34 protein-coding genes and 1 tRNA gene are annotated in these 41,894 nt (G+C 50.6%); 13 read left to right on the top strand and 22 right to left on the bottom strand.

Annotation, left to right across the window (positions count from 1 at the left end; translation table 11 throughout):
• Positions 1-131: 131 nt before the first annotated feature.
• Positions 132-608 (top strand): transposase, encoded by a 477-nt coding sequence (locus J7L64_09565; GenBank protein MCD6452589.1) that lies wholly within the window; start codon positions 132-134, stop codon positions 606-608.
• 321 nt (positions 609-929) lie between these two features.
• On the opposite strand, the gene J7L64_09560 is transcribed toward J7L64_09565, so the two are convergent.
• Both J7L64_09560 and J7L64_09555 read right to left on the bottom strand, forming a co-directional pair.
• Positions 930-1,730: a tetratricopeptide repeat protein gene (locus J7L64_09560; GenBank protein ID MCD6452588.1), complete on the bottom strand. Its 801-nt coding sequence runs from the start codon at positions 1,728-1,730 to the stop codon at positions 930-932.
• Between the two features lie 691 nt (positions 1,731-2,421).
• Positions 2,422-3,975: a nucleoside hydrolase gene (locus tag J7L64_09555; GenBank protein ID MCD6452587.1), complete on the bottom strand. Its 1,554-nt coding sequence runs from the start codon at positions 3,973-3,975 to the stop codon at positions 2,422-2,424.
• A 247-nt stretch (positions 3,976-4,222) separates the two neighbouring features.
• Here J7L64_09555 and J7L64_09550 point away from each other — a divergent pair, with 247 nt between their 5' ends.
• Positions 4,223-4,549: a hypothetical protein gene (locus tag J7L64_09550; GenBank protein MCD6452586.1), complete on the top strand. Its 327-nt coding sequence runs from the start codon at positions 4,223-4,225 to the stop codon at positions 4,547-4,549.
• A gap of 24 nt (positions 4,550-4,573) precedes the next feature.
• A complete protein-coding gene (gene pdxA / locus J7L64_09545; GenBank protein MCD6452585.1) occupies positions 4,574-5,566 on the top strand; it encodes a 4-hydroxythreonine-4-phosphate dehydrogenase PdxA in 993 nt (330 codons plus the stop codon).
• Between the two features lie 31 nt (positions 5,567-5,597).
• On the opposite strand, the gene J7L64_09540 is transcribed toward pdxA, so the two are convergent.
• Positions 5,598-7,145, bottom strand: a complete 1,548-nt coding sequence (locus J7L64_09540; GenBank protein MCD6452584.1) for a hypothetical protein — start codon at positions 7,143-7,145, stop codon at positions 5,598-5,600.
• Between the two features lie 216 nt (positions 7,146-7,361).
• Complete coding sequence (locus tag J7L64_09535) at positions 7,362-8,906, bottom strand: hypothetical protein (protein MCD6452583.1); 1,545 nt, start codon at positions 8,904-8,906, stop codon at positions 7,362-7,364.
• A 257-nt stretch (positions 8,907-9,163) separates the two neighbouring features.
• Between J7L64_09535 and J7L64_09530 the strand changes: the two genes are divergently transcribed.
• Entirely contained in the window at positions 9,164-10,570 is a 1,407-nt protein-coding gene (locus J7L64_09530) for an aminotransferase class III-fold pyridoxal phosphate-dependent enzyme (GenBank protein ID MCD6452582.1), read from the top strand.
• Here the strand turns inward: J7L64_09530 and J7L64_09525 are convergent.
• The 4 genes from J7L64_09525 to J7L64_09510 form a co-directional block, all read right to left on the bottom strand.
• Positions 10,567-10,848, bottom strand: a complete 282-nt coding sequence (locus J7L64_09525) for a hypothetical protein (protein MCD6452581.1) — start codon at positions 10,846-10,848, stop codon at positions 10,567-10,569. The genes J7L64_09530 and J7L64_09525 overlap by 4 nt on opposite strands.
• Positions 10,845-11,192 (bottom strand): STAS domain-containing protein, encoded by a 348-nt coding sequence (locus tag J7L64_09520; GenBank protein ID MCD6452580.1) that lies wholly within the window; start codon positions 11,190-11,192, stop codon positions 10,845-10,847. Before J7L64_09520 ends, J7L64_09525 begins: the two co-directional genes overlap by 4 nt.
• A gap of 23 nt (positions 11,193-11,215) precedes the next feature.
• Positions 11,216-12,448: a sensor domain-containing diguanylate cyclase gene (locus J7L64_09515; protein ID MCD6452579.1), complete on the bottom strand. Its 1,233-nt coding sequence runs from the start codon at positions 12,446-12,448 to the stop codon at positions 11,216-11,218.
• A gap of 80 nt (positions 12,449-12,528) precedes the next feature.
• On the bottom strand, positions 12,529-14,679 hold the full coding sequence (locus tag J7L64_09510; protein ID MCD6452578.1) for an alkaline phosphatase family protein: 2,151 nt from the start codon (positions 14,677-14,679) through the stop codon (positions 12,529-12,531).
• Between the two features lie 122 nt (positions 14,680-14,801).
• Between J7L64_09510 and J7L64_09505 the strand changes: the two genes are divergently transcribed.
• Both J7L64_09505 and J7L64_09500 read left to right on the top strand, forming a co-directional pair.
• Positions 14,802-15,020 carry a DUF2905 domain-containing protein gene (locus tag J7L64_09505; GenBank protein MCD6452577.1) on the top strand — a complete coding sequence of 73 codons (219 nt, stop codon included), beginning with the start codon at positions 14,802-14,804 and terminating at the stop codon, positions 15,018-15,020.
• 4 nt (positions 15,021-15,024) lie between these two features.
• Positions 15,025-16,272: a tetratricopeptide repeat protein gene (locus J7L64_09500; protein MCD6452576.1), complete on the top strand. Its 1,248-nt coding sequence runs from the start codon at positions 15,025-15,027 to the stop codon at positions 16,270-16,272.
• A 45-nt stretch (positions 16,273-16,317) separates the two neighbouring features.
• Here the strand turns inward: J7L64_09500 and J7L64_09495 are convergent, their stop codons facing one another.
• Together J7L64_09495 and J7L64_09490 are read right to left on the bottom strand one after the other, a co-directional pair.
• Positions 16,318-17,679, bottom strand: coding sequence for a replication-associated recombination protein A (locus J7L64_09495; GenBank protein MCD6452575.1), 1,362 nt, complete (start codon positions 17,677-17,679; stop codon positions 16,318-16,320).
• Positions 17,680-17,788: 109 nt separating this feature from the next.
• Complete coding sequence (locus J7L64_09490; GenBank protein MCD6452574.1) at positions 17,789-18,709, bottom strand: hypothetical protein; 921 nt, start codon at positions 18,707-18,709, stop codon at positions 17,789-17,791.
• Between the two features lie 194 nt (positions 18,710-18,903).
• On the opposite strand from J7L64_09490, the gene J7L64_09485 reads away from it, so the two are divergent.
• Together J7L64_09485 and J7L64_09480 are read left to right on the top strand one after the other, a co-directional pair.
• Positions 18,904-19,545, top strand: coding sequence for a threonylcarbamoyl-AMP synthase (locus J7L64_09485; protein MCD6452573.1), 642 nt, complete (start codon positions 18,904-18,906; stop codon positions 19,543-19,545).
• Positions 19,542-20,393 carry a DUF1848 domain-containing protein gene (locus J7L64_09480; GenBank protein ID MCD6452572.1) on the top strand — a complete coding sequence of 284 codons (852 nt, stop codon included), beginning with the start codon at positions 19,542-19,544 and terminating at the stop codon, positions 20,391-20,393. Before J7L64_09485 ends, J7L64_09480 begins: the two co-directional genes overlap by 4 nt.
• A gap of 58 nt (positions 20,394-20,451) precedes the next feature.
• Here the strand turns inward: J7L64_09480 and folD are convergent, their stop codons facing one another.
• Positions 20,452-21,321, bottom strand: a complete 870-nt coding sequence (folD, locus tag J7L64_09475) for a bifunctional methylenetetrahydrofolate dehydrogenase/methenyltetrahydrofolate cyclohydrolase FolD (GenBank protein ID MCD6452571.1) — start codon at positions 21,319-21,321, stop codon at positions 20,452-20,454.
• Positions 21,322-21,335: 14 nt separating this feature from the next.
• Entirely contained in the window at positions 21,336-23,042 is a 1,707-nt protein-coding gene (locus J7L64_09470; GenBank protein ID MCD6452570.1) for a formate--tetrahydrofolate ligase, read from the bottom strand.
• Between the two features lie 183 nt (positions 23,043-23,225).
• On the opposite strand from J7L64_09470, the gene J7L64_09465 reads away from it, so the two are divergent.
• The gene (locus J7L64_09465; protein MCD6452569.1) at positions 23,226-24,914 is read left to right on the top strand and encodes a M20/M25/M40 family metallo-hydrolase; all 1,689 of its coding nucleotides are present in this window, start codon (positions 23,226-23,228) and stop codon (positions 24,912-24,914) included.
• 22 nt (positions 24,915-24,936) lie between these two features.
• Here J7L64_09465 and J7L64_09460 read toward each other — a convergent pair whose 3' ends face one another.
• Positions 24,937-25,401: an NUDIX hydrolase gene (locus tag J7L64_09460; GenBank protein ID MCD6452568.1), complete on the bottom strand. Its 465-nt coding sequence runs from the start codon at positions 25,399-25,401 to the stop codon at positions 24,937-24,939.
• A gap of 54 nt (positions 25,402-25,455) precedes the next feature.
• Here J7L64_09460 and J7L64_09455 point away from each other — a divergent pair, with 54 nt between their 5' ends.
• Positions 25,456-27,075, top strand: a complete 1,620-nt coding sequence (locus J7L64_09455; protein ID MCD6452567.1) for an amidohydrolase — start codon at positions 25,456-25,458, stop codon at positions 27,073-27,075.
• Here J7L64_09455 and rsmD read toward each other — a convergent pair whose 3' ends face one another.
• Together rsmD and recG are read right to left on the bottom strand one after the other, a co-directional pair.
• Positions 27,076-27,633, bottom strand: a complete 558-nt coding sequence (rsmD, locus tag J7L64_09450; GenBank protein ID MCD6452566.1) for a 16S rRNA (guanine(966)-N(2))-methyltransferase RsmD — start codon at positions 27,631-27,633, stop codon at positions 27,076-27,078.
• On the bottom strand, positions 27,630-29,726 hold the full coding sequence (gene recG / locus J7L64_09445) for an ATP-dependent DNA helicase RecG (protein ID MCD6452565.1): 2,097 nt from the start codon (positions 29,724-29,726) through the stop codon (positions 27,630-27,632). Before recG ends, rsmD begins: the two co-directional genes overlap by 4 nt.
• Positions 29,727-29,882: 156 nt before the next feature.
• On the opposite strand from recG, the gene J7L64_09440 reads away from it, so the two are divergent.
• The 3 genes from J7L64_09440 (at position 29,883) to pgeF (ending at position 34,387) form a co-directional block, all read left to right on the top strand.
• Positions 29,883-31,901: a peptidase M49 gene (locus J7L64_09440; protein ID MCD6452564.1), complete on the top strand. Its 2,019-nt coding sequence runs from the start codon at positions 29,883-29,885 to the stop codon at positions 31,899-31,901.
• Between the two features lie 175 nt (positions 31,902-32,076).
• Positions 32,077-33,663 carry a radical SAM protein gene (locus tag J7L64_09435; GenBank protein MCD6452563.1) on the top strand — a complete coding sequence of 529 codons (1,587 nt, stop codon included), beginning with the start codon at positions 32,077-32,079 and terminating at the stop codon, positions 33,661-33,663.
• Positions 33,644-34,387, top strand: coding sequence for a peptidoglycan editing factor PgeF (gene pgeF / locus J7L64_09430; GenBank protein ID MCD6452562.1), 744 nt, complete (start codon positions 33,644-33,646; stop codon positions 34,385-34,387). Before J7L64_09435 ends, pgeF begins: the two co-directional genes overlap by 20 nt.
• 2 nt (positions 34,388-34,389) lie before the next feature.
• Here the strand turns inward: pgeF and J7L64_09425 are convergent, their stop codons facing one another.
• The 7 genes from J7L64_09425 to J7L64_09395 form a co-directional block, all read right to left on the bottom strand.
• Positions 34,390-35,145 carry a hypothetical protein gene (locus tag J7L64_09425; protein ID MCD6452561.1) on the bottom strand — a complete coding sequence of 252 codons (756 nt, stop codon included), beginning with the start codon at positions 35,143-35,145 and terminating at the stop codon, positions 34,390-34,392.
• Positions 35,146-35,257: 112 nt separating this feature from the next.
• Positions 35,258-35,333 (bottom strand) — tRNA-Ile (locus tag J7L64_09420).
• Between the two features lie 55 nt (positions 35,334-35,388).
• On the bottom strand, positions 35,389-37,068 hold the full coding sequence (gene rpoD / locus J7L64_09415) for an RNA polymerase sigma factor RpoD (GenBank protein ID MCD6452560.1): 1,680 nt from the start codon (positions 37,066-37,068) through the stop codon (positions 35,389-35,391).
• A gap of 37 nt (positions 37,069-37,105) precedes the next feature.
• Positions 37,106-38,863: a DNA primase gene (locus tag J7L64_09410; GenBank protein ID MCD6452559.1), complete on the bottom strand. Its 1,758-nt coding sequence runs from the start codon at positions 38,861-38,863 to the stop codon at positions 37,106-37,108.
• Positions 38,864-38,866: 3 nt separating this feature from the next.
• Positions 38,867-41,278, bottom strand: a complete 2,412-nt coding sequence (locus J7L64_09405; GenBank protein MCD6452558.1) for an endonuclease MutS2 — start codon at positions 41,276-41,278, stop codon at positions 38,867-38,869.
• Between the two features lie 85 nt (positions 41,279-41,363).
• Positions 41,364-41,573, bottom strand: coding sequence for a 30S ribosomal protein S21 (locus J7L64_09400; protein ID MCD6452557.1), 210 nt, complete (start codon positions 41,571-41,573; stop codon positions 41,364-41,366).
• Between the two features lie 130 nt (positions 41,574-41,703).
• Positions 41,704-41,894 (bottom strand): 1-(5-phosphoribosyl)-5-amino-4-imidazole-carboxylate carboxylase (locus tag J7L64_09395; GenBank protein ID MCD6452556.1); only part of this gene is annotated, 191 nt, incomplete at its 5' end.

The raw sequence follows: 41,894 nt of genomic DNA, 5'->3' as shown, positions 1-41,894 counted from the left end.
TGTAGGGACAGCCTTTATGGCTGTCCCTACATTTTTTTAATCCATGTAGGGACAGAGCTTGCCCCTGTCCGTCATTCCCGCCCCAATTTAAGTTGACAGCAATATGGTGTCTTTCCTAAATTAAAAACATTATGGAAGAAAACCATCTTCCCCAGAGGAAAAACCCCAGGCTAAGGGGGTTCGATTATTCCCTCCCCTATGTTTATTTCATAACAATTTGCACCTTTAACCGAAGGAAAATCTTTGTAAACGACCAGCTTAATAAGACGATAATAGATTGTCTGATTAAAGAAAAAGATAGATCGGGTGTGAACCTCTATGTTTATTGTCTGATGCCCGATCATTTGCATTTGTTAATCCAACCTGAGAAGCAAGGGGCGAATGTATCTAACTTCGTGGGCTCCTTTAAAAGCAAAGCGTATAGATTATGCAAGAAATTTAGAATCGAAGGGAAGATATGGCAGCCCCGGTTTTACGATCATATTGTGCGAAAGAGCGAAGATTTATCCGAGATTGTGAAATACATTTTAAATAATCCAGTTAGGAAAAATTTAGTAGAGAAATGGAGCGATTATCCCTATTCGGGATGCCCAGATAAAATAATCTGAGAATATATATGTAGGGACAGGGTTTTTATCCCTTAAAATCTTGTGTAGGGACAGGGCTTGCCCCTGTCCTAAAAGACGGACAGCCGCAAGGGCTGTCCCTACAGAGGTTGCCACCTCACGGATTCATATAGGCGGTAGCACCGCCGAGCGGGGGTAACCACCCCGTGGATTCATTATCGATTCCCGTAGGGACAGGGCTTGTCCCTGTCCTAAAAGACGGACAGCCACAAGGGCTGTCCCTACATCCCTGAATTCGCGCGGGCGGGCGCCCGTAGGGACAGGGCTTGCTCCTGTCCGGATGGCAACTGTTGCCCGCTGTCCCTACTTGTAGATTAAGTTGATCAACTCATTGTCTACTGTCTCGTAATCTACATGAACAGAATGAAAATAAATATCCTGGGGGTCCAGATAAACCAGACGGGTTCCCACCAAGTCAAAGAAGCCATGGGCCGCCTTTCCAAAAGCTTTATGCGCTTCGTAAGGGTGACCAAGCTTACTATAAACCACACCCAGATTGTGCCACGCCTTTCTCTCTAGCTCGGTCCGGGTTCTCCTGATACCCATTATAGGAGAAAAAACCTTCGAATCTCTGATCTCCTCTCTGATCACCTGCTTAAAAGGGGTAACCGCCTCGGACCACCGACCAAGCTTACCGTATGCCACGCCCAGATTGTAGTGTGCCTCCGCATCATCGGGCTTCAGCCGGATCGCCTCCTTAAAGGCGGTAACCGCCTCGGACCACCGACCAAGCTCACCGTATGCCACGCCCAGCTGGAAGTGTGCCTCCGCATCATCGGGCTTCAGCCGGATCGCCTGCTTATAAGCTTCGATAGCCTCCTGATAGCGACCAAGCTCACCGTATGCATAGCCCAGCCCGAAGTATGCCTTTACATAATCGGGCTTCAGCTTGATCGCCTTCCTGAAACAGGCAATGGCTTCCTTGTATTTCCCTTGAACAGAAAGGTTCATTCCCTTTAAATATAATAAAAATGCTTCACCTTCCTTCTTCTTTGCGCTGGCGGGTTTCTTCTTCTGTAGCGGTGTTCCCCATACCCCAAAAGCAAAAAGAAAAATAAGAAAAACAGCCACGGGAAACACCGCCTTTTTCATCCTAAACATCATCCCCTCCTTTCCGGGTTCCCCTGATATCCATTATCGGCGAAAATCACGCCGATCTTAATTTCAGGTAAAGATAGAGCCCATCTCTCCCTTTCTCTTTTACAAATACCTACAAAACCCCTCTTTATATTTTAAAAGCCCGTGGTGACAAAACCTGTCTTTTATTATTTTACCAATATTTTGCGAACAATCGCAAGGGGGGTAACCACCCCCAGGGGGGTGTCCACCCCCACGGATTCATATTGGGAGACACGGCATCCGGTAGTCACCTGAGGACAGCCGCAAGGGCTGTCCCTACATTTTTTCATATTATCCCCAGCGGGCGGGCGCCCGTAGGGACAGGGTTTATCCCTGTCCTAAAATACAAGGACAGCCATAAAGGCTGTCCCTACAGAGGTTGCCACCTCGCGGATTCATATAGGCGGTAGCACCGCCGGGCATTCAATTTATGAATCAGTGCAGGCGGTGCCTGCCGGGCGGTTGCCCGTAGGGACAGGGCTTGCCCCTGTCCGGGCGGTGTCCACCGCCAGGGATTCATAGGGAGATGGCAACCGCTATCAGGGATCCATAAATAACCCTCCCCAGGTGGCAATCTTCCTCTGGACAACCGCAAGGGTTGTCCCTACTACATCTTTTTAATGTAGGGACAGGGCTTGTCCCTGTCCGCTAATAAGGACAGCCGCAAGGGCTGTCCCTACTTTCCCTCTGATATGAATGAATCCCTGTGGATGGTATCCACCGCTGCAGGCGGTGCCTGCCGGGTGATAACCCGCTCCGATAGCCACTCTACCTTAAATATTTTCCTTCGGTCGAACTCGCGAAATAGCTTAAGGGAAAATCTCCTCACCCCGCGAAAATAGCCCGGGGTAAGGTTCCCATATCGAGCGATGAGGCTTTTTATCTCGTCTTTTATCTTTTTCCTATACGAAGGAAGTAGCTCCAACCTCAACACCTTATTCTGATAGTAAAAACGGCAGGAAGGGATTCCTCTCTCCTCCACCCGGATCAAACCCCGCCCCGGGGTGGCTCCGGTTGCTACCATCACCCCATCGGAAAGACAGCTGACCGGGGGCTTACTTCCCGCTTCGGAGACCACCTTTACCTCCTCTGGACCTGCCTTGAGCAATTCGAGGGCGTAAAGTCCCATCTTCACCCCAACGATGGAATAAGCGCCAAGGTGCTGATGGAGCTCGTTCATCAACATCACCGACTCCCACTCATAAAGCCCGTAGCGGGAGATGACGACCGGCGCCACCTTCCTAATATCCGGAAGGAGGGTATCCCCGGGGAAAAGCCTCTCTACTCCTACATAATGCCGATGTCCTATGGTATTCCTCAGGTGAGTAAGTCGGGAGACGATAACGCTCATCAGTTCATCCTCCGTCCCCTTCTTCAGGGCGAGGTAGCAAGTGGTATCAGCCTTCGCCCCATTGGGCTTGAAGGTCCGAAACATATCCGGCTTAAGGAGGAAGAGGGCTACCAGCTCATCCGAAAGATGGAAGTGTCGCCTCATTTCCTCGTTTGAAAAGATACCAGCGATAACGGGGGAAGCGTACTCCCTACCTTCGCAAATGGCGCGGAGAAGCTCGGGAAACCCTCTCTTCTCCCTCTCCGGAAAACCGATCACCCTGAAGGGGATACCACTTCCCTTCACCTTGAGGAAAGCGGTTTGATCGAAGGAGATATTGAACGATCGCGAAAGCCTCCCGAGGTTTCCTCCGGAAAAGATTATCTCCCTTATCTTCCCTCTAAGTTCCGGATGTTCTGAGAGGAAACGGGCGATGTTCGTAAGCGGTCCCAACGCGATGATGGTTATCGGCTCCGTCTCCTCTTTCAAAACCCTGAGCAGAAGCTTCTCCCCGTTCTGCTTCGCCCTTACCTCAATTACAGGGGAAAGCTCAATCCCTCCCATATTCTCCGCCACTTCCCGCCAGGGAGGAGGGGTCTTCGCCATAGCAACCGCTCTTTCCGGAAAAGGAGCTACCGGGACCGAGATGATACCGAGATGGGAAAGGAGGCGCGCCATATTCTTCGCCCCCACCTCTGCCCGAGAGGAGCCGGAAACGGTAATAATCGCTCGAACGGAGAAACGAGGAGAATTGAGGAGAACAAGGATCGTCCTCATATCATCGAGCCCCATATCGGTATCGACCACGAGAGGGACGCGATCAAGGGCAAAAAGGGAAAGGGAAAGGAAAACAAGGAATACGGAAGTGATCAATGCTTTCTTTTTAATATTTAACTCCATTGAGAACCTCCTTAAAGGATCAATTGTAGGCTCTATTACATAATCACAAATCCATCTCAAGTTATATTATATATGCTTCTTCTTTTTAAGAATTTTCCCTTGCCGAAGGGAAAAATTAATATTAATATTAAACTACAAGAGATCATTTAAGGATCTCCTTTCAGCAAATAGGGTAATAAGGGCTCATTAAAAATTCAGTAATTTCGCTACTTACAGTAGGCACTAATCTTAATAACGAGGTGATTCAATGAACAGAAAGCTTATCCGTCCCAATCTGGCTGAGATCAAGAGCCAGCTCACTTCCGCCAAGTTGGCGAGGAAAAAGACCCCGCCTCCAGAACAAACCCATGCGGAGAACTTCTACTATGTGAAGCAGATCACCAACAAGACCCCTCTCGTCTTCATCCTCACCGATGGCGAAGTGATCGAAGGGATGATCGAGTGGTACGATAAGAACTGCCTGAAGATAATCCGCGAAGGGAAACCGAACCTCGTCCTCTTCAAGAGCCACATAAAATACATTTACAAACAACAGGAAGAGGAAAAGAGGGCAGAAGAGGAGGGGAAGGGTTAGGAAAACTGACGGAAATCCAGTAAGTTGGGCGGAAAACCGCAGGTAGCAATAACCATAGGGGATGTAGCTGGGGTTGGTCCCGAAGTAACCCTGAAGGCAATAGAGGGGGAGATTTTTTCTCCCCCTCCTTTGATAATCGGGGATTATGCCTTCCTCTCCGAGGAGGCAGAAAGGCTTTCCCTTAACCTCTCTCTAATCAGGATAGATGAAGGGGCTCCTCTCCCCGATGCCGAAGTACCGGTAGTGCTCGATTTAAAAAACCTCCCCAAGAGAATAGAACGAGGAAAGGTGGTGGGGGAATACGGAAGATGCGCCTGGGAGTACCTTAAAAAAGCGGTGGCGCTCGCCAAAGAAGGAAAAATCAAGGCTATAGTTACTGCCCCGGTGAATAAAGCCTCGCTTCACGCCATCTCCTTTCCCTTCCCGGGACAGACGGAGTTCTTCGCCTCTTCTTTTGGTGTATCTGATTATGCGATGATGCTCTCCTCGGGCAATTATCGGGTGGTGCTCCTCACCACCCATCTATCCCTCGCCGAAGCCCTCGCTCATATCAAAAAGGATGAGATCATACGGTTGGCGAAATTGGTGGATAAGGAGTTAAAAAACCGATTCGGGATCAGGAAGCCCAAAATAGCTATCTCTGCTTTGAACCCCCACGCAGGAGAGGGCGGAGCCTTCGGCGACGAAGAGATAGAGGAAATTCGCCCTGCAATAGAAAAGCTCAAGAAGAGGGGAATAGAAGCATCAGGACCATTTCCCGCTGATACCCTATTCCATCCGGAAAACTGGAAGAGGTTCGATGCGGTAATCGCTCTATACCACGATCAGGGAATGATCCCGATAAAGACCCTTTTTTTCGATCGGGCGGTGAACATCACCTTGGGTCTTCCCATCATCCGTACCTCACCTGACCACGGCACCGCCTTCGATATCGCAGGGAAAGGGATAGCCAATCCAAACAGTATGATGGAGGCGATAAAAATCGCCTATCATCTCTCAAAGATAAAGGCGGGATAACCCGCCTCTTATACCCTCTATCACCAAAGTCTCACTGAGCAATCCACACCCTGTCAAAACGAATAATGGAGGTGGGATGCGGTATCACACCCTTCACCTTCTTCCGGTAAACCACAAAAACTTTGGTATGGAAGAGGGGTATTATAGGTACCTCCTCCTTCGCTATTCTGAGAGCCTCATTGTAAAGCTTCATCCTACCCATTACATCGGAAAGAGGCAGTCTCCGGCTGAGAAGGAGCTTTTCTTCGAAAACGCTGCTCCGCCAACCAGATATGCTGCCCGCCGGGTTCCCTCCAAGCTTAGGTCCTCCAAGGAGAGAGCTCAAAAGGTAATCAGGATCCCCTGTTTCAGATATCCAGCCGGTAAGGCAAAGGTCAAAATCTCCCTGCTCACCGGCAAGTCGTATAAGCTCAGCATAATCCTTAGGGATAACTATCTTCACCTTTATACCCACAAGGGCAAGCTCTCTCTTTATCTCCTCAGCACAGCCCTGAGGGTCGGGAAGGTAAGGGCGAGCAACTGGAATGACCAAAAACTTAGCGGAAAAGCCGTTTGGATAACCTGCTTCGGCAAGGAGCTTCTTTGCCCCCTGAGGGTCATACCTTCCCACACCAGGGGTCGAGGGAAAACCAAAGAAAGCGGGGGAAAGAAGGTTGTTGGTGGGAATACCATATCCACCATACACAAATTTCCGCGCTAAAGTTGACTTGTCAATGGCAAGATTAATAGCTCGTCTCACCCGAACATCGCTAAACGGCTTCTTCTTGGTGTTCATAACTAAATAGCACACATTGAGGCCGTAGGTGCTCTCCATTACCAGATCGGGGTTCTTCTTCAACCGCTCAAGGTCCTTGGGAAATACGATATCGATAAGATCGATATCTCCCCGCTCCAAAGCGGAGACCCTTTCCTTATCGTCTGGAATGATCCGATATATTATTCGATCGAGGTAGGGAGGTCCTCCCCAATAATCTTGAAACGCGGAAAGGACGATCTCCTTCCCTTTGCTCCAGCGAGAGAGCTTGAAGGGACCGCTTCCCACCGGTTGAAAGAGAGAGAGATTATTCGCCCTCCGCAACCGCTGATATTCGTTAACCGAGGAAGAGGGAGCAATAGCAAAGTAGACATAGGCTATCGAATAAGGGAAATTGCTTGCCGGCTCGTTAAGAACAAACCTAACCGTGTTGGAATCAACCTTCTCTACTCGACGGATCGTAAGGGGAAACACTTTAGCCGAGGCAACCACATCATCCGCGGTCATCACTGCCCCATTATGAAACTTAACCCCAGATCTCAGCTTCATCGTGAAAACCCGGTTTCCCTTCTCTACCTCCCATCTCACTGCCAGCCAAGGAACGATCTTGGTAGTCCTCCTCTCACTCTGGATAAGGGGTTCAAAGATATTGGATAGTATTTTGTTTCTGATGGTATAATTGGAATCCCAGGGAGATAAGCTCTTTATCCCACCAGGGATACCAATGGTGAGAGTCCCTCCTCGCTTCGGTGGTTGGGTAGGGGCGAGAAGGAAACCAAGAAGGAAGATCAAGAAAACCCAAATCCCAATCCTTCTTATTCCCATTTTTATTCTCCTCTTTAATGAGTTATAGTTTACTACTACATTATTATAATTAAATTACGAATAAAATTCAATACAAATTTGACAGAAAAAAAAGATGATTTTTCTTTGACCAAAGTCGAAAGAAGAGATCATAAACTTCTAAAGAAGAACCACCTCTTCAAAAAAACAAAAAATAAAGGCGGGGATAACCCGCCTTATTATCGCCTCTCCGAAACCTCACTGAGCGATCCATACCTTATCCAAGCGAATGATAGAGGCAGGATGCGGTACTACACCCTTCACCCTCTTTCTATAAACCACGAAGACCTTGGTATGGAATAAGGGGATTATGGGCATCTCTTCCTTTGCTATCTTGAGCGCCTCGTTGTAGAGCCGCACTCTACCCATCATATCGGCGAGGGGAAGCCTCCGCGCCGCAAGTATCTTCTCATCGAAACGAGCATCATGCCAACCACTTATATTACCCGCCGTCCTTCCACCAAGCTTGGAACCCCCAAGAACAGAACTCAAAAGATAATCTGGATCTCCTATTTCAGAAATCCAACCGGTAAGGCAGAGGTCAAAATTCCCCTGCTCAGAGGTGATCTTCTCGTATTCTGCAAAATCCTTAGGGACAACCACCTCCACCTTTATCCCAGCAAGGGCAAGTTCCCTCTTTATCTCCTCAGCACAACCCCGAGGATCAGGAAGATATGGACGAGCAAACGGAATAACCACCAACTTGGCAGAAAAACCATTGGGATAACCCGCCTCAGAAAGTAGCCTCCTCGCCCCTTGAGGATCATATCTCCCTACCCCAGGTGGTGACGGAAAGCCAAAAAAGGCAGGCGAAAGAGGACGGTTGGTGGGTATCCCATAACCACCATACACGAACTTCCTCGCTAAGGTAGACTTGTCCAACGCCAGCTCCACCGCTCGCCTCACTCGAACATCATCAAACGGCTTCCTACTTACATTCATCGCTAAATAACAGATGTTTAAACCATACACGCTCTTCACCACCAAATTGGGATTCTTCCTCAATCGATCAAGATCACGAGGAAACACAATATCTATCAGGTCAAGATCCCCCCGTTCCAAAGCAGATATCCTCTCTCTATCATCTGGAATAACCTGATACATTATCCGATCGAGGTAAGGACGGCCTCCCCAGTAATTATCAAAGGCACTCAAAACTATCCTCTTCCCCTTGACCCAACGGGTTAACTTGAATGGACCACTTCCTACAGGCTGAAATGCTCCCAGAACCTTACCCATACGCAAACGCTCATATTCACCAACCGATGATAAAGGTGCAATGGCAAATTTCACCTGGGCAAGGGTATAAAGGAAATTGCTCGCTGGATGTTCTAAGGTAAACTTAACTGTATTGGCGTCAATCTTCTCCACCTTGCTGACGGGGTCGGGAAATACACCAGAGGATGCCACCACATCATCCGCAGTCATTAAACTACCATCGTGAAACTTAACCCCCCTTCTCAGCTTTATTATAAAAATTCGGTTTCCCCCACTCACCTTCCAGCTCACCGCTAAACCGGGAACGATCTTCGTCGTCCTACGATCGTTGAAAATCAGAGGTTCAAAGATGTTAGCCAATACCTTGTTCCGGGAAGTATGAATGGAATCCCAGGGGGTAAGCGTGCCTATACTCCCTGGTATGCCAATCCTTAATGTCCCTCCCCGCCTCGGTCCCTCAGCACCAGCGATAAAAAAGCCCGCAATAACACATACTAATAACCATAAGATAACTCTTCTCTTCATCCCCTCCTCCATTTTCAAAATATCGCTTCCCCTCTTTTATTATAATCCAAAAATAGGGTAAATATCAACATTAAGCATAAGTTAATGATTTATTTGTTCTTAACTTATAAAGGAGAAAATACCATCTCGATGAGGGAAAGCTAAATATTGGTTTTCCTCCTCTATGAGGATATAGCCCAAAATTTTTAAGGAAGGCTTGATTTTCTTACCTCCCTTGAAATACCATAGTAATTGAGTTAAAACTTGGAGAAATGAAAATGAAACTACATCCTTTCGAAGAAGAACTAATAGCGGAATATCTTGATAAGCATCCCCAATCAAGAAATTACTTCGAACGGGCAAAAAGATCCTTAATAAGAGGAGGAAGCCACACCTTAAGGCTTTTCCCCCCTCTTCCCCTCTACGATGTGAAATGTTCTGGCTCTAAGATAACGGACCGGGATGGCAATACCTATCTCGATTTCTGGCAGGGCCATATGGCTAATATCCTGGGGCACAATCCACCACTTATCCTCGACGCCCTAACTCGCCACTTCAAAAACGGCGCCGGTCTTCAGACTGGTTTTCCCAGCAGCCTTCAGGTAGAGCTCGCTGAGATCCTTCTATCACGGCTTAAGACCGATAAAATCAGGTTTACCACCTCGGGAACCCTCGCCACGATGTATGCGGTAATGCTCGCCCGAGCAAAGACAGGTAGGACAATGGTCCTCAAGGCAAGTGCCGGTTGGCACGGAGCCAACCCTTACCTTCTAAAAGGGATAAACTACTACGAAGGGGAGGGGTTCTCCCGGCTGGAGTCAGCGGGGCTCCATAAAGGAGCTTCCGATGACATCATAATAACCTCCTATAATAACGGTGAGGATCTGGAGGATAAATTCCGGAAGTACGGGGAGAGGCTTGCTTGCTTCATTGTGGAACCAGTCCTCGGTGGAGGGGGGTTTATTCCCGCTCAACCCGAATATTTAGCCAAGGCACGGAAGCTCACCGAGGAATATGGTGCTCTCCTCATCTTTGACGAGATAATAAGTGGCTTTCGCTTCACCGCAGCCGGGGTCCAGTCCCTTTATGGGATAAAGCCGGATTTGACCGTGTTAGCCAAAATAATTGGGGGAGGAATGCCGCTAGCCGCTGTTGCTGGGCGGGGAGATATAATGGAGCTTTGTGATCCCGATTCTCAGGCAGAACCAAAGGTGAAATTCGAGGGAGGAACCTTTTCCGCCCATCCAGCAAGCCTCCTCGCCGGTATCACTATGGTGACCTATCTCATAGAGAACGAGGACAAGGTCTATCCAAAACTGGCGAGGTTAGGAGAAAGGATCCGCCAAGGGGCGAAGAAGATATTTCAAGAAGAGGGGATCGAGGCAGAAACTACCGGTGATCCCAACAAAGCTGTCAAGGGAAGCTCTCTCTCTATGCTTCACTTCCCGAAAAAGGAGGGAGGAAACCTCGATTATCCCGACGACCTGTGGAACCCCGAGCTCTTCGATGTAGCCCTCAGGGTCAGGATAATGAAGATAGGGATGTTACTCTACGGGGTGAATATCGCCGATGGTTTAGGGGCAGTGAGCACCGCCCATAGCGATGAGGATATAGACTACTTCTTCGAAGCGCTAAGGAAATTTGCTAAGAGATTAAAGGAGGGATATTTCAGGAAAAGGGGTTAACTATTCCTCTCTGCTTTCTTCTTGAGTCTTTTGAGGAACATCTCGATCATCTGATTCTCGTAGGTTACCGTATTCAAAAAGAGGCTCTCGGTGAGATAGGTTTTTCGCTCTTCTTCGGACATCTGGGAGACGATGAGCTCTATCTCACGTTTCATATCGTGATAACTATGGGAAAACCCACTTCGCACCGCTACCTCTCGATAAAGGGCTTCCACTATCGCCATCAGATCCCCATCGAGGACTACCTCATATCCGGTTGAAAGTTTGACCTTCTTCATTTTGAAAGACCGTCCAATGCCTCTTTCTTCGTCTCGTAAACCTTGATCACCTCGTCCACCCGCGCCATTCCAAGCACGGCGCGCACCCGAGGATGGGCAGAGACAAGAACGAGAATGCCCTCCTTCTCCATTACCCGCCGATAAAGGTTCATAATGAAACCAAGGGCGAAACTATCTATCTGAACCACCTGGGAGAGGTCGAGGATAAAGTTTCTCTCTTCCCCCTCCACCTCGCGGAATATCTCTTCCTCCATCTCATTCAGGTTTTCATAATTGACCTTCTTCCCTAAAATAGTGATCACCTTTACCCCTTTGACGAGGGAGACATCGAAGGAAATATCCACTCCTCTCCTCCTATCTTAAAGAATTATGAGCCACCATAACTTATGGAAAAAACTCGATTTTTCCCCTTCCGCTTCGCTTGATAGAGCCGTTCATCCGCTACCTGCAGGAGCTCGGCACTGCTCTTCCCATCTATAGGAAAAACTGCAATACCACCGCTCACCGTCACTTTACCCAATGGTTGACGGTCAGCATTGAGGAAGGGATGACTCTCTATCTTCTTCCTGATCTTTTCCGCTAAGGCGTAGGCACCTTCTTCATCGGTATCAGGGAGGATTATCAAGAACTCCTCTCCACCGAAGCGAGCGGGTATATCATCCTCCCTTATTACCTCCTTTATGATCTTTCCCAATGTCCGAAGCAACTCATCACCTGCCAGATGCCCATTGGTATCATTGTAATACTTGAAATAATCGATATCGAGAAGAAAGATCGAAAGTGAAGAGGCTCGTCGATCGGCTTCAATGAGAGCATCTCCCAAAATGAAAGAAGCATATCTCTTATTGTAGAGTTTGGTCAAGCCATCGAGATTAGCTAAATCCTCCTTCTGTTTGAAGAGCAGGGTGTTCGCTAATGCGGTCGAGGCAACCTCGGCAATTATCTTGAGAAGCATCTTACCCCTCTTCTGATGGAGTTTCGCCCCACCAACGCTTATCACTCCAAGGAGATCGTTTTCATTAAGGATGGGCGCAGCAATCTCCGTCCTCATAAACCTGGGTTGGGTCGCCTCCACCTCGTCTCTAACCGTCCTGGTTTCAGTGATGAAATCTTCATCCGAAAGAACTATCTTCCGTCGGGCTACCAGCCCGATCCTCCCCTCGTAGAGGGACATCGTATAGCCAAGCATAACATCCGGCGGGACCCCGACAGCATAAACCAACTTCAGCGCTTTTCTGTCCCTGGTGGTGAAAAATATAAGTACCTGTTCCGGATCGAAAACATGAACCACCACCTGGGCAATAACCGGAGCCAGTTTCCTGCTCTGAAGGTTTTTCTGAAGCTCTTTGATCAAGCTCGGAAGAAGGACGAAGGAATCGGCAAGCTCTTGATTCTCCCTTTCAAGTTCCTCAACCGTCTTCCTCAATTCAGAAATGAGGTAATTGGCTCGCGATAGATCCTTGCGATATCCCTCCTCTACCTTCCTGAACTCTTTAATAAGCTTCCCTCTTCCCCCAGCTTTACCTAAAAGCAGCCCGAGGATGAAGATGAACACACCTGCTCCTATTAACACAATAAAGAGATTAGTTGGGATAGCCATTATCCTCGGAAATTTCTGCTGCCTTTTTTAGTGTAAAGGAACTATACCCAGGATGCAAGTATTTTCTTATATAAAGCTATTCACAGAAGGGGTTTTCCTTCTATATCTTCTGGGATCGGAATCCCAAAATAGCGAAGCACTGTAGGAGCGATATCCGTGATGTGAGGATGATTTGTATTTATCTTCTTATTTATAAAGAAGATACCATCAGATATATGGGTGTCAAAGGAACAATGATCCCCACTCCACTTCCGGGTGTTTGGCTCCACTATCTCCTTAGGGATGCCACCAAGACAGGTCTGCCAAGAAACCCGATAGCCCCGATTGAACCCCACCTGAAGGTCCGGTGCTCTATCATAGTACTTCCCCCGGAAGATATCCTGCTTCTTATATACATCGTAAACCACCCGCTCACCGGTTTCAGGATCGCGAAGCTCTCTCAACCCGGCGATGATCTCATCTTGGACCTTCTCGTAATCGGCAGGATCGACATAACCCTTCCCTTCCCTTCCCCGGAGATTGATGTATATCTGCCCCAGCCCCATAGCGTATGCTTTGGTTCTCTCCCAAACTACATTGGGCCAAAAATCTCCTCCGTGACCGAACAGGTCCTCGAGGTTATATTGGGGGTTCTCCATACCTCGAAGGAACATAAACCCATTCCTCACCAGCCAGGTATTGAGATTGACCCCCTTACGGAAGGGATGGAACCCATGATCGGAAAGGACGATGAACACCGTATCATCCCGTCCTGCCACATATTTATCGTAAATCTCGCCTATTATTTTATCTACCTCCTTATAGACCTTGAGAATAGCATCACCATATTTAGCAGCAAGCTCAGGATCATATCTGGGATGCTCCTTATCTATCAATCGATAATAGAGGTGCTGTACCCGATCGGTAGCGGAGAAGACGGAGACAAACAGATTCCAGGGATAATTATCCAAGGCATAATGGGTTATCTCCCTCCTCTTCCCCATCACATAGAAGATATCTTCGAGGAGGGTCTTTTCATCTATCTTCTCATCCTGGAGAGCAGCGGTGTCGATCGCCCAGCCCCGGGTCTTGTAGATACCAACCGCCTTAACCAACTCTTTAGAGAAATCATCAGGATAGGAGATGGGAAGAACCGGGTTCCGGGGGTCGAACTCGATGGGACCCATATATACCTGAAGGGCAGGGCTCACCTGCTTCAGATAGAAATGGCAAATACCCTTAACCGAAACGAGGGGAGTCACCCGGAACCTTATCTCGAACCAACGACTCCACTCACCCACCTTTATCGTATCCCGTTCTCCCCCAAGCTCGATGGTGATCGCATTCTTAGCCTCCTCCACGATGAACCGCACCGGGTAGGTGAGGATGCCCGGCTGTTCATTTAAATCATCGAGCTCTGTCTGTAACCTATCCAATTCCTCGTTCAGTTTCTCTATCTCGTCCGGGTCCTCTGCCCTATCGAGCTTTGCCGAGACCTCAGCGATCTCCTTCCCCTTCTCCCTCTTATACTGCTTGAGAAGTGGATCCCAGGGACCATAGATCTCGGTCTCCACCACTCCATTTACCACCTCAATCTTTACCACCTTCCCCCCCATCTCGGTGTTCACCAGCTCCTCCTCGGTGAGATCGGTGGCAAAATAGTGGTAGGTTCCCTGGGTGCCCCTTATGTCGGGAACGCCAAGCCCGGAGAGCATATATCCCCCGGGAAGTTCCTCCGGGGGGAAGGTAACCGGTGCTTGGATCACCATCACCGGGATGCGATTATCCACCACCCGCTTCCAAAAGGAAACACCCCCTCTATTGCATTTCGCCTTGGGCATCTTTATCGGGATGAGTCCGAAGAGAAACTCCGGGTCGGTCTTGCTCACCTGGGCGATATCGGGCATATAGGTCTTGGGATCGCGGATGAGGAAGTCGAATATATTATGGTTTCCCGGATTCACCCCCGTAGCGAACGAAGACCAGGCAACAGGCGATTCCGGAGGATTGGTCGTTCGGAGATGGCAATAGGTCAGCTCAGACATAAATCGGGCAAAGTTGGGAAGCTCCCCCGCCTTTACCCAACCCTCAAGAAGCCCGGGATCAACACCATCAAAACCAAGAATGATGACCCTCTCCCGAACCTTCCTCATATTAGGACCACAACCGGAAAGAAGGGAGGAAACCGTAGCAAAATTCCCCCCCACCATTCCGGTCAAGGCAACCCACTTTAAAAACTCCCGTCTATTCATTCTTCCTCTCCATCGATAGTCAAGCTATTTATTTTACCTCAATATAAAAAAAGAGCAAGGGGTAAACTGCGTTGAATTTAGCCACCAGTAATGCTAAATTTATCCTCGAAGGAGGCAGGAAGATGTATTTAGCGCCAATAGGCAAGATGCTCCTGTTAGCAGGCTTATTTCTCATCATTATTGGGCTCATCTTGATATTTGCAGGGAAGATACCACTCTTAGGAAAACTACCCGGCGACATCGTAATGAGGAAGGGGAATTTCACCTTCTACTTCCCCTTAGCCACCTCCCTCCTCTTAAGCCTCATCATTACCCTTATCTTAGCCCTCCTTAGGAGATAAAACTATGGGAAAGAAATCGATCGTCATCTCTCTTCTCCTCCTATTCATCCCTACCGTCTTCCTTCTGGGAAAAGTGGTGGTCATCCCCTTTAATGGAGCAAATGGGAAGCAAGACCTATCCTGGCTGAGATACGGGACGAGCATCTATCTCACCTACATCCTCTCCGGGATAGAGGGGATCGACCCCATCAGCTGGGATGAATTCACTCGCTACCTGGACGATGAGGGTATCCCGCTCGATGCCTCGCTCACCTTGGGAAGCATAATCAAGATCGGGCGGGACCTCGGGGCAGAGAAACTCATCATCGGAAGATACAGTGAAGAAAGCGGGAAGCTGATCATACGGGCGAAGGTGATAGACATCAAAAAGGGGGGAATAAGCCACGAACTCGGCTCCTCCGGAAGAAAGGAGGATTTAGGGAGGATAATAGATAACCTCGCCTCAAAACTCATCACCGCCTCTTTTCCCGGGAAAAGCATCTTAGGGAAAAATCGCCTGAGTGGAATAAGCGAAAAAACCCTTCACCTCTACGCCCTTGCCAAGCTAACCGGTGAGAAAGAAAAGAGGATAGCCCTCCTTGAAAAGGCGCTTTCCTTCCCTCCGGATTTTCTTCCCGCCCGCCTCGAGTTGGGGGAGCTTTATTTCTCCTCTGGTTATTACCTAAAAGCAGGGGATACCCTCGCTAAAGTACCCCCTGGTTATCCTTCCTTCGCTACCGCTCACTTCAAAGCGGGTAGCGCCTATTTTGCAGGAGGAAGATATGAAAAAGCCCTCTCCTCATTCATCGATAGCTTCACCGCTCATCCCACCACCTCTTCCCTGTTCAACATCGGCGCCTCCCTCGCCTACTTAGGGAAATACACCGAGGCTTCGTTCTTCATCGAGAGGGTGAGTGAACTCTATCCAAAGGAGTCCTCTTTCCTCCTTTCTCTTGGTTATCTGGCTTTAAGGGAGAACAAGTTGACCAAGGCAGAGGAGTATTTGAGGAGAGCGACCGATCTCGACCCTTCTCTCGTTCCCGCTCGGTTCCTTCTCTCGCGGGTCTATGAAAGGATGGGGCGGGTGAAGGAGGCAGAAGACGAGATGCTCCTCGCCCGGGGATACGCCGACTCGGATGAGATCCTCACCTCGCTCGAAAACGGCGATCATCCGTTCCTCGCTTTGATGGATGAGGAAGAAGGCGAAGAGATAGGAAAGAAACTTAAAGAGGAAGTACTCAACCGGCTAAATCTCTTAAGCTTTAATATATAAAGAAAGCACTAAACAACCCAATAACAAAGGGGAGCGAGCAAGAAGTTATTTCTCCTTTGAGATCCGTCGCTTTTTCATCTCATCCTTAAGCTGCTTATAACGGGTGAGCCTCTCCTTCACTCGCTCTTCGAAGCCGCGATCGGTTGGATGGTAGTACCTCTTCCCCAAAAGGCTCGGTGGAAGGCAGTCCATTGGCGCCACCCCCTCGGGGAAATTATGAGCATAGAGGTAACCCTTACTATAGTCGAGTTTCTTCATCAGCTCCGTAGGGTCGTTCCTTAAATGCATAGGAACCGGCTCCGCCATCTTCTCCTTCACATCCTTCTTAACCTTCTTCATCGCAGTGTAGAGGGCGTTGCTCTTCGGCGCCTGGGAGAGATAAACCACCGCCTCGGCGAGGGCAAGGTCGCACTCGGGCATCCCGATAAAATGAACCGCCTGATAGGCAGACACCGCTAACGGTAAAGCGTCGGGGTCGGCAAGACCGACATCCTCAGAAGCCACTCGGATAAGCCTCCTCGCGATATAGAGCGGATCCTCGCCTGCCTCGAGCATCCGGGCAAGCCAGTAAAGGGCAGCATCAGGATCGGAGTTCCTTATGCTCTTATGAAGGGCAGAGATAAGATTGTAGTGTTCCTCTCCCCCCTTATCATAAAGGAGGATCTTCCGCTCGATCACCTCCTCGAGCGTGCGCTCGCCGACACGCCGGATGCCATCAGCAGCCGGCTCGGTCTTTATAACCGCGAGCTCAAGGGTGGAAAGCGCCCGCCGAGCATCACCGCCGGAGAAAACGGCGATCTGACGGAGCATATCCGGAGATACCTCGGGGCGTAGCTTTGCCAGCCCCCGCTCAGCGTCGGCGAGCGCACGCTCGAGAATAAGCACTACCTCATCGACAGAAAGAGGTTCAAAAAGAAATACCCGGCACCGGGAAAGTAGCGGACCGATCACCTCGAAAGACGGGTTCTCGGTGGTCGCTCCAATCAAAATGATATCCCCCCGCTCCACATAGGGGAGGAAGGCATCCTGCTGAGCCTTGTTGAACCGATGGATCTCATCGATGAAGAGGATGGTACTCCGCCCATAGAACTTCCGCTCCCGCTCTGCCTCTGCCATTATCCCCTTGACCTCCTTGACCCCGGAAAGAACCGCGGAAAGGGAAAGGAAAAGGGAACCCGTCCTTTTGGCGATTATCCGGGCTAAGGTCGTTTTCCCCGTTCCCGGCGGTCCGAAAAATATCATCGAGGGAATCTCATCCCGTTCGATTAGCTCCCGGAGAAGCTTCCCCGGGGAAAGAAGATGGCTCTGCCCCACAAACTCTGAAAGATCGCGGGGACGCATCCTATCGGCAAGTGGTGTTTTCGAATCGGGTTGATCTCCCTCTTTTCTATCAAACAGATCAGGCATAACCCTACCCTCACCGATATCATACTAAAAGGCTTAATATTCCGCAAATTTTTAAAAAATAAGGGACAACCTTTATGGTTGTCCCCCAAACTTTTATTTTGCTAACCTACTACTTAATCACCACCGCTTGCCTCATTATCTCGTTGGGTATCCTGAAGCCGATCAAATCAACCACCCTCTTATTGACCACCAACTTCACAAACCCAGGATATTCCGGTGGCAACTGCTTGACAGTCCTTCCTGCCATTATCTGATTCACCATCTCCCCTGCCTGACGCCCTATTCCTTTAAAATCAGCCACTACCCCTACCGCAGCCCCTGTTTTTACCAAATTCTCTGAGGGAACGACGAGGGCTATTTTGTTCTCGATACAAAACTGTCTCAAATAAGGAAAAACATTGAAAGAATCACCTAATTCAGATGGATGTCCCAGGGAATCGTAAAGGATATCGATTCTCCCCTTTGCCGCTTTAAGGACAGTAACTACCTCCTTAGACGACCTTATGGGCAGTGACATCACCCTGAGTCCTAAACGGGCACCTTCCCTCTTCGCCTGCTCGACAATTCCCTTGTTTCTACGGGGATTATAGAGAATTCCCACCTTCGAATCTGGCTTCGCCATATTGCTTATCATATATAGAACTCCTTGAATAGGAACATCGATATAAACACCAGTTACATTATTCCCCGAGAGACCCAACCTTAAAGGATTGAGGACCGCACAATAAATGATGGGAAAACTATTCCTATAGGGTAGAACCGAAGAGGCTGCATCATCGCCGATTACACATACCACCTTGGGAGAGGAGCTTATGAGACTTTGAACCACCGTATTATTCCCTTCTTTATTCCCTACCAGGAAGTAAACATTAGGCGTTTGCTTTGAAGCCTCCTTTAAACCAGCTAAAGCATCCATATATATCTTTGATTTACTACTAACGAGAACAGCCACCCCTTGCGAATAACACAAAACAGGCACAAAGAGGAGAAAAGGTAATATCATCAGCGAGGAGAACTTTCTTCTTCTCATCCTCTCTTTCTCCTTCTATAGTTTTCAAATAGCGGTTTTATTATCTCATACATATAAAATTAAGTCAATCCAAACTCTACTTTTAGAGGAATATAGAAAAAATCGGTAGAGAGAAATAAAACACTCATTATCAAGATACACCGAGTCGTCTAGAGCTTAACCAACACAACAGAAGTAATGATATAATCATTTCTATGAAGATACTAAGATTGAACGCCGAACAGATAGAGGAAGAAAAACTCAAATTAGCGGTTAAGGTACTAAAAGAAGGGGGAATCGTCTCCTACCCTACCGAAACCTTCTATGGCCTTGCCGTTGATCCCTTCAATAAAAAGGCAGCGGAAAGGATCTATCGGATAAAGGGACGGGATTTCCGACAACCGCTACTCCTCATCATCTCCGAGGTGGGGGATATAATAAGGTTCGGAATTAAACCTCCCCCATCGTTCCAGAAACTCTCCCACCATTTCTGGCCCGGACCGCTCACCATCGCCCTTCCGGCACCGGCAGGGATCCCTGAATACCTTATCGGAGAAGGAGGCGGGGTTGCCTTCCGCTTATCGAGCAATAGGATCGCGCGAGAGCTCTCCCGCCTTTTCGGACGCCCGATAACGGGAACAAGTGCCAATCGCTCAGGTGCTCCCCCACATACCACTGCCTCAGAAGTAGTTCGCGAACTCGAGGGCAAGATCGACATCATCATCGACGGAGGAAAGACAGAAGGGGGAGCCCCATCTACGGTGATAGGCTTGACAATGGATCCGCCAAAGATCATTCGTGAAGGGGCGATAGGAAGAGGGGAAATAGAAGAAGTATTGGGGGTGAGGCTCAAATGAGGGAGGAATCCCTCTTTCCCGAAAAGGAGAAGCTAAAGCAGGTGATCTCAGCATCGAGGAGGACTGATATCCCCGCCTTTTACCTTGATTGGCTAATTGATGGGATAAAAAAGGGCTATGTGGCAGTTAGAAACCCTTACTCTGGCGAGGAGAGGAAGGTTTCCCTCCTTCCGGAAGATGTCCATACCATCGTGCTCTGGTCCAAGGACTTCGGGCGCTTCTTAAAAAAGCGGGATGCGTTCTCCCAGTTTTCCCTCTTCTTCAACTTTACGGTGAACGACTGTCCTGAGCTTGAGCCGAATATCCCCCCGCTTCCTGAGAGGTTAAGGCAGGTTGCTGAGCTCGTCCGAACCTACGGCAGCAAGCGAGTAGCTTGGCGGTTCGACCCGGTCGTCTTCTGGGACGAAGGGCGAAAGAATAACCTCAAAGGATTTCCTCATCTCTGCGAGCGAATGGCAGAACTCGGCATAAGACGGGTGATCTTTTCCATCTTCACCCTCTACAAGAAGGTGAAGGCTCGAGGCGATCGGTTGGGCATCAATTTCTACGCCCCCTCCCCCTCGGAACGACGAGAGGTGGTGGAATGGATGATCGAGGTGGCGGGAAGATATAGGATAGCACTATATGCCTGCTGTTCCGATGATCTCCTTGCCATCCCCGGGGTCAACAAGGCACACTGCATAGATGGAAAATTCCTTTCCACCCTTTCCCCTGAGCCCTGCTCCTTGAAGAAAGACAAAGGACAAAGGCGCGAATGCGGTTGCACCGAAAGTATCGACATCGGAGATTACGAGCGGATGCCCTGTCTCCACAACTGCCTCTACTGCTACGCCAACCCAAAACTTTGAACCAAGAAAAAATAAAGCACCCATAAGGGTGCTTTGACATAAGAGATATCTTAGAACTTTATTCTATTCCTGCATTTAATTTCGCGGCGCGGAGGGTGTTCTTCATCAACATCGTTATCGTCATCGGACCGACACCACCGGGAACCGGGGTGATCTTGCTCGCCACCTCCTTCACCGCCTCGAAATCGACATCGCCACAGAGCCCCTCGGGAAGCCGGTTCACTCCCACATCGATCACTACCGCATCGGGCTTTACCATATCTGCGGTAACGAACTTCGCCCTCCCCGCAGCCACGATCAGGATATCTGCCCTCCGTGTATGAGAGGCGATGTCCTTCGTCCTCGTATGACAGACGGTAACCGTGGCGTTGGCGTTTTTCTTCTTCTGGAAGAGGATGTTCGCCATCGGTTTGCCCACGATGTTGCTTCTCCCCACGATTACCACATCCGCCCCCTCGATGGTAACTCCGGAGCGAACGAGAAGCTCCTGGATTCCCGCCGGGGTGCAGGGGAGGAAATCAGGATCCCCTATCATCAGCTTTCCCAAGTTCACTGGATGAAAACCATCAACATCCTTCTTGGGATCGATGGCGTAGAGAACCCGTGCCTCGTTTATGTGCTTGGGGAGAGGAAGCTGAACCAGGATCCCGTGTATTTTCTCGCTCTTGTTCAACTTGTCGATGAGCTTCAACAGCTCTTCCTCGCTCGTCTCCTCTGGGAGATGATAGCCTTCAGAATAGATGCCGAGTTTCTTCGAGGTCTTCTCCTTCATCCCCACATAGACTTTAGATGCCTCATCCTCACCAACGAGCACAGTGGCAAGCCCGGGGGTAATGCCGTGCTTTTCCGAAAGGAGGGCAACCTCGTTGGCTATCTCCTCTCTTATCTCGGCAGATATCTTTTTCCCGTCTATTAATTCTGCTGGCATCTTTCCCTCCTTACTTAGAACAAGCCCACCGTCTTGCCCGTCTCGTCGATATCCACTGCCTGGAAGGCTGCCTTGGTGGGAAGACCGGGCATCGTCTGCATCTTCCCCGCTATGGGATAGAGGAAGCCCGCCCCAACAGATGCCCTGATATCGCGGATGGGGAAGGTATATCCCGAAGGAGCGCCCTTCCAGTTTGGATCATGCGAGAGGGAAAGGTGGGTCTTAGCCATATTGATGGGAAGCTTGTCATAACCAAGCTCGGTATAGAGCTTTATTTTCTTCTCAGCAAGTGGCTCATAGCTCACCGAAGAGGCGCCGTAGATCTTGGTGGCGAGGGTCTCGATCTTCTCCTTGATGGAGAGATCATCGGGATAGAGGAAGTGGAAATCGCTTCCTTTCTCGCAGGCAGCGATCACTGCCTTAGCGAGGTCGGTAGCGCCAGCTCCTCCCTTCGCCCACGCCTCGTGAGGAACCGCATCCTCGGCACCGAACTCTATCGCCTTTTTCCGCACGAACTCTATCTCCTCATCAGTATCGGTGGTGAATCGATTTATGGCAACCACCGCCGGCACCCCGTGCATCTTGACTATCTCAATATGGCGTCTCAGGTTTTCGCAACCCCGCTCAAGCGCCTCCATATCGACCTTGCCCGCCACCTCGGGATCGAGCTTCTGCCCCGGCTTTATGGTGAAGGCACCACCATGCATCTTGAGCGCCCGGATGGTAGCCACGATAACCGCACAATCGACCTTAAGCCCGCTCTGGCGACACTTGACATTGACCAACTTCTCAAACCCACAGTCGGAGCCGAAACCGGACTCGGTTACCACATAGTCAGCAAGCTTCAAGGCAATCATATCCGCCAACACCGAGTTATTACCGTGAGCCACATTGGCGAAGGGGAAGCCGTGAACGATCACCGGGGTATTCTCAGTGGACTGGACGAGGTTCGGCTTGAGCGAATCCTTCATCAGTACGGTCATCGCCCCTGCCACCTTAAGATCCTCAGCGGTTACCGGTTTTCCATCGTAGGTAAAGCCTACCACCACCCGGCCTAAGCGTTCCCTGAGGTCCTTTATGTTAACCGCGAGTGCATGGATAGCTGCCGTCTCAGTAGCAGCGGTAATATCATAGCCCGCCTCCCGGGGATAACCATTCGCCTTACCACCCAAGCCGATCACTATGTTTCTGAGCGCCCTGTCGTTCACATCGACCGCCCGGGTCCAGGTAATCGAGAGGGGATCTATGTTCAGCGGGTTCTTGTGAAGGATACTCGCATCTATAGCAGCGGCACAGAGGTTGTGAGCAGATTCGGTGGCGTGGATATCTCCGGTGAAGTGAAGATTGATGTTCTCCATCGGAAGAACCTGGGCATATCCACCACCGCAGGCGCCACCCTTGATACCGAAGGTGGGTCCTTTCGAGGGCTCGCGGAGGGTGTTTATCACCTTTTTCCCCAGCCGAGCCATCCCAAGACCAACACCCAAATTGGTAACCGTCTTTCCCTCACCAAACGGTGTAGGGGTGATGGCGGTCACCGTGATAAACTTGCCGCTCGGGCGGTCCTTTAGCCGATCCAGTATATCGAGCGATATCTTCGCCATATACTTCCCGTAGGGCTCGAGCTCCTCCTCGAGGATCCCGAGCTCCCGGGCGATCTCCACGATCGGCTTCAATTCAGCAGATTGAGCGATCTCAAGATCGGAAGGTATTTTAGCCATTTTCCCCTCCCTTAAGTGGTTAGAAGTTCTCACCTCATCTCGACACGAACCCATAAGTATAGAAAATGTTTTTGTCAATAGCAAGCGAAAATTTATTGGGCCGAGAGGAAAATATCATCCCAAAAAATTAACCACATCGAAATAAGTAATGGTATTATATAAACAATCAAAGGAGGAGATGCGATGAAAAGAACCGGTTTGAAACTGGCGCTTGCCCTCGGTTTAATTGCGGGGGTAATTATTGGTCTAAACATCATAGGATGTGGTAAAGGCTCAGGCATCCCCAAAGCAGCCAAGCTGGCAATGGATGAAATATCTCCCGAGAGGATAAAGGCACACATCCGCTTCCTTTCCGATGATCTTCTTGAAGGGCGGGGCACAGGAACCAGAGGGGATGACATCGCCTCACTCTACATAGCCACTCAGTTCGCCTTAGCTGGGGTAAAACCAGCGGTTGGGGGCTCCTACTTCCAGACCGTTCCTCTGGTGGGGATCACCACCCTTCCCGGAAGCTCCCTTAGGTTCTCGAAACGGGGCAGAGTGATCCGTCCCAAGGTGCTTGATGAATATGTGATGTGGACCGAGAAGGAGGTGCCGAGGCAGAATGTGAAGGGAGATCTTGTCTTCGTGGGCTATGGCATCGTGGCACCGGAGTACAACTGGGACGATTACAAAGGGGTGGATGTCAAGGGTAAGATTCTCCTTATGTTCGTCAATGATCCACCATCGAAGGACCCGAAGTTCTTTGGGGGCAAGGCGCTCACCTACTATGGCCGTTGGACCTACAAGTTCGAGATAGCGGAAAAGAAAGGGGCGATAGGTGCTATACTCATCCACACCACCCCCACCGCCAGCTATGGTTGGGATGTAGTTAAAAACTCCTGGAGCAGGGAACAGACATTCGTCTCGAGACCGAACAACCCGAACCTCCTCGCCCTTGAGGCTTGGATAAATAAGGGTACAGCGGAAAAGCTTTTGAAAACCTGTGGCTACACCTTGGATGAACTCTTTGCCAAGGCGGCAAAGCGAGATTTCAAGCCGATTGACCTTGGGGTAAAAGTATCCGCCACCATCAAGAGCAAGATCCGCAACATAAAGACGAACAATGTGATCGGCATCGTCGAGGGAAGCGATCCCAAGCTGAAGGAAGAAGCGGTCCTCTTCACCGCCCACCACGACCATCTGGGGATCGGTCCCGCGATGAATGGAGACAACATCTATAACGGCGCAGTGGATAATGCCTCTGGGGTAGCTACCATTCTTGAGATCGCCCGGGCAGTAGCCTCCGCTAAAGAGAAGCCGAAGCGGAGTTTCATTTTCATCTCCACCGCCTGCGAGGAGGGAGGGTTACTCGGCTCCTCCTACTATGCTACCCATCCCATTGTCCCTCCGGCAAAAACCGCTGCCGATATCAATATCGACGCCGTATCCGTATGGGGGAAAACCGCTGATTTCACCTTCTTGGGGTTAGAGAAAACTACCTTGGAGCCAATAGTAGCAAGGATGGAAAAGGAACTCGGGTTCAAGGTCGCCCCTGATCCTCACCCAGAGGCAGGCCATTACTACCGCTCCGATCACTTCCCGCTCGCTAAGGTTGGCATCCCAGCGATAAACCTCAACAACGGACCTACCTTCATCGGAGAAAGGGCGGAGTGGGCAAAGAGGATGCGAGAGGAGTATAGGAAGAAACACTACCACCATCCCTCTGACGAATTCAGCCCTGACTGGGATCTCTCCGGTGCTGCTCAGGTGGGCAGGGTAGCCCTCCTCTTCGGCTGGTACATCGCCAATGCACCGGAGCTTCCCTCCTTTAAGAAAGGGGATGAGTTCTATCAGGTACGGCAGGAGAGCTTCAAGGCGGTGAAACAATAAAACCGGTTAAAAAGGGGGGAGGTTAACCCCTCCCCCCCTTTTTCCATTTAAAATAGTCCGCCAATATCTTCGAGTGATCGAAGGCTAAGGGGGAGGGAAGGCTATCTTCCGTGAAGATGGCAAGCTCTTTGGCATCATCAGCCGCCTTTGGTACCCCCCGCCCTCTTGCCACGAACACGGTAGAGACGGTGTGCTCCCTCGGGTCCCTCGCGGGATCGGAGTAAACACCGAGAAGCCTAAGATCGGATATATCGAGCGAGGTCTCCTCCTTCGCCTCCCTTACCGCACAGTGCTCCACCGTCTCTCCATAATCGAGAAACCCACCCGGTATCGCCCAGCCATATGGAGGATTCTTCCTCTTGATGAGAACGATCCCCTCCTTTCCCGAAGGGTCCTCCACCTCTATGATGATATCCACCGTGGGGATGGGATTACGATACTTCTTCACTACGGTGCCACACTTAGGGCAGATAAGAGGGGTGCTCATTTTCTCCTCCTTCGGTTTAAGATTAGATTATAATCGAAAAGAAGGAAGGATGGTATGAGGAAAAGAGAAATGGATCTTATCCTGTTTGGGGGGAGAATCTGGGGAGGGGAAGAGATAGGTTTCCTTCCCGGGCTTGCCTGTGCTGACGAACGGATTGTCGCCATTGGAAAGAAGGAGGAGCTCCTTCCCTTAAAGACGGCAAAAACCGAAATAATAGACCTAAAGGGAAGGCTCGCCATTCCCGGGTTCAACGATTCCCATCTTCACCTAATCGAAGGGGGGCTCAACCTCATTGCCCTCGATCTTTCCCAAGTGAAAAGCCGTGCCGAGTTTGTTTCTAAGATAGCGGAATATGCAAAATCCCTCACCAAGGGGGAGTGGATCCTCGGAGGAGGCTGGGACAACGAAGCCTGGGAGGATAAAACCCCTCCCACTAAAGATCTCATCGATCCCTTCACCAAGGATAACCCCCTCCTCCTTGCCCGGGTGGATTGCCACATCTCGCTCGCCAACTCATATGCCCTCGCCCTCGCCGGGATCAACGAGAATACGGAGGACCCTCCCGGAGGAACCATTCTCAGGGATGAGCGAGGAGCGCCAACCGGATTACTTGCTGACTCCGCCCAGCAACTGGTCTCGCAAATGGTGCCACCGCCATCCGAGGAGAAGCTCCTCTCAGCGGCGAAAAGGGCTCTTTCCGAAGCAGCGAAGGTGGGGATTACCTCGATCACTGAAAATGCCTTTTTTACCACCGATATCGCCAAGATCGCTCCGGAGATCCTCCATACCTATCAAAACCTTTTAAAGAAAGGGGAGTTGACACTTCGGGTAAACCTCCTCCTTCCCATAGAGGCGCTTGATACCATCTCCTCTTTAGGTATAGAGAGCGGGTTTGGTTCATCAAGGCTCAGAATAGCGGGAGTCAAGGGGTTTCTCGACGGATCGCTCGGTGCGGGTACTGCCCGCTTCTTCGAACCCTATACCGATAACCGGGAAACAAGGGGCATCTTCACCACTCTTCCTGAAAAGATACGAAGGTTGGTGAAAAAGGCGGTTAAGGAGAATCTCCTGCCAGCGATCCATGCAATCGGCGATGAGGCGAACCACATCCTCCTCGATATCTACGAGGAGATAATAAAGGAAAAAAAGAGCATCCCTCTCCGTCTCCGGGTGGAGCATGCCCAACATCTCAGGCGGGAGGATATCGCCCGGATGGGGCGACTGAAGGCAATCGCTTCCGTTCAGCCACACCACGCGGTGGACGACCTTCGCTTCCTCGAGCGTAAGCTCGGAAGAAAAAGGGCGGAAACAAGCTATCCCTACCGCTCCCTCCTCGAAGCGGGTGCCATCCTCGCCTTCGGCTCAGACTTTCCAGTAGCTCCCCTCTCTCCACTCGAAAGCCTCTACGCCGCGGTAGTAAGAAAAGGAAAGGAAGAGGTAGAAGACTGGTTCCTGAAAGAACGGCTTCCCCTCATCCCCGCCCTCACTGCCTATACCAGAGGAGGGGCTTATGCCACCGGCGAAGAGGGGGTAAAGGGAGAGTTATCTTTGGGCAAATTTGCCGATATCGTGGTCCTATCTCAGGATATCTTCGAGATTCCGGAGGAGAAGATAGCCGAGGTCGCGGTCGATCACACCATCTCAGGGGGGAAGATCATCTACTCCCACAGATGATTAATCTTCCTTGAGCTGATAGACGGAGATGAAGGAATCGCCACCGCGAAGTAGCTTTACCCGAATAAGCTTATCCACCACCTCGGGGAGGGTGAGCTTATGGAAATGCTCGAAAGCGGCAAGCCCTCCCTCAGAGATCAACCTCCCATCAGCGACAAGGGCAAGTAGCTCGAGGTAGTCGAACCGATGATAGGGAGGATCGAAAAAGAGGATATCGAACCTCTCGTCCCTCCATTTGAGCTCGTTCAATGCCCGCTCGTAGTTCAAAGGAAGGATGAGCGATCGGTCGCGAAAGCCACATTTTCTAAGGTTCAATTCTATCACCTTTATTGCTTCCTCGTTCTCTTCGATGAAGATAGCCACTTCTGCCCCCCGGCTCAACGCCTCGATCCCCATCGCCCCGCTTCCGGCAAAACAGTCGAGAAACCGGACACCTACTACCCTTTCTCCAAGGAAGTCGAAGAAACTTTTCCTGATCCTCTCCGCACTGGGACGGAACCTTCCCCTCCTCCCCGTTGAAAGCCTGAATCCTCTTTTATCTCCACCGATCACCCTCATTGAGCCAACCTCAACCCAAACCTACCCTCCCAGCGGTGGCGAAGATAATGCTCAAGCATCCGCCCCTCCACCGAGGAGGTTTCGATTATGAAAAATGCCTCTTTCCTCGCAAGCTCAAGGATCTCTCGATCCCGCACGATATCCCCCAACCTGAGACCGGGCATACCCGCTTGCTTCAAGCCGAGAAGCTCCCCCGGTCCCCGGAGCTTCAAGTCCTCCTCAGCCACGGCAAAACCATCCTTCGCCCTCTTGAAGGCGAGAAGCCTCCTCCTCGCTAACGCCTTTGCCTCTTCACTTCCCGGTGGCTTGGGGATGAGAATGCAATAGGAAGGATGTTCCCCTCGCCCCACCCTTCCCCGTAGTTGATGGAGCTGAGAGAGGCCAAATCGCTCCGCATGCTCGATGACGATGACCGAGACATTGGGGAAATCGATCCCCACTTCGATAACCGTGGTGGAAACAAGCAGGTTTATCTCGCCCTTGGCGAAGCGACGCATCACCTCTTCCTTCTCTTCGCTTTTCATCCTTCCGTGAAGAAGCCCTACAACGAACTCAGGGAATACCCCCTTCAGCCTCTCCGCTTCCTCCTTCGCTGCCTTCAGGTCGGAACTCTCCCTCTCTTCGATCATCGGACAGATAACGAAGACCTGTCTTCCCTCTTCCATCTTCCTTCGGAGAAATTCATGCACCTCTTTTTCGTTTTCCTCGGTCTTGATGATCGTCTTCACCTCTTTCCTCCCCGGAGGGAGCTCATCGATCACCGAAAGATCGAGGTCCCCGTAAATGGTTAGGGCAAGGGAACGAGGGATCGGGGTGGCGGTCATAACGAGGACATCGGGGTTCGCCCCCTTCCCTATTATGTTCGTCCGCTGGAGGACACCGAAGCGGTGTTGCTCATCGATAACGACGAGACCGAGACGACGGAAGGAGACATTCTCCTCGATAAGGGCGTGGGTGCCAATGACGATGATCCTCTCCTCATCCTTAATAAGGGAAAGAACCTGCTCCCTCTCCTCCCCCTTGACCCCACTGGTAAGGAGAACCACTCGATAGGGAGTTTTTAAAAGGAGGTTTCCTATCGTCCTATAGTGCTGTTCTGCCAGGATCTCGGTTGGTGCCATCAGGGCTGCCTGATAACCGTTCTCCAGGGCGATTATCATTGCAAGAAGGGCGACGATGGTCTTCCCTGAACCGACATCTCCCTGGAGGAGGCGACGCATAGGCCGAGGGGAAGCCATATCCGAGGCGATCTCGGCAAGAACCCGCTTCTGAGCGTTGGTGAGGGAGAAGGGAAGCACCTCCTTCGCCCGTTTCCGTACCGCCTCATCGATTATGAACTTTATACCGTTCCTGCTCAGCCTTTCCCTCCTCCTTAAAGCGAGGCCCCCCTCGAGAAGGAAGAACTCCTCAAAAATAAGCCGGTGATGGGCAGGAGAGCGAAAGGAATTGAGCGAAGAAACTGACCACCCAGCAGGAGGAAAATGGATGAAGGAGAGCGCTTCCTTCCTTTTGAGAAAGCGATGTTTAAGGAGCACCGATGAAGGAAGAACCTCCTCCACCTCGTCTAAAGACTGGATGAGCTGATAGATTATCTTCCGCAGGGTACGGCTTGTCATCGTCCCTACCCGCCGGTAGATGGGAACGATCCGTCCCATATGGGGAGAAGGGAGTTTCTCCCCTTCCTCAACGAGCTCGAATTCCGGGTTCTCGAGCTCAAGTGCTCCCCTCGCTCCCCGAGATAAGGAGCCAAAGAGGATGATCCTCTTTCCCTTCTTGATCGAGTCCCTAAGATAAGGTTGATTGAACCAAATCGCCTTGACGGAAGCGGTGCCGTCATCGACCAGCGCCTGAAAGAGGACAAACCCCTTCCTCCTTGTTGGGACTACCACAGCGGAGATGATCCTCCCTGAGATCACCACTTCTTCGCCCGGGGTGAGCTCGGCGATATGGTGGAAGTTGGTCCTATCCTCATAGCGAAAGGGGAAATAATAAAGGAGGTCCTCAACCGTGGTGATGCCCGCCCTGGCGAACACCTCTGCCCGCTTGGGACCAACACCCTTAACATACTGAATGCTGGTATCAAGCCTTAACATAGAACTCCTCAGGGGTTTATCCTACCACGCAACCCTCAAAATGACAAACGCCCCTTCCCTAATGATGGGGAAATCGCTTGACGAGAGGGAGAAGGAAAAGTAGAATTTTTACCGTGAGGTAAAAACATTTATCTTAATCAGAATAGAGGAGAGGATATGAGGAAAAGGTATTTTATCTTTACCGTGATTTTGGTCTTCACCCTTATTTTGGCTCCATCATATTTGGCAATGGGAACCAAAAAAGAGAAGGGACGGGTCTATTTCCTTGAGCAGGTAGGAAACACCCAATTCGTAAGGATATACGCTGATGGCTTCGAGGAACTTCCCCTAAAGGAGAAACTCCTCGCCTATTACCTCTATAAGGCGGCGATAGCAGGGCGGGACATCACCTATGACCAGAACCACCGTTATGCTCTCGAAATAAGGAATATCCTTGAGGAGATCATCACCCACAGCAAAGGGATCGATGAGAAGGTCCTCGCAAAGATCACCGACTATACCAAGCTCTTCTGGGCAAACAACTCGAATTACAACGAACGGACAAAGCGGAAATTTATACCCGAGGTGAGCTTCGAGGAATTTGTCTCTGCTGCCAAGAAGGCGTTCGCAAACGGGGCGGACTTCGGGGTAAAGGACGAGGAGAATTTGGTGGCGAAGCTTCATCACCTCAAGCGAGCGATATTCGATCCAGATTATGAGCCATTGGTCACCAACAAATCACCTGCTCCCCCTGATGACATCATCACCGGATCCGCCAACAACTATTACTACAATGTTACCTTAAAGGAGGTCGAAGCCTTCCCCGAAAAATATCCCTTAAACTCCCGCCTCGCCAAAATAGATGGGAAGATCGTGGAGGAGGTCTATCGGGCAGGTGGGGATGGCATCCCTCCAGGCCGATATGCAAGAGAGCTCAAGAATGTGATCAAGTATCTGGAAAAAGCTCTCCCCTACGCCGAGGGGAAACAGAAGGAAACGCTTAAACACCTCATCCGCTACTTCAAAACCGGGGACCCTGCCGATTTCCGGCGCTATAACATCAGCTGGGTGAGCGATAATCCTCCGGTGGATACGATAAACGGCTTCATCGAGGTCTATAAAGACGCAAGGGGGATCAAGGGAGAATACGAGGCGTTGGTCTACTTCGTGGATAAGAAGAGGACAAAACTAATGCGGGACCTCGCCACGATCGCCCAGTACCTGGAGGACCGAGCACCCTGGAAACCAGAGTACAAGAAGAAATGGGGGAATGTCCCGGTGGCAAACTCTATAGCGGTGCTCATCGGGGTAGGGGGCGCTGGACCGATGTCGCCCATTGGCATTAACCTGCCAAACGCCCAAGACATCCGGGAGAAGTACGGGAGCAAGAGCGTCCTTTTAGGAAACATTATGACCGCAGCAAACCAGGCAGTGGGGGCGAAACTAACCAAGGAATTCGCCTTGACCAAGGAGGAACAGGAAAGAGCTTCCCGGTATGGTGAGATAGCGGGCTCGGTTCATGTCGCCCTCCACGAGGTGGTGGGGCACGGCTCAGGCAAGGTGAGCCCAAAATTGACCAAAGATCCCTCGGAATACCTCCGGGAATACTACTCCACGATGGAAGAGGCGCGGGCAGATCTGGTGGGCCTTTACCATATCTGGGACGATAAGCTGATCGAGATGGGAATCATCCCCAACAAAGAGGCGGCAAAGGCAGCGTACGACTCCTATGTCCGCGGCGACCTCACTATGCTGAGACGGATAAAGAGCGGAGATAGGATCGAGGACGATCATATGCGCGCCCATCATCTGATCGTGAACTACCTCAAGGATAAGACGAAAGCGGTCGATGTGATCAAAAAGGACGGAAAGACCTACTTCAAGGTGAACGATTACAAAAAGATGAGGAAGGGGGTAGCAGAACTCCTGGCTGAGATTATGCGGATAAAGGCAGAAGGGGACTACCAAGCGATAAAGAAGCTGGTCAACACCTACGGGATTAAGATAGATACCAAACTTCGCGACGAAGTAGTCGCCCGGTGCAAGGCAATCAATTACCCGAGCTATACCGCCTTCGTGATGCCACGGCTCTCATTGGTGCGGAATAAGGAAGGCAAGGTCGTGGATGTCATCGCTCACTACGATGAGGACTTTGCCACTCAGATGCTCCGCTTCTCGGGAAAGCTCAAAAAATAAGACAAAGAGGGAGGGGTGAAAGGGGAGGGAAACTTCCCTCCCCTTTTTATTTGAGAAACGGAGATAAGGGAGAAAAAACCAAGATAAACGAGGAGAAAGCTCCATTAACCTGCGGGAAATAAGAAAGAAGATACTGGCTAAAGAAACAAAACTCATCCCGGAGAAGAAAGAGGGGATGATAAGGATCGCCCTCGTCTTCCCCAACCGCTACTTCCTCGGGATGGCGAACCTCGGCTTCCACGCCGCCTTCCGCCTGTTCAATCGAGAAAAGGCAGTGGTCGCGGAACGGGCTTTCCTCCCAGAAAAAGACGAGGAAAAAGAGTTTATAAGGAGAAATACACCCCTCACTACCATAGAATCGGGAATGCCCCTTTCGTCCTTCGACATCGTCGCCTTCTCCTCGTCCTATGAGCTCGACTACCCAAACATCGTTAAAATCCTCGATCTCGCTGGCATTCCCATCTACGCTGAGGCAAGAGATGAAGGGATGCCCCTCATCATCCTGGGCGGCGTCTCCTCATTCCTCAACCCGGAGCCAATAGCTCCGTTCATCGACATCATCCTCGTCGGCGAGGGGGAAACTCTCATCCCCCTCCTTATCGAAACCTACCTCCGAGAACGAGGGGATAAAGAAAGGATAAAGGAAGCACTCGCCCCGATGCTCGGCTTTTATATCCCCTCTTTCTACAAGATCGAATACGACGATAAGGGAGAGGTTATCGACTTTGCAACCGAAAGGGGGGCGACCCCTAAAGTAAGGAGGGCGATCGCTTTCCCCTTACCTGACCCCCCTCAGGCCTCATCCGCCATCATAACCCCGGACGCCGAGTTCGGAGCTACACTTCTCGTTGAGCTTTCTCGCGGATGTAGCTCCGGTTGTTTCTTCTGCTTCGCCGGCTATAACTACCTTCCCTGTCGGGAATACCGAGTTGAGGGGATCATCTCACGGATCGAAGAGGCGAAGGGAAGGTTCGAAAGGGTGGGCTTGATCGCTTCCTCTATCACCGATTATTCCCAGAAGGAAACCTTATTCGACTTTCTCCGTCGGGAAGGGGTGGGGATAACCATTTCCTCGCTGAGGCTTGAGTTCCTCGATGAAGCCTGGGCTTCCTTCCTTGCCGAACGGGGCTTGAAAACCGCTACCATCGCCCCGGAAACAGGGAATGAGAGGCTCCGCTTCAGAATAAATAAGAAGATAACCAACAGCGATATACTAAAGAAGGTTGAGCTCATCCTCTCCTCAGGGATAAGAAATATAAAGCTCTATTATCTGGTAGGACTACCGGGAGAGACCGAGGAGGACTTGAAGAAAACGGTAAAGCTCACCGTCGAAATAAAAAAGATGATGAGGGGAAAAGGTAGGCTTTCGGCAAGCATTAGCTCCTTCATCCCCAAACCGCACACCCCCTTTCAGTGGGTAGAGATGGGAGAACTGCCTTACCTCAAGAAGAGCCTCGCCTACCTGAAGAGGGAACTTTCATCACTCGGGATCGAGACATCAGGGATGGGGATGAGGGAGGCAACTCTACAGGCGATACTTGCCCGAGGGGATAGAAGGCTCGCCCCAGTGGTAGCAAGCATTGCCCGGGGGGAGAGTCTCCGCTCCGCTCTTTCCTCTGCGGGCTTGGGAAAAGAGATCTTCCTCCGAGAACGGGCTACTGAGGAAAGGCTCCCCTGGGAGCATATAGGAGGAATGGACAAGAAACGACTGGTCAAATTAATCACTGGTAAAGGAAGGAAAGATGAAGAAGTTCACCCTTAAGAAGAGGGGGAATATCACATTCTTATCTTACCCTCCCCTCGAAGAGATACCCTGGCTTATCCAGGGAACCAGCCTCAAGATCGAAACTAAAAGGAGGGACGATCCTGCTCTTTTAAGCTTCCTTGAAGCTCTCGAGATCAGGACCGTTCCCCTCATCACCCTGAAACAGGTACATAGTTCAAGGATAATAACGATAAAAGGAGACCCTGAGAACTTTAAAGGGATAAGTGGCGATGGCTTGATCACCGATCTTCCTAAAGTGGCAATAGGGGTCTTCACCGCTGATTGCGTTCCTCTAATCTTGGTAGCGAAGAAACGAAGGGCAATAGGAGTAATACACGCCGGTTGGCGGGGGACAATTGGGGGGATCGCAAGGAAAGCGGTAAGGGAGATGATAAAGGAATACGATATCCTACCAGAAGAAGTAGTCGCTCTAATGGGACCCGCCATCTCCGCTAAGTGCTACGAGGTAGGGGAGGAGGTGATGAAGGCATTTCGAGAACGTTTCCCCGAAGGTGAGGGAATTATCTCCAGCCATAAAGGAAGATATTTCATCGATCTCTCTAGGGCGAATAAATACCAGCTTATAAGGGAGGGAATAAGGGAGGACAATATCATCCTCACCGAACTCTGCACCTTCACCAGCTCCCTTAAGCTGCCATCCTATCGTCGAGAGGGGGAAAAAGCGGGGAGGATGCTTACCTTAGCGATGATAAGGGGATGAACTCACTCCTCCTCGATGAACGGTTCTATCTCCTCATCGGAAAGGGTCTTTCTTTCACCTCGGTAGTAAAGGATCCGGTTGCAATTGGCACAGAAGATCAATTTGTCCGTCGAGCGGAGCTCGGCATAATCCTGAGGGGTAAGGCCCACGAAACAACCCTGGCAGATGCCATCCTTCACCTCGACTACCGCCACCCCACCTCGTGCTGTCCTCAGCCGATCGTAGGTGGAAAGAAGATCTGAAGGGACCTTAGCGGCGATTTTCTCCCTTTCTCCCTCTACTTGGACGAGTTTTTCTTCCTCCTTCTTGAGCTCCAAAGCTAACTCTTCTCTTCTTTTCGCTATCTCGCTTCCTTTATCAGCCAACCTCTTCTCCGCTTCTTTCACCTCAAGAGAGAGTTTATCCGCGAGCTCCAACTCCTCAAGGATGTTCGTCTCCGTCTCCGATATCAACGATTCTACCGCGTCTATCTCCGCAAGAAGCGCCTGATACTCCTTGTTCGTTTTGACCTCCATCAGCTGTTTTTTGTACTTCGACTCCCTATCCTGAAGCTCAAGGAGTTCCTGTTCCAGTCTTCTCCTCCTCTTCTCACACTCTGAGAGCTCGTTCTTCTTGCCCGAAAGTTCCTCTTCGTAGCTCTTTTTCTCCACATCAAGCGCCTCCATAAGCTTGGGTATTTCCTTGATCCTCCGCTTGAGAAGGGTTATGGTGTTATCCTTCTCCTGAAGTTCGATTAAAAGCAATAGGTTTTCGTTCATCAAACCCACCTGCCGTAAAGACATTAAAAAAGGGTGTTCGTAGCGAACACCCCTCGCCCTTCCGCCATTACCTCTCGTGGTGACAACTATAAACTCCCCTCTATAAAAGAAATGGTGGGCCCACCTGGATTCGAACCAGGGACCTCCCGGTTATGAGCCGGTGGCTCTGCCAGCTGAGCTATGGGCCCCTTACATCTTTATTATAGGAGGGGTTCCCCCTCCTGTCAATGGAGAAAGGGAGGATCATTTCCTCCAGTTTTCGATAAAGGAGCGAAGCTTACGGCTCCGGGAAGGATGTCTGAGCTTCCGCAACGCCTTCGCCTCTATCTGCCTTATCCGCTCCCGGGTTACTGCAAAGCACTGCCCCACCTCCTCCAGGGTATGCTCCGTCCCGTCGCCCATCCCAAAACGCATCTTGAGAACCATCTCCTCCCGCGGGGTGAGGGTCTTCAATACCTTCTCCGTCTGCTCCTTAAGGCTCATATTGATCACCGCCTCAGCAGGAGAAACAACCTTCCGGTCCTCGATGAAATCGCCTAAGTGGCTATCCTCCTCCTCCCCTATTGGGGTCTCAAGCGATATCGGCTCCTGAGCTATCTTGAGCACCTTGCGCACCTTGGAGACCGGCATATCCATCCTCTTGGCTATCTCCTCTGAGGTCGGCTCACGCCCCTTCTCCTGAACCAAGGCGCGGGAGGTCCGAATGAGCTTGTTTATCGTCTCGATCATATGAACGGGGATCCTTATCGTCCGCGCCTGGTCCGCTATCGCCCGGGTGATCGCCTGCCTGATCCACCAAGTAGCGTAGGTGGAGAATTTATACCCCCGACGATATTCAAACTTCTCCACCGCCTTCATCAACCCGATGTTACCCTCCTGGATGAGATCGAGGAACTGAAGACCCCGGTTGGTATACTTTTTGGCGATGGAGACGACCAACCGCAGGTTCGCCTCTACCAGCTCCCTCTTTGCCTGTTCCGCTTCCCTCTGCCCTTCGGTTATCATCTTTAATGTTCGCTTGAGTTCAGAGGCAGAGGCTTCAATATCCCGTTCGATAGCAGCGATTTCACTCTTGATCTCGGCGATACCCTGGCGATATAGATCTCGCTCATACTCATCTCGGGCAGCGGTTAGAAGTTTTTTCTCGGTGGAAAGCTCTTCTTCCCAACGCCTTATCGCCTTTACTTTCTTCTCGAGGAGATCAATAAAATGCTTCTTCACCTTTTCTGAGAAATGGAGCATTCGGATCAGCCGGGATATCCACACCTGATGACGGGCGATTTGTCTTTCGATATCCTTTCGCTCCTTGGAATCATCGGGCAAGGAGAGAAGTTCGATAAGAAGCCTTCTTCTCTCCTCATCGTGTCTCTTTATCTCCTCAATAGAGAGAAGCAGCCGCTCTTTTCTCTCCTCGACTCCCCCCTCTCCCATATCTTCGTCGGAGACCTTCACTATATCCCGAACATCTATTTCCCCACGGGAAAGTTCTTCGCCCAGTTTAATGACCTCTCGTACCACCAACGCCGACTTCGAAAGAGCGCGCACCACCTTCAGCTCACCACGCTCGATCCTCTTGGCTATCTCGATCTCTCCCTCCCGATCGAGAAGGGGTACCGAACCCATCTCCCTAAGATACATCCGCACTGGGTCACTCGTCCGCTCATAGGCATCGGCAGGGGATGGTCCCACATCTACCGGGATCGGTGTAGAAACCTTCCTCCTCTTGATCCGCTGGTACTTCTCCTCCGAATCTACCAGCTCTATACCCTCCTCCTCGAAGACCTCGAATATATCCTCTATCTCCTCAGGGGAGGTGATTTCAGGAGGAAGAAGGTCATTTATCTCATCATAAAGAAGATAACCCTTCTGCTTTCCCAAAGACAAAAGGCGCTTTACCTCTTCATATTTATCCTCGATCCTCAACGCTCCCCTCTCCTTTCATAGGTCAAAAATAATAACCTCAAAATAAATGCTCCATTTCCTTTCTTATTTTTAATTTAGTCCTCTGAAGCTCACTTGCCAACTCAAAATCGCCCTTTTCCTGAGCAGCGGTTAGCTCCCGCTGGATCCGGGCAAGCTCCCGGGAAAGACGCGTCCGCTCAAGTGCCGTAAGACAGCTCTCCACCTGTGAAGGATCGGTGGAATCAAAATCAGCCAAAGACAGTTTCTGAAGGAATTTCTTCTCCTCTTCAGAGGAGAGTCTTTCCTCGAGAGAAAAATAATCGAAAGAACCATCCTTGGTGTAAGAATCCTTCATCGCTTGAAACACCGCCAAGGAAAGAGGTTCTTTAAAATGCGCTGGCACAAGCTTCTCCGATACCTGGGGGAATATATCCGGGTTATCAAGCAGTATCCGAAGAAGCTTGAATTCCCCTTTGCTTGGTAAGAATTCGGTCGAAGTAACCTCCTCAGATAGCTTCGAAGCCCCCTTAGCAAGTGCCCGCTTTAGCTCGGAGAGAACCAACTCCTCCTCGAGGGCAAAACCCTCGGCTATCTTCGATACATAGGCGAGTCGCTCTATCTCATTTGGCACCCTGGATATATAAGAGAGAACGGAATTTATCGCAGAAACCTTCTCCTTCGGTTCGGTCATATCCCGCTCGGCTTTCTCCTTTTCGATGAGAAAATCGATCGCCTGAGGAGCAGAAACGAGAAGCTCACGAAACTCACGAGGAGAACGCTCCTTAACAAAGGAATCGGGATCAAGCCCCTCAGGAAGGAGCGCCACCTTCACCCGAAAACCAGCGGGGAGAAATACGGAGACCGCCCGCGCTGCCGCCTTCCTTCCCGCATCATCACCATCGAAGGCAATGATTACCTTGTCGCCGTACCGCTTCAACAACCTTGCATGCCCCTCGGTGAAGCTCGTCCCCAACGGTGCCACCACATAGTTAAAACCCGCCTGATAAAGGGCAATGAGGTCCATATACCCCTCGACAAGAAGGGCATAACCCCGCTTCGCTATCTCCTTTTGGGTTAGGTTAAGTCCAAAAAGGAGCTCGCTTTTCTTAAAGACGATGGTCTCCGGTGAGTTCAAGTACTTCGGCTCGGCGGAGGAAAGGGTTCTTCCCCCAAAACCGACCACCCCTCCTCGAGGGGAAATGATAGGGAATATCAACCGATTCCGGAAGAAATCATAACAGCCTTCCCCCTCGCTCCTTCTCACCGCAAGTCCGCTCGTAATAAGAAGTTCGGGGGAAACCCCCTTCTTGGTAAGGGTGGAGACGAGATCATCCCAGCTGTCCTTGGCATAGCCGAGCTTGAAAAGCTCGATCATCTCCTTAGAAACACCCCGTTTTTCGAGATAGTGGAGGGCGGAACTACCTCCACCTTCGGTTAGATTCTTCCGAAAATGGGCGAGGGCGAGCTCGTTAACCCTGAGTACCTCTTTTCTAAGGCTCTCCTTCCCCTCATCCCTTCTTCCCTCAGGAATGGGCACGCCATATCGCTTAGCTAAATACTCCACCGCTTCCACAAAGGAGAGTTTATCCCGAAGCATCAGGAATTTGACCACATCGCCTCCAGCACCACACCCGAAACAGTGAAACAGCCCCTTCTCCGGACTAACCACGAATGAAGGGACCTTATCGGGGTGAAAGGGGCAGAGCCCCTTATAATTTTTCCCCCGTTTTTTGAGAGAGACCGTTTCCGATACCACCTCAACGATGTCTGCTCGTGCTCTTATCTCATCCATTAACTCGCGTGTTATTCTTCCCATCGGCTAAAGATCCAAGGTCACTACAGTAACCCCATTCCCCCCTTCCTCTGGCCTTCCCGGTCTGAAGGAGAGGACATAGGGCTGATCCTGAAGAAACTGGGTGATCGCCCTTTTGAGCCTGCCTGTACCAAGGCCATGAATTATCCTCACCTCTTTAAGGTGAGCGAGAAAGGCAGAATCGAGGAATTTATCCGTTTTCGCCACCGCCTCCTCCACGGTGAGCCCAATAAGATTGAGCTCGGGAAGAAGGTTCTTTGTCGCAAGCTGAACACTCACCCGGGGCTTTTTCTTGGGGGAGGAAAGAAGCTCTACCTGAGAGGGAGGAAGGAGCATCCTCTTTCCCAAAACCTGAAGGGAGATATCCCTCCCTTTCTCCTCATCCCAGTCTTCAAGAACCTCCCCCTCGCGCCCGAGAGACTTAACTATAACCCTGTCGCCCTTCTTAAGCGATTTTGGTCCTCCCTTTCCGGAAGAGAGCTCAGCAACCTCCTTCACCTTTAAGACTTCATCCACCTTTTGCTCAAGTTCGGCAAGACGAGACTTCATCACCAGAAGCATCTCCTTTGCCAGTGCCTTCTCCTTTAGCTCTGCCAAAACCTCCTCTGCCCTCTTTATTATCTCGCCCTTCAACTGCTCCCACTCCCTCTTCCGCTCCCTCTTCCATTTTAGCTTCTCCTCGGTAAGTTGCTGTAATCTCTCTTCCAACTCCGCTCTCACTTTGGCTACCTCTTCTTCCTTCCTCTTAACCTTCTCCCGCTCGCTTCCGATTACCGCAAGCTCCCCCTCCATCTTCTTTATGAATTCCTCCACCCTCTGCTCGTTCTCGCCTATAAACTCAGCTGCCCGGATAAGGACCTCCTTGGGAAGTCCTTCCCGCTCGGCGATGATGAAGGCATTACTGCTTCCCGGTACCCCCTGGATCAGGCGATAGGTGGGGCGAAGTGTCTCCCGATCGAACTCGACTGAAGCGTTCTCCATCCCCTCCTTACCATAGGCGTAGATCTTAAGCGCATTATGATGAGTAGTGACCAGGGTATACCCCCCTCGTTGATGAAAGTACTCGAGAATAGCGATCCCGAGCGCAGCCCCTTCGGAGGGATCGGTACCAGCGCCTATCTCATCGATCAAAACGAGCGCTGGTTGTCTCAGCTTCGCCATCATCCTCTTGATATTTTTAATGTGAGAGGAGAAGGTGCTTAAGCTCTGGATGATACTTTGCTCGTCCCCGATATCAGCGAAGATGGAGCGGAAAAGAGGAAGCTGGGAATCCCCTGAGGCAGGGATAGGTATTCCCGACTGAGCCATCAATGCCAGAAGTCCCACCGTCTTGAGCACCACCGTCTTCCCGCCGGTGTTCGGCCCGGTGATGACCATTGTATTCTTGCTCGGGGTGAGAGTGAGGGAAATCGGTACCACATCCTCATCGCTTTTCACTACCTTATCCGCCACCCCAGCCTTGATAATGAAGGGGAAAAGCCTCTTGTCGAGTAGAGGATGCCTCGCTTCCTTCAGGATAAGCTCTCCTGAGGGAACGATCTTGGGAACAGCGGCATCGAGGGTAAGGGCGAACCTCGCCTTCGCCAGGATGAAGTCGAACTCAGCCAAAAGCCGGGAAAGCTCTCTCAATTCAGGAATATACCCCCTGATCAACGAGGTTAGCTCGGCTAAGATCCGCCTTACCTCCTCCCTTTCCCTCTGCTCGAGCTCAACCAGTTCGTTATTGAGCTCCACAGTGGCAAGGGGCTCTATGAACAAGGTAGCTCCCGAGGCAGAACGATCCTGTACCACCCCGGGCACTGCCCCTTTGTGCTCCGCCCGAACCGGGATCACAAACCGCCCATTCCTTACGGTAATTATCGACTCCTGAAGCAGTTTTCCCACCTCTGGCTTCGATATCAATGTGGTGAGAACCTTCTTCACCCTTGTCTGGAGGAGCTTCGTTCTCTTTCTTATTCGGGCGAGCTCCGGACTCGCTGTATCCACCACCTCTCCCTCTGGATTGATCCTCGCTCTTATCTCGGAGTGAACAAGAGAGAGATCAGGGACCCTCTCAGCAAGAGAGGACAGAAGAGGAAAATCATCCTTCAGCTTTAGAAAGGTTCGTCTTATCCCCCTTCCCAAATCAACATCATCCGCTACCGCCTGGAAAGCGGCGACCTCGAGAACACTCCCCTCAGGTTCCGCCAACGAAAGGATGCTATCCAGCTCCTTGGCAAGGGCGAGGTTGATCTCTCCTCCACCAGCAAGGAACCTCATCATCTCGGCGGATAGAGCAAGCGCTCGCTCTACTGTTGGAAGCTCCCTACTAGGGGAAAGACGAGAAATTCTCCTCTTACCTAAGGGCGAGGTGGAGAATAGGGTAAGAATTTTCTTGATCTTATCCAGGTCTAATATCCTGGTTACCTCTTCCTCCATCAGGAATCAAAATAAGAAATTGCACCCTCTCGGGCACAATTCCTTATTTCCCTCAAGTTTTGACCGTTGCCTTCTAAATTGGGAATTAGATTAGCCCGTATTTTCTCTCCTGAGCAAGACGCTTCAGGAGTTTCTTCCTTGCGGCTAAAGCCTTTCTCTTACGCTTAACGCTTGGTTTTTCGTAATGTTGTCTTCTTTTAAGTTCGGAGATTATCCCCGCTTTCTGACAGACGCGCTTAAACCTCTTTATCGCCTCGTCTATCGACTCGTTTTCCCCTACCTTGATGTAGGGCATCTACCTTTTCCCCCTCTCTTTAATTTTTACACAACAAAATCTCGCCTTTTCCCAAAGGCTTGTTTAAAATATAGAATTTGATTTAGGATTTGTCAAGTGGTTGTTTAAGAAAAAATCTCTCAAAAAGGGGCTAAAGACGATTTATCAAACTGGCAAAATAAGCAGCACCGAACCCGTTATCTATATTGACCACAGCGAGGCCAGAAGAACAACTGGTAAGCATCGCAAAAAGGGCGGTAAGCCCACCGAAACTCGCCCCATAGCCCACCGAGGTAGGAACCGCAATGACCGGCGCCGATGAAATACCCGCCACCACCGAAG

The sequence above is a fragment of the Acidobacteriota bacterium genome (assembly GCA_021161905.1).
In the GTDB taxonomy this organism is placed as follows: Bacteria; Acidobacteriota; B3-B38; order Guanabaribacteriales; family JAGGZT01; genus JAGGZT01.
This window is presented reverse-complemented; position numbering and strand designations above follow the sequence as displayed.

Excerpts from the sequence above, each read along its gene's own strand:
- J7L64_09425 (MCD6452561.1), bottom strand. The coding sequence starts at position 35,145 with ATGAACGAAAACCTATTGCTTTTAATCGAACTTCAGGAGAAGGATAAC.
- J7L64_09490 (MCD6452574.1), bottom strand. The coding sequence starts at position 18,709 with ATGAGAAGAAGAAAGTTCTCCTCGCTGATGATATTACCTTTTCTCCTC.
- J7L64_09400 (MCD6452557.1), bottom strand. The coding sequence starts at position 41,573 with ATGCCCTACATCAAGGTAGGGGAAAACGAGTCGATAGACGAGGCGATA.
- J7L64_09565 (MCD6452589.1), top strand. The coding sequence starts at position 132 with ATGGAAGAAAACCATCTTCCCCAGAGGAAAAACCCCAGGCTAAGGGGG.
- J7L64_09455 (MCD6452567.1), top strand. The coding sequence starts at position 25,456 with ATGAGGAAAAGAGAAATGGATCTTATCCTGTTTGGGGGGAGAATCTGG.
- J7L64_09480 (MCD6452572.1), top strand. The coding sequence starts at position 19,542 with ATGAGGGAGGAATCCCTCTTTCCCGAAAAGGAGAAGCTAAAGCAGGTG.
- J7L64_09500 (MCD6452576.1), top strand. The coding sequence starts at position 15,025 with ATGGGAAAGAAATCGATCGTCATCTCTCTTCTCCTCCTATTCATCCCT.
- J7L64_09525 (MCD6452581.1), bottom strand. The coding sequence starts at position 10,848 with ATGAAGAAGGTCAAACTTTCAACCGGATATGAGGTAGTCCTCGATGGG.
- J7L64_09555 (MCD6452587.1), bottom strand. The coding sequence starts at position 3,975 with ATGGAGTTAAATATTAAAAAGAAAGCATTGATCACTTCCGTATTCCTT.
- J7L64_09470 (MCD6452570.1), bottom strand. The coding sequence starts at position 23,042 with ATGGCTAAAATACCTTCCGATCTTGAGATCGCTCAATCTGCTGAATTG.
- J7L64_09460 (MCD6452568.1), bottom strand. The coding sequence starts at position 25,401 with ATGAGCACCCCTCTTATCTGCCCTAAGTGTGGCACCGTAGTGAAGAAG.
- J7L64_09530 (MCD6452582.1), top strand. The coding sequence starts at position 9,164 with ATGAAACTACATCCTTTCGAAGAAGAACTAATAGCGGAATATCTTGAT.
- J7L64_09485 (MCD6452573.1), top strand. The coding sequence starts at position 18,904 with ATGAAGATACTAAGATTGAACGCCGAACAGATAGAGGAAGAAAAACTC.
- folD (MCD6452571.1), bottom strand. The coding sequence starts at position 21,321 with ATGCCAGCAGAATTAATAGACGGGAAAAAGATATCTGCCGAGATAAGA.
- J7L64_09435 (MCD6452563.1), top strand. The coding sequence starts at position 32,077 with ATGATAAGGATCGCCCTCGTCTTCCCCAACCGCTACTTCCTCGGGATG.
- J7L64_09405 (MCD6452558.1), bottom strand. The coding sequence starts at position 41,278 with ATGGAGGAAGAGGTAACCAGGATATTAGACCTGGATAAGATCAAGAAA.
- J7L64_09440 (MCD6452564.1), top strand. The coding sequence starts at position 29,883 with ATGAGGAAAAGGTATTTTATCTTTACCGTGATTTTGGTCTTCACCCTT.
- J7L64_09540 (MCD6452584.1), bottom strand. The coding sequence starts at position 7,145 with ATGGGAATAAGAAGGATTGGGATTTGGGTTTTCTTGATCTTCCTTCTT.
- J7L64_09495 (MCD6452575.1), bottom strand. The coding sequence starts at position 17,679 with ATGCCTGATCTGTTTGATAGAAAAGAGGGAGATCAACCCGATTCGAAA.
- rsmD (MCD6452566.1), bottom strand. The coding sequence starts at position 27,633 with ATGAGGGTGATCGGTGGAGATAAAAGAGGATTCAGGCTTTCAACGGGG.
- J7L64_09535 (MCD6452583.1), bottom strand. The coding sequence starts at position 8,906 with ATGAAGAGAAGAGTTATCTTATGGTTATTAGTATGTGTTATTGCGGGC.
- J7L64_09410 (MCD6452559.1), bottom strand. The coding sequence starts at position 38,863 with ATGGGAAGAATAACACGCGAGTTAATGGATGAGATAAGAGCACGAGCA.
- pgeF (MCD6452562.1), top strand. The coding sequence starts at position 33,644 with ATGAAGAAGTTCACCCTTAAGAAGAGGGGGAATATCACATTCTTATCT.
- J7L64_09510 (MCD6452578.1), bottom strand. The coding sequence starts at position 14,679 with ATGAATAGACGGGAGTTTTTAAAGTGGGTTGCCTTGACCGGAATGGTG.
- J7L64_09505 (MCD6452577.1), top strand. The coding sequence starts at position 14,802 with ATGTATTTAGCGCCAATAGGCAAGATGCTCCTGTTAGCAGGCTTATTT.
- J7L64_09560 (MCD6452588.1), bottom strand. The coding sequence starts at position 1,730 with ATGATGTTTAGGATGAAAAAGGCGGTGTTTCCCGTGGCTGTTTTTCTT.
- J7L64_09465 (MCD6452569.1), top strand. The coding sequence starts at position 23,226 with ATGAAAAGAACCGGTTTGAAACTGGCGCTTGCCCTCGGTTTAATTGCG.
- J7L64_09515 (MCD6452579.1), bottom strand. The coding sequence starts at position 12,448 with ATGGCTATCCCAACTAATCTCTTTATTGTGTTAATAGGAGCAGGTGTG.
- J7L64_09550 (MCD6452586.1), top strand. The coding sequence starts at position 4,223 with ATGAACAGAAAGCTTATCCGTCCCAATCTGGCTGAGATCAAGAGCCAG.
- recG (MCD6452565.1), bottom strand. The coding sequence starts at position 29,726 with ATGTTAAGGCTTGATACCAGCATTCAGTATGTTAAGGGTGTTGGTCCC.